The following is a 56,196-nucleotide window of genomic DNA, read 5'->3' as shown; positions in this document are numbered from 1 at the left end:
CGCCGGCGTGACATCGAAGGCCGGGTTGAAGCCGGCGCTGCCCGTTGGCGTCAGCTGCACGGTCGTGATCGCGCCATCGGCGCCACGCCCCTGGATGTGGGTCACCTCCTCGGCACTGCGGGCCTCGATCGGGATTTCAGCCACGCCATCGCCAATCGTCCAGTCGATCGTGGAGGCGGGCAGGGCCACATAAAAGGGCACGCCGTTGTCGTGGGCGGCCAGGGCCTTGAGATAGGTGCCGATCTTGTTGCACACATCGCCGCGGCGGGTGGTGCGATCAGTACCCACGATCACCGCATCCACCTGGCCGTGCTGCATCAGGTGGCCGCCGGCGTTATCCACGATCACGGTGTGGGGCACGCCCTCCTTAGCCAGCTCATAGGCCGTGAGCGAGGCACCCTGGTTGCGGGGGCGAGTCTCATCCACCCACACATGGATAGGAAGCCCGGCTCGGTGGGCTTTGTAAATGGGAGCGAGGGCCGTGCCCCAGTCCACCGTGGCCAGCCAGCCAGCGTTGCAATGGGTGAGCACATTGAGAGTGGTGCCGGGCCTGGCCGCCACCAGCTGCTGGAAGATCGCCAGGCCGTGCTCGCCGATGGCCTCGCACATGGCCACGTCCTCATCGGCGATCGCCGCGGCCTCCACCTTGGCCGCATCGGCCCGCTCGGCCGACGCCAGCGGCTGCACCTTGGCCCGCACCCGCTCCAGGGCCCAGCGCAGGTTGATCGCCGTGGGCCGGGTGGCATTGAGTTGCTCGAAGGCGGCCGCCAGGGAGGTGTCGCCCGGATCGGCCTGCAGGGCCAGCATCAACCCATAGGCGCCTGTCACACCTATGAGAGGCGCCCCGCGCACCACCATCGTGCGGATCGCGTCTGCCGCCTCATCGCAGCTGCGTAGGGTGCGCGTCGTGAACCGGTGCGGCAGCAGGGTCTGATCGATAACACCGATCGAGTAGGAGCCCAAGCCGCCGTCCGGCTCTAGCCAGATCGTGCGCCAGGCCTTGCCGTCGATGTTCATGGCTGCATGTGGAGCGAAATCAGACCCTGATCATCCCTGGGGGGGTGAATTCAAGCCCCAGGCCAAGGCGCCTCCACCTGCCTCAACAGGTTTTCGACCAGATCGAAGCAGGCCAGCCAATTGGGGGGCTCAACCTCAAGTTCATCGTCGTAACGCAATTGCACCGCAAAGAAATTGAGCTCAGTGAGGCTCTCGTATTCAGCAGTGGCTTTGCCCAATTCCTGCAACAGATCCAACAGCGCACCCAGGTCATGGGTGAAAGGAGCCTCTCCTCCAGCCACTTGAATCCAGGCCTTCAGGGCCTTTTCCGCTGCTTGCTGGAGCAAGAAACCAATGCTGCTGCCACGAAAACCAGAGAACTCCCACATGCGCCGAGCCTCAAGAAGATCGGCCCGTGCAATGCGCAGGTAGCGACTGGCGTCGGCATCAGCCATCGAGCACGATCCCCTCACGGCACGCCACCGTGGTCACCGCCTGACGACAGGAGCTACGAGCAGCCACCTCACTCTGGGAGTACAGCAATAGATCAAGAGGCAAACGGTGGCTTGAAAGCTTTCGGCTCAGCCGACCGAGAACCACAAGCCGACTGTGCTGCGCCAGCCAGGCATCCGGGACGATGATTAACAGATCTGCATCGGAATCTGGACGCCCCTGGCCGCGAGCCCGGGATCCAAACAGGCGCACGTCCGACTGAGGGATCTCAGCCCGAATCGCAGCCGCGATCTGAAGAATTCGAGGATCGACAACAGACGTAATGGCGCTTGCAGTCATTGGATCAGTCTGCCTGCTGCTGCGAGCGCTGCAGCGGCCCCAATCACCTCAAATCAGCCGGTAGCCAAACCAATCCGGCACCTGGCTCTGGCTCAGGCCCTCCGGGTGGGGTTCCAGCTGCACATGCCAGCGCTCGCCGCCCAGCAGCTCCAGCTGCTCGATCGCCAGGCAGTCGTCTACGGCCACCAGATCATCCTTGTGCTGCTGCAGGGCACCGCGCAGCCACTGGCGCTTAGCCGCCGCCTTGGCCGCCTGGGGTGAGCGGGCCACCACCAGGCCGAAGTGGTGCAGCTCCGCTAGGCAATCGGGGCGGTAGGCGCCCAGGTTGACAAACCACAGCCGCTCGGGCCGGGGCGCGGCCGGCTCGCGCCCGAGGCTCACCGCAAAGCCATCCACCGCTCGCACCGCCAGGTAGCTGTCCAGGTGCAGGCCCTCACGCCTCCCGAACCACTGCCGCCGCAGCTCCGGAAGCGCCGATTCGATCGTGGCGCCGGCCACGAAGCGCACGTCGTGGAGCTCGATATGGCAGCCCAGCGCCCGGCCGCCCAGCACCGCCAGAAACAAGTCGGCCCGGCCCGGGCTCTCAGAAATCATCGAAACCCCAACGCCCCTCGCTGCCAAAGCTTGCCAATCTGGGCGCAATGCCCCCGGCCGATCAAGCCATGACTAAAAAGGTGGATGTGCTGATCGTGGGCGCCGGGCTCTCGGGCCTGGTGGCTGCCCGCCGGCTGCAAAGCGCCGGCCGCGCTGTGCGGGTGCTGGAAGCCCGGAACCGGGTGGGCGGGCGCATGCTGAGCAGCACCAGCGCCAATGGCAGCGTCATTGACCTGGGCGGCCAGTGGGGCGGCGCCAGCCACCACCGCTTCGCGGCCCTGCTGGATGAGCTGGCACTCGAGCGCTTTGCCAGCCACTACGGCGACCGCGGCGTCTTCCACTGGCGCGGCAACAGGGTGGAAGCACCCCTGGCAAAAGACTTTGCGTCAAGCCATCTCTTCTTTAACCCTGAGAGCCTCGGCCTGACTGCAGCGGAGCTGGACGCCTTTCAGCTCCTGCAGCGGGCCTTCACCGCCCTGGTGGCCCAAGTGGATCCTCTCCAGCCTTGGCGCACCCCCGATGCCGAGCAGCTCGACCGCCTCACGGTGGCGCAGTGGGCCGAGCGCCACACCACCGTCCCCCTAGCCCGCCTACCCCTCGACTGGCTTTGCCGCATGGGCGGCTCCGGCGGCTTTGAACCCTGGGAGGCTTCGATCCTGCACCTGGCCTGGACCCAGGCCGTCGCCCCCCAGGCGGAGAGCCCGGAGGCCTGGCTGGTGCGCGGTGGGGCCGGAGCTGTTGCCCAGCGGCTGGCCTCAACCCTGGAGGCCCAAGCGCCCGGCAGCCTGCTGCTGAACCGGGCCGTGCAAGCCATCGTTCAAAACAGCAACGGCGTTTGCCTGCTGGACAGCAGCGGGGAGCGGCATCACGCCGCCAGCGCCATCGTGGCCATCCCGCCACCGCTGCGGCTGGCGATCCGCTTCGAGCCGGCCCTGCCCGCAGCCCTTAGCTCCCTGCTGCAGCGCTCACCCATGGGAGCAATGATCAAAATTCTGGCCATCTATGCCCGGCCCTTCTGGCGCGAGCAGGGCCTCAACGGCCTGGGGAGCGGCGATCTGCCGTTCCTGGAGCTCACCGCCGACAGCGGACCTCCGGAAGGCCAGCCGGCCGTGTTAGCCGGCTTCGTCGCTGGCGAGCGCGCCCTGAGGCTTGGCGCCATGCCAGCCCTGCAGCGGCGGCAGCTGGTCATTGACGATCTAGTGGCCTACTGGGGGCCAGATGCGGCAAAGCCGCTTGAGCTGGTGGAGCAGGACTGGAACAAGGAGCCCTGGAGCGGCGGCGCCTTTACCAGCTTCGTGATCCCTGGCACCTGGACGGGCCCAGCCCGGCTAGTAGCTGCCAATCACGGCCGGGTGATCTGGGCGGGCAGCGAGGCTTCCCCCCGCTGGCCGGGCTATTTCGAGGGAGCAATCGAAGCCGGTGAACTGGCGGCCGCCACTGCCCTGGACGAATTACCAGCCAACTAGCTGTGCTCGCGCAGAAAGGTGATCGTGCCCTCAAGCTCCTCAGCGAAGCGGTCGATCTCTTCAGGGGTGGTTGTGAAGCCCAGGCTGGCTCTGGCTGAGCCGGGGAGGCCGTAGAGGCGGTGCAGGGGCTGGGTGCAGTGATGGCCGCTGCGGATGCAGATGCCGGCTGAATCCAGCAGGGCGGAGATGTCGTTGGCGTGCAGGCCATCCACCGTGAATGCCGCCAGGGCGCCGCGATCGGGTTGCTGATCGGGGGTGGGACCCAAGATGCGGACCCCCTCGATCGCCTGGAGACGCGCAAACAGCTGGCGGGTGAGCAGCTGCTCCCAGGCGTGGATGCGTTCGAGACCAATGGCACTGAGGTAGTCGAGGGCGGCACCCATGCCGATCGCCTCGCCGATAGCCGGGGTGCCCGCCTCAAATTTGTGCGGCAATTCGGCCCAGCTGCTGTGATCGAGGTACACGTCCTGGATCATCTCGCCTCCGCCCAGGAAGGGCGGCATCGACTCCAGCAGAGCCTCGCGGGCCCAAAGAAAGCCCATGCCTGTGGGGCCGCAAAGCTTATGGGAGCTGCCCACCAAGAAATCACAGCCCAGCCGGGCCACATTCACCACCAGGTGGGGCAGGCTCTGACAGGCATCCACCAGCACCAGAGCCCCGGCGGCGTGGGCCAGCTCCACCACTTGCTCAATCGGATTGAGGCAGCCGAGGGTATTGCTCACCTGCACCAGGCTTACGAGCTTGGTGCGCTCGCTGATCTGGCCGCGCAGATCCTCCAGATCCAGCTCACCGCTCTCGGTGAGGCCCGCATGGCGCAGCACGCAGCCAGTGCGCGCCGCCAGCAGCTGCCAGGGGACCAGGTTGGAGTGGTGCTCCATCACCGTGAGCAACACCTCATCACCGGGGTCCAGGTTGGCCTCGCCCCAGCTGCGAGCCACCAAGTTGATCGCCTCGCTGGCATTGCGGGTGAACACGATTTCTCGCGCATTGGCCGCACCGATGAAGGTGGCAGTTTTGCTGCGGGCTGCCTCAAAGCCTTCAGTAGCGCGAGCACTGAGCTGGTGGGCGCCGCGGTGCACGTTGGCGTTGTCGTGGTCGTAGTAGTGCTGCAGGGCCGCCAATACCTGACGGGGCTTCTGGCTGGTGGCGGCGTAATCGAGGTAGATCAGCGGCTGGCCAAGGCAAGCCGTTTGGGCCAGCAGGGGGAAATCAGGCCGGGTGAGGGCAGCAAGATTCGGCGTAACCACCTCAAGGCTGGTGGGAGATGCGGTGGTGGTTACTGCTGCGCTGGAGGTGGTGGTCATGGATGCTCCCGCAGCAGCAGCTTTAGCGGATTCAGGGCCGCCGCCGCCGCGGGAAGCTCGCGCAACACCTCCTCGCAATAGCCCCGCAACAGCAACCGTGAGGCTTGTTCAGCGCCAATACCCCGGCTCTGCAGATAAAAAAGCTCGTTTTGCTGGAGCCGACTAATCGTGGCGCCGTGGGCGCACTTGACATCGTCCGCGACGATTTCAAGCTCGGGTTTGGTATCCACTCGAGCCCGATCGGAGAGCAACAGGCTGCGGCTGAGCTGGGTGGCGTTGGTTTGCTGGGCGCTGCGCGGCACACGCACAGCCCCGTTGAACACGCTGCGTCCGGCCCCATCAGCTACCACCTTGTGGAGCTGATCGAGCTGGCCATCGGGGCCTTCAAAACGCACTTGGCTGTGGGTGTCGGCCAGCTCCTGGCCATCCACCAGCTGCAGGGCCCGCAGCCGGGTGTGGGCCGCTCCCTCGAGCTGGCTGATGCAGGGCTCGAGCCGGCTCAGGGCCCAACCCCCAACCGCGGTGGTGACTTGCAGGGAGCTGGCGGGGGCCTGAGTGATCGACAGGTGGCTGAGCAGGCTGGCGCGGGCATCGCCAGGCGCCAGTAACCCCAGATTGAGCTGGGCGCCGCGGCCAAGCTGGGCCACCGCTACCAAGCTGGTGGCATTGGGGCCACTGGAGCCGTGCTGAATAAGCAGCTCCAGGCTGGCGCCCTCCTCAAGCACGAGCACCAGCTGCAGTGCCCGCAGACCCGGCTCCGCGCCGGCGTCAAAATGCAATTGCAACGGATCTGCTGCTCCAGCCACCCGCAAGGCCAGACAGCGGGGCGAAGCGCCTTGATTAAGCCGCACCGACCAAGCATCGGTGCCGCCTGTGGCTTTGAGCACCTGCTGCTGCAAACCCTGCGCCTGATCAGCTCCGATGCGGCTAATGCCAGCGGGCAAGCTGAGTTGGGCGAATGGATCGACACCACTCCAGAGCTCGGGCGCCAAGGCTTCTAGGGCAGCCAGGCCAGTGAATCGCCACTCCTCCTGACTTCGCCCCGGCAGGGGAGCGCCAGCAAGTTGGGTGAGCCAATCGGCAGTATTTGGCATAACCGCAGCTGGCATCACAGCACCTCCGCAGGTTCCTGGCCCAGGCTGGCCAGCGCCTGATCCACCCATTCGTAACCAGTGCGCTCAAGCTCCAAGGCCAGCTCCTTGCCTCCGGTGCGCAGGATCCGGCCCGCAGCCATCACATGGACGTAATCGGGGGTGATCAGATCCAGCAGGCGCTGGTAGTGGGTGATCAGCAAGGTGGCATTTTCGGGGCCAGCTAGTTGATTAACGCCATCAGCCACGATGCGTAGAGCATCGATATCGAGGCCAGAATCGGTTTCATCGAGGATCGCCACCAAAGGCTCAAGTAGGGCCATCTGCAAGATCTCGTTGCGCTTTTTCTCGCCACCGGAGAAGCCTTCGTTGACACTGCGATCTAAGAAGGCCGGATCCATTTGCACCACCTTGAGGCGCTCGCGCACAAGGTCCTCGAAAGCAAAGGTGTCCAGCTCCTCCTCACCCATTTGAGCGCGGCGGGCGTTAGTGGACACCCGTAGGAATTCAAGGTTGCTAACCCCCGGGATCTCCACCGGATATTGAAATCCCAGGAATAAGCCCAAGCGGGAGCGCTGTTCTGGCGCTAGCTCAAGCAGGTCTGAGCCCATATATGAAACCGACCCGGCTGTGACCGTGTAGGCGGGATGGCCGGCCAGCACTTTGGAAAGTGTGCTTTTGCCACTGCCATTACGCCCCATCACTGCGTGGATTTCACCAGCTCGGATCGTGAGGTTCACCCCCTTAAGGATTGGCTGCTCCTCAACCCGCGCGTGCAAGTCAGAAATTTCGAGCAATACCGGGGAGTCTGGGCGAATCACAGCAGGTAAGGAAAGGCGGGAAAGGGGGAACGAACAGATAGAACAGACCGGCGCGGCTCAGCCCACGGATCCCTCGAGCTTGAGGGCAAGCAATTTGTCTGCCTCAGCAGCAAATTCCATTGGCAGTTGATTGAACACGTCGCGGCAAAAACCGCTGACCATCATCGAAACAGCCTCTTCAAAACCAATGCCCCGGCTTTGCAGATAAAAGAGTTGGTCTGCGGAGATGCGGCAAGTGCTTGCCTCATGCTCCACTGCGGCATCCGGTTGCTGAGAGCGGATATAGGGGTAGGTATTAGCGCCAGCCTGATCGCCAATCAACATCGAATCGCACTGGCTGTAATTCTTAGCCCCTACCGCTTTAGGCCCGATTTGGACAAGGCCGCGATAGCTATTAGAAGAATGACCAGCGCTGATGCCTTTACTGACAATGGTTGAGCGGGTCCTCGGACCGACGTGAATCATCTTGGTACCAGTATCAGCCTGCTGATAGTTATTAGTGAGGGCAACTGAATAAAATTCGCCCACCGAATCAGCACCTTGCAGCACACAACTGGGATACTTCCAAGTGATTGCTGATCCAGTTTCCACCTGAGTCCAACTAATTCGGCTGCGGTCGCCCCGGCACTGGCCACGCTTTGTCACGAAGTTATAAATGCCACCTACGCCATGCTCGTCACCGGCGTACCAGTTCTGAACCGTTGAGTATTTGATAGAAGCATCATCAAGTACTACCAACTCCACAACGGCTGCATGGAGTTGATTGGTATCAAACATAGGGGCCGTGCACCCCTCCAAGTAGCTAACCGAAGCACCCTCTTCGGCGATAATCAAAGTGCGCTCAAACTGACCAGTATCGGCAGAATTGATCCGGAAGTAAGTGGACAACTCCATCGGGCAGGCCACACCCTTGGGTATAAAAACAAAAGAACCATCACTAAAAACCGCAGAATTTAGGGCCGCAAAATAGTTGTCATTACTTGGAACGACTGTGCCAAGATATTTCTCTACCAAGCCTGGATATTCTTTTACAGCCTCACTAATTGAGCAGAAAACAACCCCATGCTCTGCAAGCTTTTCACGATAGGTGGTGGCGATTGAGACACTGTCAAAAACAGCATCAACTGCCACGTTGGAGAGGCGCTTCTGCTCACTTAGGGGGATGCCAAGCTTTTCGAATGTTTCCAGCAGCTTGGGATCGACCTCGTCAAGACTGGCTTTTTTCTCCTGCTGCTTAGGAGCTGCGTAGTAAATAATATTTTGATAATCAATCGGCGGGTAACCCAGTGCCGCCCAATCTGGTGACTGCATATTCAGCCATTGGCGGTAGGCCCGCAGCCGAAAAGCCAATAAAAACTCAGGCTCACTTTTCTTGGAGGAGATCAGACGCACAACGTCTTCACTCAGACCCTTGGCGATCTTTTCAGTTTCAATATCAGTAACGAAACCGTGCTTATACGGCTGTGAAACTAGATCGCCAACGGTTGCAGTACTCATTGAGGTAAACCGACTCAGCTGGCAGTAAGGGCTTTAACTTCGTCTAGGGAAATTGTCTGTTGGTCACCACGGAAAGCATTGTCCTCGGTGAGAAACAGCATGCAGTGGCACTCTTTACGCTCCCGCATGGGCACGCAAGGGCAGTTCCAAAAGGCTTGGGAAACCTCTGCCTGCTTGTCCTCGTAATGACGGCAGGGGCATAGGGCACCACCAAGCTCATCCTTGTGCTTGGCCAAGCCAGCAAGCACCACCGCGGTCACACCGGGATCACTACAAAAGTAAGTACCGGTGCGCTGCGCGTAGGTTTCAGCAAACTTTCGGATCACCTCCAAGCTGTCGGTGTGCGCCGGCGAGCTCCCTGCGGGGCTCTCAGCGGTCGAACTGGCCGGAGTGTCGGACATGGCTCGAAAGGGAAGGTGATCAGAAGGCGGTAGTCAAACAGCACCTCGGAATCCGGTGCCATCGGCAGCTAGCAATCGGATTTGCCGGCAGACCATTACGAAACCAATTTGTTTCGTTAGTGAATGAGCCTAAGACACCAAGGCTGCCAGCGGGGCCCAATCCCCAACCTCCCGCCAGTCGTGGCATCGTTGTCTCAACCGGCCTTTGCCGTGAGCGCCATTCCCGAAATCATTCACCAGCACGCCGATCCGGCATCCACCCGGGATACGGTCCTCACCTTGCTGGTTAGGCATGGAGAGGCCACCGCGAGCGCCCTAGCCGCACACCTGGCGATGTCGGTGCAGGTTGTGCGTCGCCATTTGCGGGGCCTAGAAGACGATGGCCTGGTCGAGGCAAGTCCTTCGGCGGAGGGTCCGGGCAGGCCCAGTAATTATTGGCGCCTTACCGCCAAGGGGCAGGGGCAATTTCCCGATGGCAGCGACCATTTCGCCCTCGGCCTGCTGCAATCTCTGGCTGGCAACCTGCCACCTGAAACCCTGCAGGGACTCCTAGAACTTCAAGCCATTCAGCAGGCTGACGCCTACCGCCACCGCATCGGCGCTGGCTCGCTTCAAGAGCGACTGGAGCAACTAGTGGATCTACGCCGGCAAGAGGGCTACCTGGCGGAATGTTCCCAAGATGCCGGCAACCCTCAAGCCTGGATGCTCAGTGAATTTCACTGTTCCGTGATGCGCATCGCCGAGCAATTCCCCTGCATCTGCGACCAAGAGCTACAGCTAATTCGCTACACCTTTCCCGACTGTCAGGTGGATCGGGTGCAATGGCGCTTGGAGAAGGGTCACTCTTGCGGCTTTCGCCTGACTCCCTGCCGTGACGACTGAAGCACAGCCACCCCAGGCCCAAAGTCCGCTTTCAGCAGCAGAACTGGCGGAGCTGGAGGCCACCCTCCTGCCTGCCTTGGAGCGGCACCATCTGCGCCTTCTGGCCCACAGCCTGCGCAGCCTGCAGGCGATCGCAGCCCACCAGCCCGCAGGGGCCCTGCCAGGCCGTGACGCGATGCGCGCCTGGGCCAGCCAGCAGCCCGCGCTCGCCGACGCCCCCTGCTTCCAGGCAGTTCTGGTGGAGCAGTTAGAGGCGGCGGGCGGGCAGCTGCAGCAACTGGCCGCAACCCTGAACCGGGCGCCATTGACCCTAGAGCTGGGCGACCTAATCGCCGCGGCTTGCGATCATCGCCACAGCCACAGCCCCAGCCCCGGCACGCCAGTGAGCGAAATCCATTCCGAGTCGATCGCCGACGCCCTCAGCTTTTTCCGCCTTAGCTGCGGTCGCTGGCGCTCCCAGCGCAGCAGCCATCACCTGCTGCACCGGCGAGCTGAGGCGGGCGGCTCCTTTATTGAGGTGGTGGAGATCGCCGCGGCCGACCCCCGCCTGATCGCCATCGCCGAGCTCCACGGCGAAAATCCCGCCGGCCTCGCTGGGGGCTGCCGGGTGACCTGGAACGCCTCAATGGCGTGGGATAAGGCAGGAGAAGCCCACGAGGGGGAAAGCGTTTTCGGCTTGATCCCCACCGATGAGCTCGGCCGGTCCGGCCTGCTTTTGCGCGACCGCGGCTACGCCGAAACCGCCCCCGTGGCAGGTCATTTCGCCATGGACGAGCGCGACGGTCTACTGCTCACCACCGGCTACGAAACCATGGCCAGCCTGGAGCGATTCAGCTTTGCCGGCCCCAACGTGCGTCTGCGCACCAGCACGGTGGAGGGCCTCTCCAATACGGCGTCCTTCTGCGTCGAGACACGGCTGCTAGACAGCCCGCAGCCTGGGGCCAAACCCCCAGCCCAAGAGCCCGTTTCCGAGCAGCCCCTGTCTCCCCTGGGATGGTGACGAACGTTACGGACTGTGAGCCCTGTCTCGGCCAGCCGAACCCGGCCGCGGCTGCACTTCTACGATCAGCAACGACGGATGATGAAGTTGTGTGGCCCTGCCCCTCCTGAAATACGCGCCCACTACCCAAAACTCGCGGGTTGACCCGCTTCGGGTGGGTTCGGATGAGGACCCCAAACCCATGTCCATGGACAGGGCAATGGATCCCAAAGACCTAAATCTGGTCATTGAGTCGTGTTACCGACAGATTTTCTTTTATGCCTTCAAGGTCGACCGCAACTCGACATTGGAGAGCCAGCTGCGCAACGGCCAAATGAGTGTGCGGGATTTCATTCGCTCCCTGTGTCTCTCAGACACCTTCACCCGCAGCTTCTACAACCTGAACAGCAATTACCGAGTGGTGCGCCACCTGGTGGAAAAGCTGCTGGGTCGCCCCACCCACGGCAGGTCTGAGGAGATCGCCTGGGCGGCCGTGCTGATGACCCGCGGGGTCAAGGGCATGGTTGACGACATCCTCAACGGCCAGGAATACCTGGACGCCTTCGGTTACGACACCGTTCCCTTCCACCGCAACCGCGTGGTGGGCTCCCGCGATCTGGGCGAAACCCCCTTCAACATCACCACTCCGCGATACGAGGCCTATTACCGCGGCATCTTGGGCTTCCCCCAACTTGTGTACACCGGCACCGCCAAAACGATCCCCGCTCGCTCCGGTCAGCGCCGTGGCGGCTTCCCCGAGGACTACCTCCCCTGGGTGCGCAATCTGCCTGCAATGCGCAGCCAAGGCGCTGCATCCGGCAGCGTCAGCATGGACTATCTGTCCAAGGTTCCTTACCGCAGCATCGGCCGCTGAAGCCAGTCTCCAACTAAATCCCCGGGCGGTCAAAAGGCCGCCCTTTTTTATGGGCCATCAGCACCCAGGCCGTCAGCATCTACTGACGGCTCTAGATCGAGCTACCCGAGTCAGGAGAAACTCGTCCACACTGATCCCAAAAGAAATCTGTTGCTGTGACTCAAGCATTCACCGCATTGGCACGCATGACCCTGCGTCAGCTTCGCCAGGTCGCTAGCGACCTTGGGGTGGGCTTGTACAGCCGTAAGTCCAAGGATGAACTCCTGGCAGCCATCAATGATCGCCAGGATGAGGAGGACACGCCTATCAGTCTCAAGGCAATCGAAGCAGAGCTACCCCCAGCTCCCCGCCCCAGCTCAGCAAATACCAGCGTCGTATTTCTGCCCCGCGATCCCCAGTGGGCCTACGTGTTCTGGGATATCTCCCAAAGCGATCGGGCCTCAGCCCTGGCAACTGGTGCCTCCCAGCTTTGTCTGCGCGTCGCCGACGTAACTGGCCTGCCCGGCGGCTCAGCCCACCCCCACACCCTGCAGGAAGTGGTGGTCGACAGCCATGCCACCGAGTGGTACTTGCCAGTGCCCCTGTGCGATCGGGATTACCGGGTGGAACTCGGCTACCGCAAAGGCGGCGGCGGCTGGATATCCCTGGCCTTCTCTTCAGTGGCACGGGTACCGGCCCAGCACCCCAGCGAGCAAATACTCGATCAGTTCGTGCCCTTTTCGCTGGACACGGCTCCAGCCATCCTGCCGATGCCGGTGGAGCCAGCCGATTCAGGACTGCACGAACGCCTATATCAAACAGCTACAGCCCGCTGGCGCAGTCTTGGCAGGGGTTCTGAGGCTTTCCATGAGCTAGAGGCAGCCGGCCTAGACACCAGTGAACTCAACACCTCTGGTGCCGGCATCTGGGCCAGTGGCCGCAACGCCTCCGGCATCGGCGGGGTCGCCTCCCGTCAACGCTCGTTCTGGCTTGTGGCTGATGCTGAGCTGATTGTCTATGGGGCCACCGATCCCGCTGCCCGCCTCACCATTGGCGGTGAGGAGGTGCCCCTTTCCGCCGATGGCACCTTCCGGGTGCAAGTGCCCTTCCGCGATGGTCAGCAGCTTTATCCGATCGAGGCGGTCGCCGCCGATGGCGAGCAGAAGCGCAACATCACCCTGGAATTCAGCCGCTCTACCCCTGAGGACAACAGCAACCCAGCCGAAAAGGCCGTAAGCGAATGGTTCTAAATCGAGCCTTGGCGCTGAAGCGCTCAGCCGTCGCCCTCACACCGATGGCAGGAGCCTTGGCATTTCCGCTGATTGTGCCGGTTGTGTTGATGCGCTTCGGCCTGCCAGCAGCCATGCTCAGCGCTGTGTTGATTGGTACTGGTTGGTTCGTGGTGATGCTGCGGACCGCCGAGATGCCCGGCCACCACTAGATAAAGCCCCAGATTGATCCGATGTGGGAACCCTGGGTACAACCGCCCAGGGCTGCAATGGCCAACCTTTCGCCGCGCCACCCCTTCGCCTGGGCAAGCCTTGTGAGCTTGGCTTTAGCTGGCTGCAGCGCAGACGCCCAGCTACTGGGCCAGTCAGCCCAGCCCAAGCCCCTGCCCAAGGGGATCGAGCTGGCCTTCAACCACGCCGAAACCAGCCGCTACCGCAGCCCGATCAACGGTCAATGGCGTCAGGGCGACGATCTCGAGGCTTTCGTGCTGGCAAGTATTCAGTCGGCGCGGCGGGAAATCCTGGTAGCGGTTCAGGAGCTGTCGCTGCCGAAGCTGGCCGAAGCGCTGGCGGCTAAGCACCGCGAGGGGCTGACAGTGAAGGTGGTGCTGGAAAACACCTACAGCAGCCCCTGGAGCGAAGAACATCCGGCCGATCTGGCCCCACACCAACGCACCCGCCATGAACAGCTCAAGGCCCTCGGTTGGGGAGACGCTGTGGCGATCCTGCAGCGGGCCGGCGTGCCCCTGATCGATGACACCGCCGATGGCAGCGCTGGCAGTGGCCTCATGCATCACAAGTTCATGGTGGTGGACAGGGCGGTGGTGGTGACCGGCTCAGCCAATTTCACCCCCTCCTGCATCCACGGCGATCCGGGTGCAGACCGCAGCCGCGGCAACGTCAACCACCTGCTGCGCCTGCGCAGCCATGAGCTGGCCAACTCCTTTGTGGCCGAGTTTGAGCGGATGTGGGGCGACGGCCCCGGCGGCCAGCCAGACAGCCGCTTTGGGCTGGGCAAGGGCGGCGGAGCCCCCCAAAAGTTGCTGGTGGGGGCAACGCCGGTGACGGTCCTGTTCGCCCCCCATCGTCGTAGCGATCCCCACCAGGGTCTGCTGGTGTTGGAGAAGTTGCTCTCCGGCAGCCGCAAGCAGCTGGATCTCGCCCTATTCGTACTCTCTGAACAACGGCTGGCCGATGTCATGGCCCGCCTGCAGGCGCAGGGGGTGGCCATCCGGCTACTGGCCGATCCCGGCTTTGCGAACCGCGCCTTCAGCGAAGTGCTCGATCTGCTCGGCACCCAACTGCCCGATCACCGCTGCGGCGTGGAGGCGGCGAACCGCCCCTGGCAGCGCCCCCTGGAGAGTGTCGGCACACCACGCCTGGCCAGCGGCGACAAACTGCACCACAAGCTGGCTGTGATCGACAACCGCACCGTGATCACCGGCTCCTTCAACTGGAGCCCCTCAGCCGCCCACCAGAACGACGAAACCCTGCTGGTGTTTGAGTCCCCCCTGCTCGCCGAGCACTTCACCTCTGAAATCAATCGGCTCTGGAAAGGCGCTGAGCTCGGCATCACAGAGCGGCTGCAACGCAAGCAAGAACGGCAACGCACCCGCTGCGGCAGCGGGGTGCAAAGGGGATAAGCGGGAAGAAGTGGGAACAACAACAAGCTCGCTCGGCAGCAGCTCCTGACCAGCGCCTGGATGACCCTGCGGAGGGGTTACTCGTTCGGCAGTAGCTAAGCCGAACTCAAGGCAAGGACGACTACTGGAGTCGCAAGTGAGTCTGCTGCTGAAATCGCAGCATCAAGGGAACTTATCGAAAATATTTTTTACCTAAGGAGACTCTGGTCAACGAGGGTTTGACGCCGGCAACACAGACCAATTTTGAGGATGGGTGGATTTCGGGGTGATCCAGCTCCAATTCACCTTCTTCTTACTCTTTGAAAGCAACTTTGTGCCTGTTTTGGGCACAAATTGAGCCCATTAGGCACACCAATACTGCGCCTATCCCGTAGCCAGAAGGTACCCGCGAGCGAGAAACAGATTCGTCAGAGCTGCTAGAACATTGACTTTGCAGTGGTTCTTGGCCATTCCGCGCAATCTGGTCTTTCTAAAGCCAAACTGCTCCTTGATGACACGAAATGGGTGCTCAACCTTGGCCCTGATGTGCGCCTTGGCCGTCTCTACTAAATCAAGCAACCTTCCGTCTGGCGTATCTGGCAAGACCCTCCGCTTTCCAGGCCTCATGGCAACACGAAAAGTGATGCTCTTGTTTGCAATCTCAGCCCGCTTATCAATCCCTTGATAGCCGGCATCTCCATAGACCACCTCTTCCTCTCCATGGAGGAGCTGGGCTGCTCGGGTGATGTCATGCACATTGGCCGAGGTGGTTTCTACTGAGTGGATGAGGCCGGAGTCCTTGTCAACCCCTATATGGACCTTCATCCCGAAATACCACTGGTTGCCCTTCTTTGTCTGGTGCATCTCTGGATCCCGTTCACCGGTTTTATTTTTGGTGGAACTGGGAGCAGAGATCAAGGTGGCATCAATGATCGTGCCTTGCTTCATGGCCATGCCTCTCTGCTTGAGGTGGGCCTTGACCGTCTCAAAAATCTTCTGGCCGAGGTCGTGCTTCTCAAGCAGATGCCGGAATGCCAGGATCGTTGTCTCATCAGGGATCTTGTCGCTGATCAGTTCGATGCCGGCGAAACGCCGCATGGTGGGTACTTCAATCAGTGCATCCTCCATGGCTGGATCACTGAGGCTGTACCACTGCTGCATCAGGTGAATCCGGAGCATTGTGGCCAATGGATATGACGGGCGGCCTCCTTTGCTGCTGCTCTTTGGGTAGTAAGGCTCAATCAGATCGACCAGTGCCTGCCAAGGGACTACTTTCTCCATCTCGGCCAGGAACTTCTCACGCTTTGTGCGCTTTTTGGCGGTGCTCTGCTCATAATCAGTAAACCCGAGCTGCTTGCCGCCCATCACCTCAGTCCTGGCCTTGGTTTATGCCCCTATTCTCGCTCAGATGGCCTGCGTTTTCCAGAGTCTCCCTAAAATGCAACCAAAATTGAAGCCAGCATCTAGGGTGCAGGAAGGCAAACATTCGCAGCACTAATCCAGGCCTGAACGGGTACCAAACACAAAGGCAACAATATTCTTGCTTTTTGAACCCGACCTTTTATTTCTAGCCTTTTTTGATCCCTAAGGCAGGCTATAAACCATGTCACTTCAGGTCAACAGAACAAATATTCAAATTCGACCGGACCCTTCGCGGGTGTTTTTAAGGGCCTTCGAACCGAGTGGCAGGGAACGCATTCAACGAATTGTTGCTCGGGTCATGGCACTAAGCCGCTCCGAGGCGGAGCGCGAAGCCGCCATCATGCTGGAGAGCTTTGAAGGCCGCCATGAAAAGTTGCAGGCCTTTCTGCTCACTCGTTTCGGCCATGTGAGCGAGCATCTGATCACCGATCGGCCCCTAAACCACTGCGAAAGGCTGCTGATCGGTGCCTATTTCACGCTGGAATATTCCCTTGAAGCGGCGGCTCTCTTCAATCCGTCAATCGTGCGGCATCCGGATCAGTCGGGAATCGATGAAGGCAGCATGCGCTTTCTCCTAAGCCTACGGGCGACGGGCGAAGGCCATATCTCCTCAATTGTTTTTCGCACTGGCGTTATCAACCGAGAGGGAGGCATCGCCCTTGATCAGCCGAGCCCCTTTGTGGCAGCTGCTGATGTGCATCCAAACCCAAGCTATGAAAAGCATCTTTTCGAGCGAAAGCTTGTTGAAATGGGCTTGCTTACGCATCTTGCTCAGCGCCTAATGGACCAGCTACCTGATTTTTTCAGCTTTGAGGAACTCAAGGAGTTAACCAACCAGGCCCTGCGCAGTGACCGTCTCGCCAATACAGACAGCATGCATATAGCGGAGAGCGTACTATCGCTGGCACGCGCAAACTACGAGCTAAGCTTCGACCCAGGTGATGATTGCTCAGAGCGAGCTATCTTCCCCACCTCTCCCACCGAAAGTCGTGGCATTGAAGATGCTCGATTTGTTGCTTTTGAAGAAAACGGGCAGACTACCTATTATGCGACCTATAGCGCCTATGACGGTCAGCTTGTCTTCCCCCAGTTGCTGGAAACTAAAGACTTCACCCAGTTCAAGATAAGCACCTTAAATGGCCCTGAAGTGGCAAATAAGGGCATGGCCCTATTCCCAAGAAAACTGGGAGACTCATACGCCATGCTTTCCAGGCAGGATGGCGAGAATATCTATCTGATGTATTCAGACCAGCTGCACTTCTGGTACGAAAAGCGTATTTTGATGCGGCCCACCTACCCCTGGGAGTTCGTTCAGATTGGCAACTGTGGCTCGCCTATCGAAACCGAAGCTGGCTGGCTGGTACTGACCCATGGCGTTGGACCAATGCGTAGATACACCATAGGTGCGATTCTGCTCGACATTAACGATCCAAGCCAAGTGATCGGCCGCCTCAAGGAGCCCCTGCTAGAGCCAACCAAGGAGGAGAGAGAGGGATATGTTCCGAATGTTGTCTATAGTTGCGGATCACTAATCCATGCCGATAAGCTGATCGTACCTTACGCCATGAGCGATCAGTCAGCCACTTTTGCCACCGTATCCGTTAAGGAGTTATTGCGAGAATTGAAGGCCAACCCTCTGGAGAAATATCCTTGAAGCCAAGATCTACTCGAAAAATTGCAATCATTGGCGACTATCTGCCAAGGAAATGTGGGATCGCCACCTTCTCACACTCGGTTTATCGAGCTCTCTCCGACGACGCAGCCGACAACGAATGCTTCATCGTTGCGGTAAACGACGTTCCCGAAGGCTACGCCTATCCACCGGAAGTTCGTTTTGAGATTGCGGAGCAGGATTTAAGCAGCTATCGCCGCGCTGCCGATTTCCTGAATCTCACCGATACGGATGTCATCTGCCTCCAGCACGAGTTTGGCATCTATGGCGGCCCAGCTGGCAAGCATATCTTAACGCTTTTGCGCCATGTCCATATCCCTGTGGTTACCCAACTCCATACGATCCTGGAGGAGCCCAGCGCAGAACATCTGCATGTGATGAAAGAGCTCGCCGCACTTTCAGCACGGATCATTGTGATGAGTGAACGGGGGCGCCGAATTCTTGAGGAAATCTACGGGTTGCAAGCAGATCATCTAGACGTGATCCCCCATGGTGTGCCAGACATGCCGTTTGTAGATCCCAACTATTACAAAGATCAGTTTGGTGTTGAGGGCAAAAAAGTTCTTCTTACTTTTGGGTTGATCTCGCCAGCCAAGGGGATAGAAAACGTTATCCGGGCCTTACCTGAGGTGGTCAAGGTATTCCCCGAGGTCGTCTATATCGTATTGGGTGCCACCCATCCCCACCTGCTACGAGAGCAGGGCGAAACCTATCGCTTAAGTCTTGAAAGGCTTGCCCTTGAGCTTGGGGTTAGAAAGCAGGTAATCTTTTATAACCGCTTTGTGAGCGCTGAAGAGCTCAAGGATTTTCTTGGTGTTGCGGATATTTATATCACTCCCTACCTCAACCGTGATCAGATAACTTCCGGCACCCTCTCCTATGCCTTCGGTTGCGGCAAGGCGGTGATCTCCACTCCCTACTGGCACGCAGAAGAGCTGCTTGCTGAAGACCGGGGCGTGTTGGTGCCCTTTCGCAACAGTGATGCAATTGCCGAGGCACTGATCGGTTTGTTGATCGATGAAGTGCGTAGACATGCCATGCGCAAGCAGGCCTACCTACTGGGTAGGGGCATGATCTGGAGCCAGGTAGCTGAACTTTATGCCAGCTCATTTGAGCGAGCCAGGCTAGAGCGTGGCAACGGAGTGGTGCTGCACTCCCCAATCAAGCCCCTGGAGCAGGAACCGCGCGAGCTGCCGGCCTTAAGGCTTGAGCATCTGAAGAGAATCTCGGATTCAACAGGTATTTATCAGCACGCCAAATTCACATTTCCCAATTTCAAGGAAGGATATTGCACGGATGACAATGTTCGCGCTCTGCAATTGCTTGTAATGCTCGAAGAATCGGGCGATGCCACCCCGGACGTTCAAGCATTGGCTACTTGTTATGCATCGTTTATTAACTATGCCTACATCCCGGGAACTTGCCGATTTCATAACTTCATGAGCTTCGAGCGCACCTGGCTCGATGAAGATGGCTCCGATGATTGCCTGGGCCGCACCTTGCTAGCCCTGGCTGCCTGTGTAGGCAGATCCCGCCGCGATGATTTGCGCCACTGGGCAGTGGATCTGTTTCAGCTGGCGCTGCCCTCGGTCACCAAAACAACGAGTCCACGGGCCTGGGCCCTTGGACTCAAGTCTATCCACGAGTATCTGCGCACGCTGAGTGGTGATCGAACCGTCGATCTGATGCGCGATACCCTCACCGATCAGTTGCTGGTGGCCTTCGATCAAAACTCCAGTGATGAATGGCCCTGGTTTGAGGATGTGCTCAGTTACGACAATGCTTCCCTGCCGCACGCCCTGATCCTCAGTGGCCGCTGGTCGAATCGAAGCGAAGCCCTTGATGTGGGTCTGCGCAGTCTGCGCTGGTTGATGGCAGAGCAAACCGCTGAAGCTGGCCATTTCAGGCCAATTGGTTCCAATGGCTTCTACCGCCGGGGCCAGCAGCGGGCCACCTTCGACCAGCAACCACTGGAGGCCTGCGCTTCAGTGTCGGCTTGCGTTGAGGCCTGGTCAGCTACGGGCGATAGCTTCTGGCTCCGCGAGGCCTGGCGAGCATTTGCCTGGTTCCTAGGCGACAACGACCTGCACCTGCCGCTCTATGACGCACGCACTGGCGGCTGCTTCGACGGTCTTCAAGACGACAGCGTCAACATGAACCAGGGTGCCGAATCAACTCTGGCTTTCCTCCTGGCTCTGCAGGAGATGCGACTAATCGAACTCGCTCGCCATTCAATCCCCAAGCCATGAATAAGATCCGCATCGGCGCCATTGGAGCAGGCGGGTTTGGACTGTTTGCTCTCCAACAGTTTCTACAAGTTGAAGGGGCGGAGCTGGTGGCCATGGCTGGCACCCATCGAGAGGCGGCCCTCGCCATGGCCCGCCGTTTTGGAGTTGCTGAAACCCTTGAAGTGGAAAGCCTGCTCCAACTTGATCAGGTTGACCTTGTTTACATCGCCACGCCGCCCTTTCTCCATTACGCCCAGGTGCGTGCAGCCCTGGAGGCAGGCAAGCATGTGATCTGCGAAAAGCCGCTGGTGCTAAGCCTGGCCCAAGCTGATGAGCTGTTGCAGCTGGCCCGCTCCAGCGATCGCCTCTGCATCGCCAACCTGATGCAGCGCTACAACCCGCTGTTTGAGGCCGTGCGCCAACTGATCGATTCCAAAGTGATCGGCGAGTGCCTGCATGGCTGGTTTGATAATGCCGCCGGCGATGAGGGGCTTTCAGCCGAGCACTGGTTCTGGGATCGCAGCAAAAGTGGCGGCATCTTCATTGAACATGGCGTGCATTTCTTCGATCTGTTCGAAGGTTGGCTGGGGAAGGGAGAGGTTGTCTCCTCCCAGCGGACTCTGCGCCCAGGCTCCGGCATTGAGGAGCAGGTGCAGTGCGTAGTGCGCTACGGCAATGGTGCCCTAATCAACTTCTATCACGGCTTCACCCAGCCGGCGCGGCTGGAGCGTCAGGAATTTAGGCTGCTATTTGAACACGGTGAATTGACCCTGGAGGAATGGGTACCTACTCGGGTGCGGCTGCGGGCCGTGATTGATGAAGATCAATCGCGCAGGTTGATGCAGATCTTCCCTGACGCCAGGCTTGATGTTCTCGAAAGCTATAGCGGCTCTAAGCGCCTGGCCCGTGGACGCCACAAAGACTTTGACACCTATCAGAAGATCGATCTTCATGCTGGATTGGAGGCCGAGAAGATGCGCCGTTATTGCGAGCTGCTGCGGGCACTGTTCGCCGACCAGATTGCCTGGATTGCCGATCGTTCCCATCAACGGCTGATCACTGAGGAAAATGGCCGCAACTCCCTTGCCATGGCCTGCGCGGCAACGCAACTAGCTGAGCCTGGCGGATGAGACCCCGTTTATTTAGCAGCTGCCTGCTGACCCCTGAGCAGCTCGCCCCCTCCCAGGACGACATGCGGGTTGTTGGGGCCTTCAATCCAGGCGCCGTCACAACGGAGCAGGGAGTTGTGCTACTTATCAGGGTTGCCGAGGCGCCTAGGCAGATCCGGCCGGGTTTCGTGGGTTTGCCGCGCTGGGATCTGGAGGCAGGAAAAATAGTTATCGACTGGCTGGCTGAGCAGGAACTGATTGTTGAAGATGCCAGGGTGGTGAAGATCAGGGAAACGGGCCTGCTGCGGCTCACTTCCACCTCCCATCTACGCGTGGTTCGCAGTGCCGACGGTCGCCAGATCGAGCCCAGTGAGCAGCAAATCCTCCGGCCGAGCCTCGGCTGTGACAGCTATGGCATCGAGGATCCCCGCATCACGCCAATTGATGGTCATTTTTATATCACCTATGTAGCCGTATCCCCCCACGGTGCGGCAACAGCTTTGGCCTCTACACTTGATTTCAGCTCCTTCAAGTTCCACGGGCCGATCTTCTGCCCGGAAAACAAGGATGTGGTGCTGTTCCCTGAGCGTATCGGCGGCCAGTATTTCGCGCTGCATCGGCCCACCACTGCCCATGATTTTTCCCGTCCGGAGATTTGGCTGGCCTCATCACCCGATCTACTGCATTGGGGCAAGCACCAGCCCCTGCTGGGCTCTAGTGCAGGCTGGGATTGCGGCCGCATCGGCGCGGGCACACCACCGATCCGCACAAGGGAGGGATGGTTGGTGATCTATCACGGCAACGATAAGGGCGAAGGTGAAAGCGGCATCGGCAGCTATGGGGCTGGAAAGCTGCTTTTGGATCTCGATCAGCCCTCGAAGATTCTCAGCGCAGGAGAGCAGATCTTGACACCAGAAATGGAGTACGAATGTCTGGGATTTGTGCCAAATGTGGTGTTCCCCACTGGCATCATCCAACAGGAGGATTCACTGCTGATCTACGCCGGAGCCGCTGATACCGCCACCTGCGTAGTGGAACTTGGTCTCACTGATCTGCTCATCAGCGACTCATCACCAGCTGATGTAGGCCCGAAAATCTGAACCGGGCCTTCTGAGAGCTTCCCTGCCAGCCAGATTTAGAGGTATGGCACCGCCCCATCGGCGCATGAACAATGAACCTGAATTCATTGCCCATGCCTTGAAGGAGTGGTGCACAGGCAATGGTTCGGGGCAGCTGTGTTCAGAGGGGGCTTAGAAAGCCAACCAGAAGAACAGGGATCGCTGAGATGCACCACCAATACTTAAAGCCAGGTCTCTATGCAAGCTATGCATAGAACACTCCAGAGTTTTAACCATTGCCTGGCGACAAGACATTACACGCGCTACACTAAGACGGCACACAACGGCGCAAACGATTAAAATATAAACCATTTAAATTCTAACTTCAGCGCATCTCCATCGAGCAGTTCGAGAAATTGCGACTAAAGACTCAGGCACAAGAGCCTATTAGCCTGATCACGATTGACATTGACAACTTCAAGTTAATCAATGACAACTTCGGACATGCAAGAGGAGACGAAGCCCTGAAGCGGGTTGGAGCTGCATTATTAGCGAAACCAGGAGATCAGGCATTTGCTGCAAGATTTGGCGGCGACGAATTGTTATCGCCATTCCTGCGCAGTTGCCCGATGAAACCATAAGTTGGCTCGTCGCCATTCAAGATGGTCTCCGAAGCCAAGCAAAATGAGCCTCTGATTTCCCCGAAGGCATCCTAATGAGTGTAGGCATACTTTATTGCGCCTCTGGCGTTAAACTCATTTTTGAAGACGTGATTCAAGAGCTTGACAAGTTGCTCTATGAAGCAAAAGCGAGAGGTCGCAATTGCTTCATCAGCAAAGAAATATCGGAATAAACGTCCTACCCCCTTGATCCGAGTGGAACGGGCAAGGTCGCTCGTCTGGCGAGAACAGAGCTGCTGCTGCAGACCGGGGGTTCAACGCAGCCGAGTCGGGACGGGCGGGCTGATGATGGAGGGCTCTCCAACCACCATATATGGGCCGTCCGGTAACCCCAAGCACCACATCTAGTGATCTGCACCTAAAGTCCATTTGCTCGGATGGCCAAGTACGCCGATGAAGACCCTGCTGAAGACCGGCAGCTTGGCGAAGACCGGCAGCCTGATGAAGTCGTTGGCGAGCTCCCTGGTGTTGCCAGGTGAGGACACCACCCCCGCTGCGCCAGTGGTCTACACCACTGCCATCCGCTGCGACGGCAGTCTGGCCAAGTCCCTCGCCGGCATCAGCCTGCTGGCCAACCAGCTCGGCTTCACCCACGCCCCCGAAACCCTCTACGCCGTTGACGGCCAGAGCGCCGCTTTCCATGCCGACCATGGCGCCAGGGCAGTGAGCCTGGCAGTGGAATGCAACCCCCGCCAGCAGACCGTCTCCCTGGCGGTGAGCGGGCTGGATCACCAAGACACCTTTGAAACATTCCATCAGGTGTCCAGCACCCTGTTTGGCGACTGCTGATCGGGAGCAGTGATCCAGGCGGCCCCCCTCCTACGCTTAGCCTTCCCCTCAATGCTGTGGCCATGGTCAGTGGAACGGAGCGTGCCTTGAATGCCCCGCCGGCCTCCCGCAACACGTCGGCCACCCTGGATGCCATCCAGCTGATGCTGCGCGACCTGCACACCCGGCACGATGAAATACGCCACCGGGCCGCATTCCGCGGCTGCACCAATGAATTGTTGGCCGTTCAGCAGGAGCTGGTGGAGTATTTGCTCAGCAAGAAAAGCCAGTTGACGGGCCATGTCGACCCGGTGAGCGGCGGCACTCGCAACTACAACTCCTTCGTTTGAGTGGCCCCTTGAGCCACCGCCCCAAGGTGGTTGTGGTGGGTGCCGGACCGGCGGGGGCGAGTTTGGCCCTACTGCTGGCCCGTGGCGGTATGGCCGTAACCCTGGTAGAGGCCGGCACCAACCTGGAGCGTCAATTCCGCGGCGAAGCGCTGATGCCCTCCGGGCTGGAAGCCCTGGCGGCCATGGGGCTGCTAGAGCTGATTCCAGGCCTGCCCCACCGGCCCCTGGTGGAATGGCGCTTCGTGGTCAATGGCCAGGAGCTATTCACCGCCACCGAGCCCCTCGGCGGCGATCCGAGCCGGCCCTGCACCCTGGTGAGCCAGCCGGCCCTGCTGGAGGCCCTGCTGAAACGGGGCAGCACCTACCCCTCCTTTGCGATTGAGCGGGGCCAACCGGTGGTTGACCTGCTGTGGCAGCAGGAGCGGGTGGCGGGGGTGCAACTGCGCGATGGCAGTCAGCTACCTGCCGACCTTGTCATCGGCTGCGATGGCCGGGGCTCCCTGGTGCGCCAGAAGGCAGGGCTAGCGCTGCAGAGCAGCCCCAGCCCGATCGACTTGCTCTGGTTTCAACTGGCCAGTCCCGCGGCCTCGCCCTTAGCTGGCTCCTTCACCACCCTGGTGGGTCCCCAGGGGGTTTTCAGCGCTTTCGAAAGCGCCAGCGGCGGCGTGCAGCTGGGCTGGGTTATAGGCAAGTCTCAAGCCACACCCGAGCTCAGCAGAGAAGGCTGGATCGAGCGGATGGCAGCATTGAGTCCGCCTCAGCTAGCGGCCTGGCTACGGCAGTGGCGCGACGGATTGGGGGCGCCCAGCCGGCTGACGGTGCAGGTGGGACTAGCGGAGCGCTGGTGCCACCCGGGCCTGCTACTGCTTGGCGATGCGGCCCACCCGATGGGACCGGTGCGAGCCCAGGGCATCAACATGGCCCTGCGTGATGCCTGGGTAGCCGCCATGCGGTTGTTGCCTCTGCTCAGCAGTGGCTGCAGCGGCGCTGCCCTTGATGGGGTGGCCGTCCAAATTGAGGCGGAGCGGCGGCCCGAAATCATCAGCATGCAAACCCTGCAGGCTGCCGAAGCAGCCCGGGGAGAGCAGTTGCGGCAGCAGGGTTGGTTGCGGGGGGCTCTGGCGATCGCCGCACCCCTTGTGGGTCCCGCGATCGCAGCCCACTGGAGACAGCAGCAACAACCGCTGCGCCAGGGACTAGCCCAGCTGCCAGGACCGCCATGATGGGGGCAACCCCGGTGGAACCATGGCCGCGCCTCGGATTGATCCCGCACTTGCCCTTGGCCTGATCGCCCTGCTGGCTGCACCCGTACAGGCAGCACCCAAGGACCCTCCGTACCCATCCATGGAACTGTTGCGCGAGCTCCAGCTCCAAACCTTCGCCTGCGGAAGAGACAACACAATTGAAGCCTGCGGCAAGGCAAGCACCATGGCCGATCCGCTGATGGATCACCCCCGCCTTGGCGCCACCTGCAAGGACGCCATCTGGACGATCCGCGAACGGGCAAAGCCAGCTACCACAAACACTTTTGAAAGGCGCGAAGCTCTCAACCGAGCCGGCCAGGACGTGATCCCCTTCTGCAAACAGCAGACCCGCTCGGTCGCCCCGAGCAAAACCGACACCAAGCCCAAGGAGAAAAAAGGTGTGTTCAACCTAATTCCGGGGTCCTGATCCTGATCCTGGTCCTGATCCTGATCCCGGCTGGCTCTCAATAAGGTTCAGCACCTGCTGGGCAGTGCTGTCCATAAAAGCCAGCGACCAGCCGACCTGCACCACCGCCTGATCGGCCAAGGCACAGAGACCATCCTTCTGAGCGGCAACTTCACAGCTGGCAGACAGGCCCAGTAAGGCATTGGTGAGCTTGCCGCGCAGGCAGGTTTCCTTGCCGCGTCGCTGGATCACGGCTTCAGCTGCCAACCGACTGCGCTGCACCGCCTCCGCCAAAGGAAGGGCGCGGGCTCCCCCCATCACTGCCGCCCGGCCGGCTTCTGTGGCCGCTAAGGAGCTGGCTGTTAGCGCCAAGCCAGCTAAGCAAGCCACTCTCCAAATGTGCCCGCTGGCAAACCTGTTTTTGGCCAACACCCCTGTCCCCAATCAACTGCCTTCCCTTGGAAGCTAGTCAGTTCTGGAAAGGTGACAAGCCAAGGCTAATTTGGTGCCCCAGTGTCCCTGTGGATTCGGCCGATGACCAGCAGTAATCCCGTGAGCATTCGGCAGATTTCCCTGGCTCAGCCTTTCAGCGACCAGAAGCCCGGCACCTCCGGCCTGCGCAAGAGCAGTCGCCAGTTCCAGACGCCCCACTACCTGGAGAGCTTCATCGAAGCGAGCCTGCAGGTGCTGCCAGGCGTGGCCGGCGGCACCTTGGTAGTGGGAGGTGACGGTCGCTACGGCAACCTCGCAGCAATCAACGTGATCGCCCGCATGGCCGCAGCCCATGGCGTGGCCCGGCTGATTACCACCACCGGCGGCATCCTCTCCACCCCAGCCGCCTCCCACCTGATACGTCAACACGGCGCCGTGGGCGGGGTGATTCTCTCGGCCAGCCATAACCCCGGCGGCCCCGATGGCGATTTCGGCGTCAAAATCAACGGCGCCAACGGCGGCCCCACGCCGGAATCGATCACCGACGCGATTTACGCCGCCACCTTGGAACTAGGCGGCTATCGGATCTGCGAAGGCGGCAGCGATCCCGACCTCTCAACGCCAGGGCTCAGCAGCATTGGCGACCTGCAGGTTGAGGTTATTGATGGCGTCGACGACTACGTAGCGCTGATGCAGCGCCTGTTCGACTTCGACCAAATCGGCGATCTATTGCGGGGCGACTTTCCGATGGCCTTCGATGCCATGCACGCGGTGACCGGCCCATACGCCAGCCGGATCTTCGAAGAATTGCTTGGCGCTCCCGCGGGCACGGTGCGCAACGGCATCCCCCTGGAAGATTTTGGCGGCGGCCACCCCGATCCCAACCTCACCTACGCCCACGACCTGGCCGAGCTGCTGATGGGCAGCGATGCCTACAAATTTGGTGCCGCCTGCGATGGCGACGGCGACCGCAACATGGTGCTGGGAACGCGCTGCTTCGTGAACCCAAGCGACAGTCTGGCGGTACTCACCGCCAACGCCACCTTGGCCCCGGGCTACGCCGATGGCCTAGCCGGTGTGGCTCGCTCGATGCCCACCAGCGCCGCCACCGATGTGGTGGCAAAGGAGCTTGGTCTGGCCTGCTTCGAAACGCCAACGGGCTGGAAATTCTTCGGCAACCTGCTCGATGCGGGGCGCATCACCCTTTGCGGTGAGGAAAGTTTCGGCACGGGCAGTAACCACATCCGCGAAAAAGATGGCCTCTGGGCGGTGCTTTTCTGGCTGCAGATCCTGGCCAGGAAGCAGGCACCAGTGAGCAGGATCATGGCCGAGCACTGGAGCCGTTTCGGCCGGCACTACTACTCGCGCCACGACTACGAAGCCATCGCCAGCGAGGCCGCCCATGGCCTCTACAACCGCATCAAGGAGATGCAGCCCGCACTGGTGGGCCAAAGCTTCGCCGGCCGCAATATCGCTACCGCCGACGACTTCGCTTACACCGATCCGGTGGACGGATCTCTCACAAGCGGCCAAGGCCTGCGTCTGCTGCTCGAAGATGGCAGCCGAGTGGTGCTGCGCCTCTCCGGCACCGGCACCCAGGGAGCCACCCTACGGGTGTACCTGGAGAGCTATGTGCCCCCTAGCGGCAACCTCAGCCAGGATCCCCAAATTGCCCTCGGCGAGCTGATCACGGCAATCGACGGACTGGCCGAAATCAAGACCCGCACGGGGATGGATCGCCCCACCGTGATCACCTAAGCGGTTGTCTCCGGTGTGGATTCAGGCAACCAGCGAGCCTCAAAGTTTTTAATCACCACATAAAAAGGAGGCACAACGCCAAGCGAAAGCACTGTGGCAACTAGCAGCCCCCCAAATATCACCGTGCCTAGGGATTGCTGACTATTTGCTCCAGCGGTGGTTGCCACCACAAGGGGCAAGAATCCAGCCAGAGAGGCGATTGCGGTCATCAGAATTGGACGCATGCGGGACTCAGCAGCAGAAATAGCCGCTTCCGCAAAGCTCATACCATTGGCAACGTGCTGCTCAGCAACCTCAACAATCAAGATGCCGTTCTTGGCAGCCAAGCCGATCAAGGTCACCAGACCTACTTGGGCATAAATATTTAGATCAATTGAGCGGAGGGCTAAGAACACCAGGGCTCCAAGCATGGCCAAGGGGACTGTCATGAGAATGATCACGGGCGTGACATAGCTCTCGTACTGGGCCGAAAGCACCAGGTAAACAATCAAAATACCCAGGCCAAATACCAGCACACTGGCGTTACCCGCAGAAAGCTGCAGGGAAGCCAGGCCAGTGAATGCATAGCCAATATTATTGAAATCAAGCCGCTTAAAGATCTGCTGAATAGCCGTCAAGGCCTGGCCAGAGCTCTTGCCAACCGCCTCCGCGCCCTGTACCAAAATAGTGCGGTAAAGGTTGTAGTGACTAATAACCGGAGGGGCGCTGGTGAGTTCTGACGAAGCAAACTCGCTGACCTGCACTAGTTTGTTGTCGCGATTGCGCACGTAGTAACTGAGCACATCCTCAAGGGTGCTGCGGCCGGACGCCTCTGACTGCACATAGATGTTGCGCACTTGGCCATTTTCATAGGTCAAGCCTGAGTAGTTGCCACCTGCGAGCACGGCAATCGTCTGCATCGCCTGCTGGAAATCGATGTTCAGAGCGCCCATAATTGAGCGATCAATTTTCAGACCAAATGCTGGGGCGCTGGGAATAAACTGGGTGTAAAGGCTTGAAAACTGATCGGATGCCGTGCCAGCTGCCACAAGCTTTTGAGCTAGGGCGTCGAGTTGGTTAAAGCTGTATGCGCCATTACTTAAGTCGTTGAACTGAAAGTAGAAGCCACCCTGGGCCGAGAAGCCAGGAATCGCGGGTGGCTGGGCTGCTATAACTAGACCACTGCTAATTTTAGAAAGCTTGGCATTGAGTCGCTCCACAATTGCCGGTGCTTTCTGATCGGCACCACTACGCTCCTCAAGGGGCTTAAGGCCGAAGAAGAACACACCCTGGTCTGGGCTGGAGCCGTTGAAGCCGTAGCCGCTAACCACCGAAGCTGCCGTGATGTCAGGCTCCTCCTTGAGCACCTTGGCGATCTCCAGGCCAGTCTGCTGGGTGAGACTGAGGGAGGCTCCGTTCTGCAACTGAAAAATTCCCACCCCATATCCCTGGTCTTCCTCAGGGATGAAAGCCGAGGGCAGGGCCGAGAAGGCCAGAGCGGTGAGCACAATGCCGCCAGCAAGGCCCGCAACAACGTATTTGCGGCGGCGGATCAGCACCTCAAGTAAGCGGGCATAACTGCTCTGCAACCAAGCAAAAAACCGATTGAATTGCTCAAAAATTGAGGCAAGCCGGCTACCAGCCAACCCGAACACGACAACTCCGAAGACGTAGGCACCGACACCAAAGGATGCGGCGCTGAAGCGGCCGAAGGCCAGGCCCACAACCACACCACCGATGGTCCAACCCCAACCCTTGGGCTTCGGAGGCTGCTCCGACTTGAGGATCAGGGCCGACATCATTGGCGAGAAGGTCAGGGCATTGAAGGTGGAGATGGCGATCGAAAAGGCGATCGTGAGGGCGAATTGCTTGTAGATGATGCCAATACCACCCGGGTAAAAAGCTACTGGCACAAATACAGCCATCAGCACAAGCGATGTAGCGATCAGAGCACCAGTTAGCTCACCCATACAGGCCATCGCCGCCTTGCGTGGACTCATGCCACTCTCAAGATTTTTAGAAACCGCCTCGATCACAACGATCGCATCGTCAACCACCAGGCCAGTAGCAAGCACCAAGCCAAGCAAGGTGAGCTGGTTTATGGAAAATCCAAAAGCCTTGATGAAGGCGAAAGTACCTATAAGTGAGATCGGGATTGCCAGACTGGGCACCACCGTGGCGCGCCAGTTCTGTAGAAACAGAAACAGAATCACTAGCACCAGCACAATTGCCAGACCAAGGGCATCCGTTACCCCTTCAACCGCAGACTCAATAAACTGACCAATGTTGTAAATCTGCTTAACCGCGATCCCAGGCGGAGTTGACTGGGTGAATTGATTCATCACGGCCACCACAGCTTCTGATACATCTAGAGCATTGCTCTCTGGAGTTTGGAACACCGCAACGGTGATAGACGGGAACCCGTCGTAACTCACCGCCTGCTGAGCAAAGGTATTAAACCCGTAGGTAGCCTGGCCCACATCGCGCAGCCGTAGCAAATTGCCCTGTGGTGACTTGCCAACTATTAGGTCATTGAGCTGATCTACTGACATCAAGTTGCCGTTGTCAGCCACTAGGATCGGGTAGGCGAACAGCTGATCTCCTCCGGCTGGCGGACCACCAATCAGGCCACCAATAGCGATGCTGTTTTGACTCTTGACCGCACTGACGATTTGGTCGGCAGTCAGCTGGTTGGCACTGAGCTTGCTTGGATCAACAAACAGCCAGAAGGCAGGGTTACTACCTCCCAGCAGATTGACTTGAGCGACTCCGGGGACCCGCTCAAGCTGGTAGTAGAGCTGCTCATAAATCAAGCCGTTGATATAGGAAGCATCAAATTGACCCTGGCTAGACGTGACCTGATAGGCAAGCAGAATCGATGGGGTGCTCTGCATCACCGACACCCCCGTTGCCGACACCTGCTGGGGCAACTGAGGCATGGCCAGGGAAACGCGATTTTGAACGTTTACCTGGTCGATGTTGATATCCGTGTCTTCCTCAAAATAAACCTGAATAATGCTCTGACCAGTATTTGAGCTGGTCGATGAGATATAGGCCGCGCCCGGCACACCGTTGATCTGCTGCTCGAGCGGATTGGTAACGGCCTGTTCCGTCACTATGGAATTAGCACCGCCGTAATTAGAGGTCACCTGAATAAGCGGTGGCGCAATATTCGGCAGGTTTTCAATTGGCAGGCCGGGGATCGCAATGATTCCCAGCAGCACGATCAGGATGCTGCAAACGGTAGTAAGGACAGGCCGCTTGATGAAATTATCGGATAGTGACATAACTTTCTCAGTTGCTTCCGCTCGAGAGTTTCACTGGCATGCCGGTACGCAACAGCGCCGTTTTTGAGACGACCACCCTTTCTCCTTTCTGCAGGCCGGAGACCAGCGGGTAGCGATTGCCCTCCAGCTCCCCAAGCTGCACTGGGGTCTGCACCACGATCGGAGTATTGGGCGGCAGGGCCTCAAGCTTCTGCTTCTGCGCCTCAGGAATTTGGGTGGAGGCGCGGATCTTGGCGAGCACCTGGCTGAGTTGCAGCACTCGATAAACAAAAGGCTGTTGGGCCTGCATCATCACTGCCTGCACCGGCACGGAAAGCTGGCGGGTGTTGCCGGTAATAATCCGATTACGCACGTACTGACCTGTTTTGAGCTGACCTGTACCGTTAGGGAAGGAAGCCTTCACCAGCACTGTGTTTGGCGAAGAACTACTGCCGCTCACTCCGTAGTACGGAGAAATAAACACCACCTTCCCCGTCGCAGATAGAGGCGGGTTGCCCTGGGTCACCAGCTGCACGGTCTGGCCAAGCGCCACCTGCGATGAGCGGGTGGCGGGCACATCCATCAGGGTCCACAGGCTTGAGTTGTCGACAATGCCGGTGATCGCCTGTCCCTGGCGCACGTAATCACCCAACTTCACCGTATCGAGATCGCCGATCTCGCCACTGATCGGTGCCGTCACGAATTTGTAGCCCAAGGTGGCCGCATTGGCGCGCACTTGGTCGCGGCTTTGAATCGCCTGGGTGACATAGAAGTCGCGATCCTTGGTGGATACCGCTCCCTGCTCGTTCAAAAAGATGTAGCGCTCCGCGTTAACCAGATCCTTACGGGCCTCGGCCTTGCTGGCATCCAGGTTTGCCGATTGCTGCACGTTGTCGAGCACCAAGATCGGCTGGCCCGCCTTCACCCGCTGGCCCTGGGTCGCCAGGATCTTCACCACCCGCCCATCAACCTCGGGGCGCAGTGCCACATCACTGGTGGAGCTGAGCTGGCTGATCACCTCAATCGAGGGGCTGAAATCAGCCTCGCCGATGGTTTCGGACTGCACTACCAGCGGTTGCCGGGAGGCCTGTTTGGTCGCACACCCCCCTGCGCACAGCAGCCCTAGAAGAGAGGAGACCGCAACCGCTCTGTTCACATCCACTGAGCATCGAAAGGCAAGCTACCGGATGCCTGGCTTTTTGGCCTGCCTCGCAAGTTGCACCGGAGCACCATGGCGCAGGTTGAGCAGGCCAGCGGTAATCAGCCGATCGCCTTCCTGAGCAACACCCTGCCCCCCCCGCTGCAGTGGATAGAGGGTTCCTTGCAGATCTCCTAGCTGCACTGGAGTTTGCAAGGCAAACAGGGTGCCGCTCGGCAACCGGCGCAGCTCGGCGATGGGAGCCTTGCCTGGCCGCTGCTCCAGCTCAGCCAAGCTGCCCACTAAATAGATAAATGGCTGTCCTGCCAACCGGGTCACCGCGGTGAAGGGAACGGCCAACTCCTGGCGCCGATCCAGCACCAGCCGCGTGCGACTGCGCTGGCCGTTGCGCAGGCTGCCCCGCGGGTTAGCAAACGACGCCTTCACCAGCAGCGTCTGAGTTGGGGCGCTCACCCCCGGATCCACCGAGATCACCGGGCCCTCCGCCAGGGGCTGGGAACTGGAGGCGGCCAGCAGCAGCACCCGCTGGCCAGGCCGAACACGATCGGCATAGGTGGCAGGTACGTCGATGCGGGCAAGGAGATTGGCGTTGCGGATCAAGCGGGTAATCGGCACGCCCGCAGCAATCACATCACCCTGCTTGACGCGCAAATCGGCCACCGTGCCGCTGATCGGCGCCCGCAGATCCTTGAAGGCGAGATCGGCTTCCCGGGCAACCAAGGCTTCGCGGGCAGCGATGTAGGCCTGGCGAAATTCATCCCGCTGCAGGGCACTGGCAGCACCTTGACGGGCCAGATCCTGATAACGCTGGTAATTGAGGCGGTTGGTCTGCATCTGAGCGCGCAGGCTGGCCACCTCAGCCCTGAGCTGGGCCTGGTCGAGCACCAGCAGCAGCTGGCCCTGGCGCACCCGATCTCCCTGGCGCACCAACAATCGCTGAATGCGGCCACCCGCCTGGGCCGCTAGATCCACCTCCTCCTCTGCCTCCAGGGTGCTCACGGTGTCAAAACTGGCTTGAAATTCAGCAGTTCCCAGGCGCTGGCTCTGCACCACAGGCAGCCGCGGGGCTGGCTCGCGGCCCTGCTGACACCCCACAACCAGGGCAGAGGCCATCGCCGTGAAAATCAAAAAGGGGGAAACAACTGGGCGGTGCATGGTGTGATGGTGGATCGGGCGCGCCGCATGGCCGGAGCGTATCGCCGGCAGGCCGATGATGGACTCAGAACGGCGCTGCGGCGACCTCGTGAGCGACCTGTTCAGCCATCAACGCGACATCACCCTGGCCCGAATAGCGCCCCTGGCCGACCGGCTGAGGCCCCGCAGCCTTGATGACTTCGTCGGTCAGGAGTCGATCCTCGGCGTAGGACGCCTGCTACGCCGCGCCATCGCCGCAGATCGAGTCGGCAACCTGATCCTGCACGGCCCGCCGGGGGTGGGCAAAACCACCCTGGCCCGGATCATTGCTGGCAGCACCAGGGCCCACTTCAGCAGCCTCAATGCCGTACTTGCCGGCGTCAAGGATCTGCGGGCCGAGGTGGACGCGGCCCAGCAGCGCCTGTCGCACCATGGCCTGCGCACCACCCTGTTCATCGACGAGGTGCACCGTTTCAACAGTGCTCAACAAGATGCCCTGCTGCCCTGGGTAGAAAACGGCACGGTGAATCTGATCGGAGCCACCACCGAAAACCCGTTTTTCGAGGTGAACAAAGCCCTGGTAAGCCGTTCGCGGTTGTTTCGCCTGCAACCGCTTGAGCCAGCACACCTGCGCCAGCTGCTGGAACGGGCCCTGCGGGATCCGGCAGTGGGCTATGGCGAACGCTCGATTGACTTAGCCGCAGCAGCGGCCGACCACCTGGTTGATGTGGCCGGCGGCGATGCCCGCAGCTTGCTGAATGCCCTGGAGCTGGCGGTGGAGACCACTCCTCCCGGTGCTGATGGCTCCATCAGGATCGATCTGACCATCGCCGAGGAGTCGATTCAGCAGCGCGCGGTGCTCTACGACAAGCAGGGGGATGCCCACTTCGACACAATCAGCGCCTTCATCAAATCGTTGCGCGGTTCCGATCCAGATGCGGCCCTTTTCTGGTTGGCCCGCATGGTGGAGGCGGGCGAAAACCCGCGCTTTATCTTCCGGCGCATGTTGATCGCTGCCGGGGAAGACATCGGCTTAGCCGATCCCCAGGCCGTGGTGGTGGTGGAAGCCTGCGCGGCCAGCTTCGAGCGAGTGGGATTGCCAGAGGGGCTTTACCCGCTGGCCCAGGCAGCTCTCTATTTGGCGGGAGCCGAGAAGAGCAACAGCTTGCTCGGTTTCTTCGATGCCCTAAAAAGCGTGCGCAGCGCCAACCGCCAACAGGTGCCCGCCCACCTGCGCGATGCCAACCGTGATGGCAAGGCTTTTGGCGATGGAGTGGGCTACCGCTACCCCCATGCCTACGCCGAGCACTGGGTAGCCCAGCAGTATTTGCCTGGCGCACTTCAAGGTGAGATTTTCTGGCAACCGGGCAGCCTGGGCTGGGAGGGCCAGAGGCGCGAGCGCCTGCAACAGCGACGGGCCGCCCAGCTGGCGGCTGCCGCTGAGATGGCGGCGGATCAGGGCGACGTGCTTAGCAGCAGTCCGGAAGATCCCCAGCTGGAGCGCTGGCTGCAGCGGCAAGCCGCCACCGAGGGAGAACGACTCGACACTCTGAAACATCGCTTCTGGGCAGGCGTGATCTGGCAACGCCAAGCGCGGGTGCTGGTGCTGGAAGCGAGGTCGTTGCTATGGGCCCTTGATCCCCTGGCCGCTACGCCCGAGGGCGGGGTAGTGATCACCGTGGCCCAGGCCTCCGACCGGGAGCGGCTGCAAGCCCAGCTGAAGGTGCTCGACAGCCTGCGCCAACCCCAGCTGCTGCTGGTGCCTCCCCAAACCCCTGCCGCCCTTAACTCCCAGCTCGAACCGCAACTCGCCCTTGACTCCGGGGCCCGCTTCGACTGGGTGATAGCGCGTCAACCCTGGCAGGGCCTCAGCGCCGAACAAATCGAGGCCTGGATCAGCCAGGCTGGCGCGCTGCTGGGCCAAAACGGCCAATGGCGCCTGCTGTTCAGCACTCCCCAACTCGGTCCAGCAGCAGGTCTGCGGGCCCTGCTCGGCAAGGCAGAAACCTCCCTGCAAATCTTGCTGGAGGAGCTAACTCACCTGGAGGGGCAGCGACTGATCCAGGCCCAGAGCACCGGTCTAATCAGCCAACGCAGCTTGATCGCCGCGGGATGGCAAGTGCAACAGGAGCAGTGGCAGGAATCACTCCAACTCGAGCTGACTGCCGAGCTGATCGAACGCTGGCTGGCCCCGGCCAGCTCCTATCTCGAAGCCATGGCCGCACTCCGGGGCAAGCCCCTAGCCAGTGATGCCGTGCAAAGCCTGCGAGAAGCATTCAGCCGTCTGCTGGGCCAGCCCCTGCCCCAGACACTTGAGCACACCTTGGTAAGGGCAAGGCGTGCAGACGCACTGCAAACACCCCTAAACACATAAAAAAGCCCCGGCGAAAGCCGGGGCAGCTGAGGTGGCGAATCGCCTAGCGAGAGCCGAACACCAAGGCCATGCTCACCAAAGGCCAGGCTCACCAGAGGCCGCGGATAGCCTCAGGTTGCACCTGCTGAACTGGGGCTGGGGCTGGGGCCATTGTGCGCACTTCAGCCACGGGATCAGCCATCTGGTTGGCCTGGATGCAGGCCGGCAGGAACACGTACCAGGAGAGCAGGGAGGTGCACTGGGCGTCACCTTGGCAGCGACCTTCGGCACAGACGTTCTGGGCACCGGTGTAGGTGTTGCAGAAGTCGGCTAGGCGCATGTCGGTAGGCAGGGCATTCATGATGCCGGCCGAGGAGATTTGGCCGTCACGGGCATCGGCCATGATCGCCGAGCGCAGAGCCTGCACCGCGAAGGTGTTCATGCTCCAGTAGGGGAAGTAGCTGGTGGTTTGGTTCTTGAGGAACTTCACACCTGCATCCGAGTAGAGGAAGCGGGAGACGCCAACGAAGTCCACGTTGTAGGACTTGTTCATGCCCTCACGCACCTCGGCAGCGGTCCAGCCGGAGCGGTTCAGGCCCCCTTCCAGACCCCGATCGGTGACTTCACCAGACTGCAGAAATGTATTGAAGGCATCCTGGTTGGTAGACCACACGGCGCCGCCGGTGTTCCAACGAACGGGGAGATTGTTGTCGACTGCGGCGGACGCTGGCATAGCCACCGCCGAGAGGGCCGTACCCACAAAAAGGCCGGCCAGCAAACGCTTGATCACGAGAGACGTGGAATCAGTTCGATTCAAAGTTAGCCACGCCATGCCGCATGTCACCAAAGATGCAAGTCAGCGGGGTGCATCGACACAAAATCGAAAGATTTGCACTGGATTTCAGTGGTAAAAATGCGTTCTCAGACGAATCATCTCCCCTGCTGTCCCAGCAATTTTTCAGCCTGTCCTGGCGACCCCAACATCAAACCTGCACAACCCTCACCAACCGCCGCCCAACGCCAATCCTGCTGCAGAGCGCTGCTGTGATCGGGCTTGGCCCCATCACTGAGATTTAGCAAGCTACCGCTGGTGTGGTCGTAACACCACTGAGCCAGTTCTGCTGCAAGGGTGCGATGGCGCCACTTGATGGCCGCTTCCTTCAACACCCAGCTGTTGAGCACCGCTCGCCGTAGCTCCTCCCCAGTCAAATCCCCCAACTGCGCCTGTTCAGGCTCTGGATAAAACCGCCGCATCAATCCAGCTGGCTCAATAGGTCGAGCAGTGGATTCGAGGTCTACTCCGATGGGAGAGCCGGAGTAGCCAATCAGCAAGCCAGCGCCGCTATGGCTGAGACTGACCCATCCCAGATCATTACCTAATAGTGGTGGTTGGCCGGGCGGACTATGGAGAGGCACCGCGGCACCAGCGCAGCCCAACACATCAGCCAGCTGCTGCCGGAGCAGAGCCCGGCTCTGGAAGTAGCGACTTCGCTGCAGCTCAGGCAGGCCCAAGCCCCAACTCCATTCATCAGTAGATAAACAACCGAGGTCGCCCCCCTCTAGATAGCGCAGCCATAGCTGGGGGGCTGGGCGCTGCGGCAGATCCAAGCTGCTGCCTAGGCTGACTAGTGAGTTCGGTTGGACGTTCAATGACCTTGCAGATCGGCGAGCCCGCCCCTGATTTCACCTTGCCAGACCAAGACGGAACGGCGGTGAAGCTTTCCCAGTTCAAGGGCCAACGGGTGGTGATCTACTTCTATCCCAAGGACGACACCCCCGGCTGCACCAAAGAAGCCTGCAATTTCCGCGACCAGTGGGGCGCATTCGAAAAGCAAGCCATCACCGTGCTCGGCATCAGCAAAGACGGCGCCAGCAGCCACGCCAAATTTATCGCCAAATATGACCTTCCCTTCACCTTGCTAAGCGACGCCGAGCCCTGCGCAGTCGCCGCGGCCTATGGGAGCTATGGGCTGAAGAAATTCATGGGCAAGGAATACATGGGCATGATGCGCCACACCTTTGTGGTGGATGCAGAAGGAAAGATCGAAAAGATCTACACAAAAGTGAAGTCCGAAACCATGGCTGACGACATCCTCAGCGATCTGGGCCTGGCCTGAGTGCCGCCAAGGCCTCAAGGGCCAGGTCTGGAGCCAGCTGTAGCGGCATGGCACTGACTAGCAGCTGCTGCAGCAATGGTTTCAGCAGGGGGCCATCTCCTCCCGTGAGCCAAAAACTGCAGCCCGGGCAGCTTGTTTTGGCTTCACGCCCAGCGGCGGCCAAGGCGGCCGCCAGACCCCGCAAAACCCCAGCGGCCATAGCTTCTGGTGTGGAGTGAGGCCAAAGTTCCGGGGGCAGATCTAAGGGCGGGTCCAAGGCAGGCAGTCCTGCAGTTTCAGCAGCCAGGGCCCGCAACTGCAAGGCAGCTCCGGCTAGCAACCGTCCTCCCCCAAATCGGCCCTCGCTGGTGACCAGGGTGAGGCTCAGGGCGGTGCCGCCGTCCGCCACCAATACGGGACCAGAGGCAAGGCACCAGGCCCGCCAACCCACTAGGGCACGGTCCACCCCCAGCCAGCCAGGCTGCTCCAACAAGGGCACATCTTTCAAATGCAGACGCCGCTCCAGCGGCAATGGAGCAGAGGCGGGCACCTGGCCCACCGCCGCCCAAGCAACCAGCCCCTCAAGCTGTCCCACACCGGCTGGAGCACTCCACGTACGCAGGCAGCCCAGCTCACCCTCTGCCCAGTGCCATCGGCTGTTGCCGATCAGCAGCCAACGGCCCTCGCTCAGATGCCCTCGCCCATCAATCCCGGCAGATGGATGCCACATTCCTGTTGGAGACCACCGAAACGGGTCGCCCGGCCGCTGACATCTCCTAGATCAGGAGCACTGGAGTGCCAGTCGCCCACCGTGGAATAACCCTGCTCAAACAGCGGGTGCTGGGGCAATTTGTGCTCTTCCATGTAGTAGTAAACATCCCGTTTACTCCAGGAGAGAAGGGGCCGCAGCGACCAGCGCTGACGCACCGCATCCAGCGGTTCCATGGCCTTGCGGTGATCGGTCTGGCTGCCGCGCACACCACTGGCCCAACAGGTCACCGCCAGATCAGTGAGGGCCCGGTCGAGGGGTTCCACCTTGCGGATGCGGTGATAAAGCGCCAGATCTCCGCCCTGGTCGGTTTCCCAAAGGCGGCCGTGCAGAGCTTCCATCCGGGCCGGGCTCATGGCCGACTGGGCCACCACTAATTGGAGCTGGAGCTGCTTTACCAGACGCTCGGCGTATTGATAGGTCTCCGGCGGCAGATAACCCGTATCAACCCAGATCACGGTTATGGGCCGACCGATATTGGCGGTCAGCTCACTAGCCATGTGCAGCAGAACTGCCGACTGGATGCCAAAACTGGTTGTTAAAGCAAATCCTGCCCCGAAGGTGTTCTGAGCCCAGCTCAGGCGCTCTTGGGCCGACAAGGGTGCAAGCAGTGCCCTGGCAGCGTCCAGATCGATCGGCCGTCCGGCGCCATCGGGTGAAAGGGCTGGCACTTGGTCCATATGCATCAAACCATCATCGCCCTTTGAGTGAGTCGCTGGTTAGGGTTCAAAAGCAGGTGCCGGCGAAAGACCACCAAAGCAATGCTGAATCCTGAGGCGGCGCGATCGCAGGCTGCGGTGACCCCGCCAACCGCACCGGTGGTGATCGTGGGCGGGGGCTTTGGTGGGCTTTACACCGCCCTCGCCCTGGCAGAGCGCCGCCACCATCCACCAATCCTGCTGATCGAACCTAACGATCGCTTCCTATTTCTGCCCCTGCTTTACGAACTGCTGAGCGGCGAACTGCGCAGCTGGGAGATCGCACCTCGCTACGACAGTTTGCTGGCCGGCAAAGGGGTGGCCTGGCTGCAGGACCGGGTTGTGCGCATCCACGCCCAGTCATCACAGGTTCATACCACCAGCGGCCGGTGCCTGGCCTTCAGCCGCCTGGTGCTGGCCACGGGTGCCCAGGCCAATGACTTCGGCATCCCCGGCGTAGCTGAATACAGCCTCGGTTTTCGCACCTTGGCAGACGTGGAACGACTGCAGCGGCTAATCAAGACCTTGAAGGAGCGGTCCCGGCCCCTGCAGCGCTTGGCCGTGGTGGGAGCTGGTGCCAGCGGGGTGGAATTGGCCTGCAAGCTGGCCGACCAATTGCAGGGGAGCACGATTGTGGACCTGATTGAGCAGGGCCCCGGACTGCTCCCCCAGGCCAAGGCCTTCAACCGAGAACAGGCTGAGCAGGCCCTGCAACGCCGAGATGTGAGGCTGCGAACCCACACCCGCGTCGAGGCGGTGCAACCAGGTGAACTGACGCTGCTGGGGCCAGCGGGCTCGGAACAGCTGAAGGTTGATGGGGTTATCTGGACTGCAGGCCTGCGCTTTCAATCGCTTGAATGCCAGCCGCCAATTCCCGTCGACCGACTTGGACGACTGAGCTGCGAGCCCACCCTGCAGCTGGTCGATCAGCCCCACCTATTTGCCCTGGGCGACATCGCCCAGCAGGAGTTACCCCTGCCAGCAACGGCCCAAGTGGCCTTCCAACAAGCTGAGTGCCTGGCCGCCAACCTGATGCATTCCCTCGCTGGCGACCCCCTCGATCCCTTCAACTACAAGGACCTCGGCGAAATGATGAGCCTGGGCCGAGGTGAAGCAAGCCTCGTTGGCGGCGGATTCACCCTGGCGGGAGCGGCGGCATTTCAGATCCGCAAACTGGCCTACCTGGCCCGCTTACCTGGTAAATCGCATCAGTTCAAAGTGGTCGCCGGCTGGCTAGCGGACTGGCCCCGGTGACCCTGCCGGGAACCCAAGCTTGTGGTGGGCAAGGCCCGCCCATGATCAAATCCGTAATCGCTGTCTATCTGTGGTGAAACAAGGACTGTGGTGAAACAAGGCAGCCTGGCGGGGCGCACGGCCGGCTTGCGACCCGCCCAAAAAAGACGCCTGGAACGCCTCTGTCACCGCCGCCATCCGGACGACCAGATAGCTGAATTGCTCTGCTTGCAGCGGCTTGCCAGCGAAAGCCGTGAGCTGGAGCTGCCGCTCACCTTGGTAGTGGATAGCCGGGGCCTGTGCCGGCTGCTCTGGGTGGGGCCGCTGGAGCAATCGGGCCGGCTGCTGGAGCGCCTGCCCGGCTCGGAGCGCCGCCAGGGTTCCGAGCTGCGGCTGATCACCTGCTGCGGCCGAACCAAACAACTCGAAGCCGGCCGCCAGGAGGGAATCGTGGGGCTGGATATAGCGCCCATCGTTTGGCTGCGCTTCGGCGACAGGGCGGGGGCGGGGGGCCAATGGCCCGCCCAACTGTTGGTGGCCCACCCCGACGCCGCCGAACCCTGGGCAGGCGAAGCGACTGAAGATCTAGCCGAGCTGTGCGGCCGAGATCCCCTCAGCCTCACCCCACCAAATGGAGCCAGCGCTGGCGCCTTTGGCGCCAGCCAAGACGGCCCTGAACGGGTGCTGCTGCTAGCCCTCACCCCGGGCGACCGCGGGCGGGCCCAGCGCCTGATCGCCGAACTGGAGGGACTCGTAGGCAGCGCCGGTGCCGTGTCGGTGGGAGTGGTGGAGCAGCGCCGCAGCCAGGTTGCCCCCCAGACCCTCTGGGGTGAGGGGAAAGTGGGTGAAGCGGCCCTGGAGGCCCGGCGGCTCGGCGCCACCCTGGTAGTGACAGACCGGGAGCTCACACCGGTGCAAGCCCGCAATCTGGAGCGGCTCCTCGATCTGCCGGTGAGCGACCGCAGTGAACTGATTCTCGACATCTTTGCCCAACGGGCCGCCAGCGCCGCCGGGCGCCTCCAGGTGGAGCTGGCCCAACTGCGCTACAGGCTGCCCCGACTCACCGGCCGCGGCCGCAGCCTGTCGCGGCAGGGGGGAGGAATCGGCACCCGGGGACCGGGCGAAACCCAACTGGAAAAAGATCGTCGCGCCATCGCCCGCCGGATTGAGCGATTGCAGCGGGAGGTGAGCCAGCTGGGCGAGCACCGGGCCCGGTTGCGCCGCAGCCGCCAGGGACTGCGGCGACTGGCCCTAGTGGGTTACACCAACGCCGGCAAAAGCTCCTTGCTCAACGCCTTAACCAAGGCCAGCGAAGCCCGCGCCGTGCTGGCCGAAAACAAGCTGTTCGCCACCCTTGATCCCACCACCCGACGACTTGAATTGCCGGAACCAGTGCTGCTCACTGACACGGTGGGCTTCATCCGCGATTTGCCCCCGCCCCTGCTGGAAGCCTTCCGCTCAACCCTGGAGGAAACCCTTGAAGCTGAGGGCCTGTTGATCGTGGTTGATCTGGCCGACCCGGCCTGGCCCGAGCAGTGGCGCACCGTCAACACCATCCTCGATTCCCTTGGAGCAACCGCCCCCAGGCGCCTGATCGCTAATCAAATCGACCGCTGCCCAGCCGGGGAGGTGGAGCGAGCCCGGGCGCTAGCCCCAACGGCCCTGTTCATTTCCGCCACCGCCTGCCTGGGCCTGCAGCACCTGCGCCAGGAGTTGCGCAGCTGGCCCGAGTCAGCGCCTGAGGACGAAAACACCACATCTGCGCGCTGACTTGTGGCACGATCAGCACTTGCTTTCTTCCTCCCTTTCAGCCTCTATGGCCCTCCAACTCGGCGATACCGTTCCCGATTTCACCCAGGATTCCCAGCTCGGGCAGATCAATCTCTACGACTTCGGCGCTGACAGCTGGGTTGTGTTGTTCTCCCACCCGGCCGACTACACCCCTGTTTGCACCACAGAATTGGGAGAGGTATCCCGGCTGCGCCCTGAATGGGAAAAGCGCAACGTCAAAACCATCGCCCTGAGCGTGGATTCCGCCGAAAGCCACAACGGCTGGATCTGCGATATCAACGAAACCCAGAACACAACAGTTGATTATCCGATCCTGGCGGATGCCGACAAAAAGGTGAGCGACCTTTACGGGATGATTCACCCCAACTCCCTTAACAATCTGACCGTGCGTTCGGTGTTCATCATCGATCCCAACAAGAAACTGCGCCTGCAGATCACCTACCCCGCCAGCACTGGCCGCAACTTCCACGAAATCCTGCGGGTGATTGATTCCCTGCAGCTCACCGACAACCACTCCGTGGCCACCCCGGTGAATTGGAAAGACGGCGACGATTGCGTAGTGGTGCCATCAATCTCCACCGAAGATGCCCGCGCCAAGTTTGCCAAGGGCGTCACTGAGATCAAGCCCTACCTGCGCATGACCCCCCAGCCCAACAAGTGAGCTTGAGCTGATGCGGGTGTTGGGGTTAATGAGCGGCACAAGCGCCGATGGCGTGGATGCCGTCCTGGCCAGCTTCAGCGGGCCGCCCCAACGTCCGCGCTGGAAGCTGGAAAAGCACCACTTCAACCCTTACCCCGCCGAGCTCCAACGCCAGCTAATTGGCGTTGGACAAGGCCAATCGTTCGATAGTTCAACGCTGCTCGAATTGGCGGAAGCCGTGACCGAGCAGCAAGCTCTCGCCGCCAGAGCATGCGACCCCCAGGGCAGGGCCAAATTAGTTGGCTGCCACGGCCAGACCCTCTGGCATCGCCCGCCCCAGGCTGCTCAGCGGGGTGCCAGCTGGCAATTACTTCAAGGGCCGCTGCTGGCGGAACTGCTGGCTACGCCGGTGGTATTCGATTTCCGCAGTGCCGATCTGGCCCTTGGCGGTCAGGGAGCGCCACTTGTCCCACCTGCAGACCAGGCCCTACTGGGTCGTTGCGGCGGCTGGCGGGCGGTACTGAATCTGGGGGGCATCGCCAACCTCACCCTGATCCCTCCAGCCCATGGGCCCGAAAGTTGCCTGCAAGTGCGGGGCTGGGACTGTGGTCCTGCCAATACCCTGCTGGACCTGGCAACCATGCACTTCAGTGGCGGCCTGCAGAGCTATGACGCTGATGGGGCCTGGGCCCGCCAGGGACAGATGGATGAAGCCCTGATTCAACGCTGGTTAACTGAGCCCTATTTCCAGAGCCCACCGCCGAAGTCCACCGGTCGAGAGCTATTCGGCCAGGCAGACCTGGAGCGCCGGCTGGCCGAAGTCAAGGGGAGAGACGCGGCGGATGCCCTAGCCACCCTGACCGGCTTCAGTGCCGCGGTTGTAGCCCAGGAGTTGGGCCATGGGCCCCAAGCGATCGAGCTGCTGGTGGCTGGCGGTGGCTGCCGCAACAGCCTGCTAGTAGAACAACTGCAACGCCGCTGCCGCGGCCTGATCGTGCGGCCGCTGGCGGAATTTGGCATCGGCGAGGCAGAGAGAGAGGCCTTGGCCTTCGCCCTGCTGGCCTGGTGGCACGCCCTGGGGCATCAGGGGAATCTGCCCTCAGTCACCGGCGCCAGCGGCGGCGCCGTGCTGGGGCTGTGCGCCCGTCCTCAGTCCGGTCGGTGCAAGCGAACCCTGCGGGGAGCTCCGCGCAGGCGCTGGGGTTTCTGGGCCTGACTGGCCTCCAATTCCTGACGAAAAAACTCAGCCCGGAAACCCGCCTGAACCGGGGAAGCCTGGCTGGCCTGGGCCTGCTGCAGCCGCTCCACACCTTGCTGGATCAGCACCTTGGCCATGTTGCTCACCGTGCGGGACTCGGCATCCGCGAATTCAGCCAACTGTTGGCAGAGCTCCTCGGGCAACACCACCTGAATGCGAGGTGATTTGGACTTGCCACTCGAGGAGGTCTGCCGGGTGGCCACGGAGTTGCGAAGCAGTGGTGCTGACCACTGGTGAGCGAGGGGCAGAGCTGGAGCTTGCAATCCCCAGCCCATACCCCTCAGATACCAATCAGTGTACAGAGATGCACAAGGGTAGTATCCAAGACTATGCTGAAGGCAACCATCCCATCGGAGGTGCACACCGTGCCCCGTTCCTCCACCCCAAGCACCTCAACCCCTGCCTCGACTGCCCAGGGCCGCAAGCGCCGGACAGCCGAACGGAGCGATGTGCTCGTCTCCGCAGTAATCAGCACCTACCTGCTCACCCACCTGCATCACGTTCTGCAGCGGGCCGAATACGGCGCCCAGCAGGAGGGAAGAGGCGCACTTGCAGCCAACTACGCCGAGCTCCGCAAAGTGCTTTGCCTAGATGCCCGCAGTATGGAAGATGCCTCAGCCTGTGGCACACCTGAGCAAGGCGAAAACCAGCTAGCCGCCTGAACCGATTCGATTTAAAATTCAGCTAATTTGCTGCCAGCAATGACCGCCAGCAACGACGACGCCCTACGAGTCGACGTCCTACGAGTCGACGCCCTACAAGACGACGCTGAACGACCTCTGCATGCCAACAATGCTGCTGAGCTCTACGCCCAAATCAGTGCCGACCACGACCTAACCCAAGCGCTGTTCCGCCAGGCCCTACAGGATCCTTCCGGGGCCATTAGCCGAATCATTGAGCTGGGCCAGCAGTTCGGCTTGCCGGTCACCTCCCAAGAGATCCGCACCTACATCTCCACCCTGGATGACAGCGTCAGCAAGCAGTGGCTGGTGAAGGCTCGCGGGGGGCTCTGAGTTAGTGCGGCGCTGTTGTCGCTGATCACGCTCCCCACCTGCCCAGCTGAAAAAGAGCCAGTAACTCACTAGCGCCAGACCAGCTGCGACAACCAGAGCAGCCACCTGCTCAAGGCGCTTGATCATGGCAATCACACATGCAGGTGAGACGAGTCTGCACCAGATGATTGCCTAGCCGCCCCCCCGGCAGACGGGTCGCCAGGGATGATGGACTTGGTCCCTAGACCCTTATCCGTGCTCCGCCTCGAACGCCTCGGCAAGATTTATCCCACTGGCGAGGTGCTGCGGGATGTCACCTGGGAGGTGAGGCCTGGAGACCGCATTGGCTTGGTGGGCGTCAACGGAGCTGGCAAGTCCACCCAGATGAAGATCATTGCCGGGCTGGAAGAGCCCAGCAGTGGCTTGGTGGTGAAGCAAGGCGAACCCCGCATTGCCTACCTGCAACAGGAATTCGACGTCGATCCAGCCCGCACGGTGCGAGAGGAGCTGTTCCAGGCATTCGGCGAAGCAGCTGAAGTGCTGATCCGCCAGCACCAGCTGGAGCACGAGATGGCCAGCGAGAAGGCCGCCAACGACCCGGACCATCTCGACGAGCTAATCCACGAGCTAGGCCGGCTGCACAGCCGTTTCGAAGCGTTGCACGGCTACGAGCTCGACGCCCGCATCGACAAACTGCTCCCCACCATTGGCTTCAGCCCCGAGGGAGCCGAACAGCTGGTGGGGGATTATTCCGGCGGCTGGCAGATGCGCATCGCCCTCGGCAAAATCCTCCTCCAGGAACCGGATCTGCTTCTGCTCGACGAGCCCACCAACCATCTGGACGTTGAAACTATCCAGTGGCTCGAGGGCTATCTGGTCGAACAGACCGCGGCCCTAGTTGTGATCAGCCACGACCGCACCTTTCTGGATCGGGTCTGCAACCAGATAGTGGAGACCGAACGGGGGGTATCGCGCACCTACCTGGGCAACTACAGCCAGCACTTAGAGCAGAAAGTCCTGGAGCGCGAAGCAACCCAGGCCGCATTTGATCGCCAACAAAAGGAACTGGGAGCCCAGCAGGCCTACATCGACCGCTTTCGGGCCAGTGCCACCCGCTCCACCCAGGCCAAAAGCCGGGAGAAACTGCTGGAGAAGGTTGAGCGGGTCGAAGCTCCGCTCGAAGGTGTCGGCGGGCCGCGATTCCGCTTTCCCGAAGCACCACGCTCTGGGCGCGTGGTGGCAGACATCAAAAACCTGACCCACAGCTACGGCGAGCAGATTCTGTTTTTAGGGGCTGAGCTGGAGGTGGAACGGGGTGACCGCATCGCCTTTGTCGGGCCCAACGGCGCCGGCAAATCAACCCTGCTGCGCCTAATCATGGGCAGCGAACAGCCCGAGGACGGCTGCGCCAGCCTCGGGGAGCACAACGTGATAGCGAACTACTTCGAGCAGAACCAGGCCGAAGCCCTAGACCTCTCCAAAACCGTGATCAACACAATCTTCGAGGTAGTGCCCGACTGGACTCAGACCCAAGTGCGCTCACTACTAGGCAGCTTCTGCTTCAGCAACGAAAGCGTATTCAAGGAGGCCGGCAAACTCTCTGGAGGAGAGAAAGCCAGGCTGGCGCTGGCGTTAATGCTGCTCAGCCCCTGCAACCTCCTAGTTCTGGATGAGCCCACCAATCACCTTGATATTCCAGCCAAGCAGATGCTGGAAGACGCGCTGATCGAATATGAGGGTGCGGCCTTGCTGGTGAGCCACGACCGCTATTTCATCTCCAGGGTGGCCAACCGGATCGTGGAGATCCGGGATGGCCAACTGGTGCTCTACCGAGGCGATTATTCCTATTACCTCACCAAGAAAGAGGAGGAAGCTGGCCTGGCCCGGCAGGCCGAAGAAGCAGAACGCAAAACGGCAAAACAGGCCGCCAACAAGGCCAAGCAGGCGTCTCGAAAATCCCAGTCAAAATCCAGCTGAGCAGCCCAGCCCGCGGTCCCTGCCTCAGGGGGTACACAGAACTTCACCGCCGCTTAGGCAGGAAGACTCATTTCACTAGCCCCATTGGTTTGGTGTGCATAGGCTGACAAGGAGTCGCCACCGCAGGAGATCATGGGTAATCCACAGATGGGCCCCAACGCCCAGGGCACCAGCTATCACGTCGCCGGCCATCAAGACAATGGCCGCCAAGGCGACGCTTTGGAGGCGTATTTCGAATGCATCACCACCTGCTCCCTGGATGACGGCGCCTGCGTGACGCGCTGCGTTGAAGAGCTACGCGAACAGCCCTGAGCTCAGACGTCGGCCAGCCCATCACCGCGCAACAGCAAATCAGCACAGGCAAAGCGCCCTGTCGCAACCGCTACGCAAGCTAATGAAACAGTTTGTAGCGTTAGGGGGCAAATAGTTACCTGTGGTGCGTGCCATGTCTGAACCACTCGCCCTCAGCCTCGGCCAGCAGTTTGAGCTGGAGCGCATGAACCGGGCTATTGAAGCCACCGCCGATCCCCAGACCCTGCAAGGCATTGCCAAGCAGCTACTCCAGGCCTGGCATAGCCAAAAGGCGGCAACCCAGTGGGTGATGCGTCAGCAACTAGGTGCACCTACCCAAGTTTCGCCAAGCCTGGGTAGTCCTTGGGGGCAGGAGGCCTAGGGGGCTGGGGCTAATTGGGCTGGAATAACCGTCAACCGCATCAATGTTCCGGCCCTATTCAGCCGAAGCTCCAAGCTTCCTCCCACCCCCGCCCTCTCCACCGCTGTCACCAGCTGGGAGGGGCTAGCGATGGGCTGATCATCCACGGCGACTATTACATCGTCCTTTTGCAGGCCTGCCCGCGCCGCTGGCCCGGAAGCTTGCACCGCCATCACCCGCACCCCTTGATTCAGCCCAGTGCCATCACCGGCAAGAACCCCGTCGAGACTTACGCCGATAAATGGGTGGCTGACACGGCCAGAGGTAAGCAATTGGCGGGCAATATTGCGGGCCCGGTTAATCGGAATGGCAAATCCCAAACCCGCACCAGGCCCGGTGCGCACCAAGGTATTAATACCGATCACCTCGCCATCCGCATTCAGCAGCGGCCCACCTGAATTGCCCGGGTTGATTGCTGCATCGGTCTGAATCAGATCCAAGCGCTTGTCTGTGATGCCCAGCTTGCTGGCATTGCGGTTGAGGTTGCTGATGATCCCCATGGTCACGGTGTTGTCCAACCCGTAAGGGTTGCCTACGGCAATTGCCCACTCGCCAACTTGCAGGCTGTCGGAGTTGCCCAAGGGCGCTACTGGCCAGGGGCCGCTGCCCGCCAACCTCACAACCGCCAGATCCGTGAGGCGATCGAGACCGACAACCGTGCCTTCAACCCGACGACCGCCCTGCAGTCCCACGGTCACCCGGTCTGATTTCTCCACCACGTGGGCATTGGTCAAGATCAGGCCCTCAGCCTGAAAAATAAAGCCGCTTCCCTGCCCCCGCTCCGTGCGCTGAGAGGGTTGCTGTTGCTGCTGGGGCATGCCAAAAAATTGGCGAAACAGGGGGTCGTTGAGCAGCCCTCTTGGCAAGCCTCCCGAAGCATTACCTGAGGCAGCCACGGTCCGTTCCGTGTCAATGGTCACCACCGCGGGTCCAGCACGGCGAACAGCAGCCGCCACAAATGACTGGCGGTTCAGGCTGACTGAAGTTGCACTCTGGGCGAGGGCGGCAGCGCCTGGCCAGGGAGCCGGGGGTGCCAGTAGAGCCATCAGCACCAGCCCTGAACCCAGCCAGGGCAAGGCCCGCGAATCAGCCATCACTACAGGACTCAACTAGTCAAAACGTAAGCAACCAGCCAGCGACTACCTAGAGCGGGATTTCCCTCCCAGGCAAGCCGCCACGGGCGATCAGGATCGGCCCTAATATTGGTAAACAAATCTTTCAATCCATGGACACCGGGCGACTGCTAATTGCTTTTCTCGCCTTCGGTGCCGCTTGCAGCACCTTGTGGGCCTGGATGGTTGCCAATACTGGAGAGGTTGCAGTCGTTGATCCCCAAACGGCTCGCTCCAGGCAATGATGGAATTGCGACACGCAACCATCTATCTGAGGCCAGCTTTAAGGCCATGAACACTGTGCTCTCCCAGCTTTTACCCCTGCTCTACGGGGCCTGCTTTGTGGCTCTGCTATGGCAAGCCTTCAGGGTGATGGGCCAAGGATTCCGCGCCATTCCCCGTCCCGGTGATCGAGATGCCATGGGTACGCCAGCAGCACAAGCACCCGAAATCAGGTCCAATCACGACCGCACCGGCAGACTCACCATCCATCCGGAGCTGCTTGATTCAGATGGTCAGATCACCCAGGAAGACCTCTTAACCGTCCGCTTCAGCGGCGACAACGAGCAAGCTGCTTACCCAGGTGACCTCAGCTGAATAGGCTCTCCGTTGAGCAAGCGTTTTTCAGCGGAGACAGAAGGTGGATCAACGGACCCGAATAGTGGCTGCAGTGCTGACCAGTCTCAAACTGCCACCTCGTTTTCGCCTCAAGCTGATCAAGGAAGATCCGATTCGGCTGGAGTTGAGCATCACGCCTGCCTACGGCAGGGATCCAATTTTGGTAGGCCTGGTTGAATCTCAGGATCTCGTGGCCCGTCGCGACCGAGAGGGGCGCATCCCCAGGGACCTGCAAGGCACCTGGGACTGGACTGTTCGCCACGGCAAGGTGAGCACCGGGGGCTGGAATCCTTACCTCAAGGAGGCCTTGCAAACCATGTTTGAAACCGGCCTACCGGCGATCGTCTACGAGGAGCTCACAGGCGAGGCCTACCACCCGGTAGATGGCATTCGCCACGTGCGCTGATTCCACAAGGACAGCCCCCTGCCAACGCCCCCGCTACCGATTGACGGCCTGCTGGCGCCGCTGCTCGAAGCCTGCAGGCCCGGTGCCACCGTGCTGCTCCAGGCACCCCCTGGAGCAGGTAAAACGACTCGTGTGCCCCTGGCTCTGCTAGCAGGACTCAACCTGGAGTCGGGCAAGCCGGGTGCCGCATCTGGCCGCATCTGGATGCTGGAACCCCGTCGCCTGGCAGCCAAAGCGGCAGCCCAAAGGCTGGCGGCCGAGCTCGGTGAGCCCCTCGGCCAGCAAGTTGGCTACAGCGTGCGGCTCGAATCCTGCATCTCAGCCGCCACCCGACTGGAGGTGCTCACAGACGGCCTGTTTCTGCGGCGCTTGCAGGCAAATCCTGGCCTTGATCGGGTGGACTGCCTGATTTTTGACGAATTCCACGAGCGCGGCGCCGACACCGACCTATCCCTTGCCCTGGTGCGTCAGGCCAGGGAGCTACTGAGGCCAGAGCTGCGGCTGGTGCTGATGTCTGCCACCCTCAACCTGGCCCCGCTGGCGGAGCAGCTGCCTGGGGCCACTGTGCTGACCAGCGAAGGGCGTTGCTATCCGGTGGCAATCAGCCACCAGCCACCGCGACCAGGCGAAAGGCTGGCGCAACAGGTGGTGCGCGCCCTTGAGCAGCAATGGCTAGAGCCGCGCGGCGACGGCGAAACCGTGCTGGTTTTCCTCCCCGGGCAGAGGGAGATCCAGGACTGCAGCAGGGCGATCGCCGCCACCGACTGGGGAAAGCCCAGCCATCAGGGCGTGGAGTGCGTTCCCCTGCACGGCAACCTGCCGTTGGAGGCCCAGGGCCGCGCTATCGGCCCGGCCAGCAACGCCGCGGGCAAGGTGGTGCTCGCCACTTCCATCGCTGAGAGTTCCCTCACCTTGGCCGGGGTAACGCTGGTGCTCGACAGTGGTCTGAGCCGCCGCAACCGCTTCGATCCCGGAAGTGGACTTGATGGCCTCGTCACCGTACCCGCAAGCCAAGCGAGCGCTGATCAACGGGCCGGCCGGGCCGGGCGCCTGGGTCCAGGTCGCTGCCTGCGCCTCTGGTCGCCCGCTGAACAGCAGCGTCGTCCCGCTTTCGATCCACCGGAGTTGCTCGAAGTAGATCCCCTGCCCCTGGCCCTGCAACTGGCCCAGTGGGGCGATCCCCTTGGCAGGGACCTGCATTGGATCGACCCACCAGCGCCTGCACCCCTAAAGGAGGCCCGTCTGCAGCTCGACCAGCTTGGTGCTCTGGCAGCCACCGGACGGCTGAACAGCCACGGGCAGCGCCTGGCCCAGCTGGGGGTGCATCCGCGCCTCGCCCAGCTGCTACTGCTGGGCGAGCAACTAGGCCAATTGGAGCTGGCCTGCGGCCTGGCGGTGCTGCTGAGCGAGCGCGATCCCCTCAACCGTCAGGAGGCCGGCAGTGACCTGCTGCGGCGGCTTGATTGGCTAGGTGAAAACCGCCCTGGAGATAGCTCCCAGCGCCGGCTGCGTCAGCTGCAAAGCCAGCTGCAGCGCCAGGTCAGGCAGCTAGGTGGTATTAGTTCCAGTCCTCCAGCTGCAATGCCGGTTGGCCAATCCGTAACCCTGTCGGAAGCGGCGGCCTCGCTAGTTGCCGCCGCCTATCCCGAGCGGCTAGCCCTAGCCAGAGCAGGCAAGCCTGGCCGCTACCTACTCAGTGGCGGCCGCGGCGCCGTGCTCCATGCAGACGATCCCCTAGTGGCCTGCACTGCTCTGGCAGTGGCCCAGCTTGACGGCCAGGGCCAGGACGCTCGCATCCAGCTAGCGATCCCCATTGATATCGGGCAACTGCGGCAACTGGCGGAGCAGCCCGGCGGACAAGGAAATATCGCGGTGGAGGCGCGTTGGGATGGAGAAGGTCAACGGGTGCGCTGCGAACGCTCCCTGCGACTAGGGGCGCTGGTGCTTGAGCGCCGCAGCTGGAGCGAAGCAGAACCGGCCTTGATTCGCAGCGCCCTACTTGAGGGCCTGCGGCAGCTGGGACTAGAGGCTCTGCCATGGGATCCCGTTAGCCGCCAACTCCAGCAACGCCTCAGCCTGGCCCACCAGCACCTAGGAGCCCCATGGCCCGACTGCAGCCCCCAGCAGCTACTGGAACAACTAGACGAATGGCTCGGCCCCCACCTCAACGGCCTCCGCAGCCGCGACGACCTGCAGGGAATACCCCTAGGCGAAGCCCTCTGGGGTGACGCCCCCTGGAGCATGCGTCCCCAACTCGATCAGCTGCTGCCAGTAGCCCTGACCGTGCCCTCTGGCCGCCAAGTCAAGCTCGATTACAGCAGCGGCCAGCCCGTGCTGGCGGTAAAGCTGCAGGAGCTATTCGGCGCTCGCACAAACCCAATGGTGCTCTCAGGTCAGCTAGCAGTGACCGTGCACCTGCTCACACCGGCCGGCCGGCCGGCGGCGATCACCCAGGATCTGGCGGGCTTCTGGGAGCGCAGCTATCCGGAAGTGCGCAAGGAGCTGCGCGGGCGCTACCCCCGTCACCCCTGGCCAGAAGACCCGTGCCAAGCCCCGGCGACGGCCCTTACCAAAGCAAGGCTGCAACAGGGGAGTCATCGAGCCTGAGGGGCATGGGGCAATAAGGCACCTGCCTGCCCCAAACTGGAACTTTCCGGCAAGGCTGCCTTGGCCCGCTTTTACGTCAACAACCGTCGTGATGGCTCGCGCCTGCTTAGCAGCGCCCTAGTGATCTGCGTCGCAGGGCTGATCCGCGTTGACCATCCGATTGGGCGATCGGTAGCGCTGATAGCAGGCCTGGTGAGCCTCTACTGGTGGATCTGCTACCGGCAGATCCAGCCGTGACTGCGGCCGGTGAATTTTCAGGCATACCGCGCTACGGCGTGACAGAACTGAATGGCGCGGTCGCATCGCTGCTAGAGCGCGGTTTTGCACCTCGGTTTCTGCTTGACGCAACCGTGAGCAGGCCCCAGCTCAAAAAGGGACATCTCTGGATGACCCTGGTCGACGAGCAGGCATCAATTTCGGCAGTGGTTTGGGCTTCCCAGCTGGCGAAGCTCAGCTTCGTTCCCGAAGACGGAGATGGGGTCATAGTGGTGGGCAAGCTCAACTTTTGGAGCAACCGGGCAAGCCTCTGCGTTCAGGCTCTGGACATCAGGCCAAGCCTGAGTTCGGTCCTGCGTCAGTTCGAACAGGTGCGGGAGCGGCTGGCCCTCGATGGGTTGCTGGATCAAGCCCGCAAGCGCCCCCTACCCGCTTTCCCAAGGCGCATTGCCCTGCTCACGAGCTGTCCGAGCTCCGCGTTGGCCGACATGCTGCGCACCAGCGCCGAACGCTGGCCGGCGACAGCTGTGGTCGTGGTGCCTATACCAGTACAAGGCCCCGTACACGAAGCCATCTGCCGGACCCTGGAAAAACTGAACTCTCAAGTGGAGCGGTTGGGCATCGATGCGATCGTGATCGGCCGAGGTGGCGGCAGCCGCGAAGACCTAGCCGTGTTTGATAACGAAGTGGTGGCGCGGTGTTTAGCCGCCTGCCCAGTGCCCGTGGTCAGCGGCATTGGCCACGAAGATGACACCACCGTTGCAGACCTGGTGGCGGACTACAGGGCCGCCACCCCCACCGCTGCCTTGGTGGCCCTATTGCCAGATCACCGCGTAGCGGTGCAGACACTGCAGCAGCAGGGGAGACATCTGCAGCAACTCATCCAACTGAGACTGCAGGGAGAGCGTCAGCGACTCACTCGGGATCGGGAACGACTAGCGGGGGTAAATCCCCTCGCCCTTTTGACCAGTCGTCGCCAGGCCCTGGGGCATGCCCAGCAGCTGCTGCAAGCACTTTCGCCCGCACACCAGCTCAAGAGAGGATTCTGCTTGCTGAGCGATGGCAAAGGGGTTGTGGTGCGCTCCGTGCAGCAACTTAAAAAAGGCGGCGAAGTCATCGCCCAACTCACAGATGGGCAGGCGAGCGCCGTGGTGCGCGAGATTCTGCATCAAGCTCCGGAGGCGAAGCCCTGAACGATGCCTAAAGCAAAAGCCACAAGCAAAACACAAGAAAATGAAAGCATCGAAAACATTGGCGCCGATCTCTCATACAACGAAGCCCACACCGCCCTTCAACTGGCCTTATCAGCCCTGCAAGCCACGGATCTGGATGTCGAAGCAATGACAGGCTTATACCGGCAAGCCCGCGCCTACCTGAATCGCTGTGAAGCGGTACTCGCCCATGTGGAACAGGAAGTGATGTTGTGGCAGGAAGGAGATAACGCTGTAGTCCCCTTTAAAGAGCTCACCTAGAACCACCTCAAATCATGGCAGCCAATTCCGAAAACAGCTCTAGCAACACCACCACCGCCATTCAGGGCAATTCAACCTTGAAATGGCTGTATCTGGCCTTAGCGATCAGCGGTGCAGTACTGCCCTGGCTGGCAAACGTTGACTTCATCAGGGAATACGGATCAAGCTTCGACTTGGGCATGTTTGTCCGTCTTGCAAATGCAAATCCAGCCGCCAGTTCCCTATCAAGAGACCTAGCAATAGGAGCAACGGCAGTAGTGATTTGGATTGTGCAGGAGAGCAAGCGCCTGCAGATGCGAGGGCTGCCTTGGGTACTGCTCAGCTGCGTAACATTGGCCTTCGCATGTGGAGCCCCACTGTTCTTGTATTTACGAGAGCGCCGCCTGGAGGAAATAGCGCGCGACCAAGAGCCTAAGACTACCGGCCAGGAAATAGCGGTAAGTAATTAGCAGTAAGTAATTAGCGAAAAGCTCAAGAAGTCGGGTCGTCTTCACTAACGACCTGTACATCAATGGTGACATTACTAACATCAAACTGTTCATTGGGCTCTGCACCCTCCGTAGGCGCGGCAAAAGCACCTCCACAAGCTGGGCAAATTTCCTTCTCCATGGAGGTGAAACCACAAGTATCACAGGTACGCAATCTTCTTTGAATCACCTGCCAAGCCACAAAGCCAGCCGCTCCCAGCAATAGGGGCAACAGCACCAGGAGCAAGGTTATGCCTCCGAGAAGATCGAGCACGAAGCGCCCTGCCGGACCGGGAGCAAGGAGCAGCAAGAGCGCTAACAGCAACCAGAGCCAGGTACGTGATCGCTCCATCAGCTGATCTCAATTGGGGCAGATGCATCCATCCTGACGCGCTGGCGCCGTTCCAGGACGACACACAAACACTGACCGTAGTACAGGATGACACCAACCAACCAAACCCAAAGACTCAACAACAAAACACCGCCCACCAATCCATAGGCTTGGAAGCGCACCCCTACTGCCAACAGAATGCGCCCAAGCACCAAATTAAGGATGGTGAGAGTTGAACCTATTAAAAGCGCTCCAGGGAACAGAGGCTGCCAAGCGACACGACGCGATGGCAATACCCACAACAACAACATGGCTAAGGCAATAGCAATCAGCAACGAAATAAGCAAATCCAGAATTGATGACACGGGACGCTGCAAATCGCGAGCCATGGGCAAAATCTCTAGGGCACGGGCCCACAAGCTTGCCGAACCCAGCAGTCGCATGCTGGTGAAAGCCTGATCCACCACAATAAAAAGAGCGAATAATGAAACAAGACCGAAAGCCTTGATACGCAAACGCAGATAACGGACTACCAAACGCTTCCATGGCAAATCTTCAAGCCCAGCCGGGCGATTCCACCAAAGACGATCAGCACCACGCTGCAAAGTAAGATAGGCGTTGCTTGCCGTTAAAATCAATACAACGGCACCAAGGATTCCAGCCCCAAATCCTTGCCTTAAAAAAGCTGACAATGTGGAAGAGAAAATCGGCATCGCCGAACTAGGTAAGATTTCCGAAACGACTACCAACAATCTTTCAACCAAACCCTCATCCCCACCTAGCAACCTTGCCGCAATGGAAAGTGCTATCAGAAGTACGGGGAACAAAGACTGAAGACTGTGATATGCGAAAGCAGCACTGAGGTCAACACAGTCGAGCTTCAGCCACAACTTATAAGCCAACCAAAAGGGCAGTAAACCTTGCCTCTGAGCACCATCCCATCTACCCAAGACCCGGAGAGCTCGTGAACGCACTACCTAGCCACCATCTGGAACTAGATGGACACTAGACGCAGACGCTGTAGTCACCAAGCCCCACCAAGAAGCTTAACCAACAAAAAAGCCACCCCTTCGGGTGGCTTTTGAGTAAACTGCCCCACCCTCTTTCAAGAAGTTGGGGCAATTTATTGGGATGAATGTTTTACCTGGCATCGAGCTATTTTCTCAGGGGGCTGCCCCCCAAATATCGTTGCCGCTGCAGCGTTTCACAGCCGAGTTCGAGATGGATCGGAGTGGTTCCACTGCGCCATGGACACC

At 60.6% G+C, this 56,196-nt stretch carries 57 protein-coding genes and 1 rRNA gene (1 of these 58 only partly in view); 35 read left to right on the top strand and 23 right to left on the bottom strand.

Translation table 11 applies throughout. From position 1 onward, the window contains the following. The 4 genes in view from mtnA to KBZ22_RS10455 are tightly spaced (at most 50 nt apart) and all read right to left on the bottom strand, a layout consistent with a single transcriptional unit that may run on beyond the window. Positions 1 to 1,017, bottom strand: the 5' portion of a protein-coding gene (gene mtnA, locus KBZ22_RS10470) for an S-methyl-5-thioribose-1-phosphate isomerase (RefSeq protein WP_255021926.1). The gene continues 84 nt to the left of window position 1, outside the view; the window shows 1,017 of its 1,101 coding nt (coding positions 1–1,017); its start codon is at positions 1,015 to 1,017; its stop codon lies off the left edge, out of view. Between the two features lie 50 nt (positions 1,018 to 1,067). After that, positions 1,068 to 1,451, bottom strand: a complete 384-nt coding sequence (locus KBZ22_RS10465) for a HEPN domain-containing protein (RefSeq protein WP_254999166.1) — start codon at positions 1,449 to 1,451, stop codon at positions 1,068 to 1,070. Then, positions 1,444 to 1,788 carry a nucleotidyltransferase domain-containing protein gene (locus KBZ22_RS10460; protein ID WP_255021925.1) on the bottom strand — a complete coding sequence of 115 codons (345 nt, stop codon included), beginning with the start codon at positions 1,786 to 1,788 and terminating at the stop codon, positions 1,444 to 1,446. Before KBZ22_RS10460 ends, KBZ22_RS10465 begins: the two co-directional genes overlap by 8 nt. A 48-nt stretch (positions 1,789 to 1,836) precedes the next feature. Further along, entirely contained in the window at positions 1,837 to 2,382 is a 546-nt protein-coding gene (locus KBZ22_RS10455; protein ID WP_255021924.1) for a DUF1543 domain-containing protein, read from the bottom strand. Between the two features lie 68 nt (positions 2,383 to 2,450). Between KBZ22_RS10455 and KBZ22_RS10450 the strand changes: the two genes are divergently transcribed. After that, entirely contained in the window at positions 2,451 to 3,848 is a 1,398-nt protein-coding gene (locus KBZ22_RS10450; RefSeq protein ID WP_255021923.1) for an FAD-dependent oxidoreductase, read from the top strand. On the opposite strand, the gene KBZ22_RS10445 is transcribed toward KBZ22_RS10450, so the two are convergent. From KBZ22_RS10445 to KBZ22_RS10425, 5 genes are read right to left on the bottom strand one after another with little or no spacing between them, the layout of a single operon-like run. After that, complete coding sequence (locus KBZ22_RS10445) at positions 3,845 to 5,152, bottom strand: SufS family cysteine desulfurase (protein ID WP_255021922.1); 1,308 nt, start codon at positions 5,150 to 5,152, stop codon at positions 3,845 to 3,847. The genes KBZ22_RS10450 and KBZ22_RS10445 overlap by 4 nt on opposite strands. Further along, a complete protein-coding gene (locus KBZ22_RS10440; RefSeq protein ID WP_255021921.1) occupies positions 5,149 to 6,246 on the bottom strand; it encodes a SufD family Fe-S cluster assembly protein in 1,098 nt (365 codons plus the stop codon). The genes KBZ22_RS10445 and KBZ22_RS10440 overlap by 4 nt, the downstream gene beginning before the upstream one ends. Before the next feature lie 14 nt (positions 6,247 to 6,260). After that, positions 6,261 to 7,064 (bottom strand): Fe-S cluster assembly ATPase SufC, encoded by an 804-nt coding sequence (gene sufC / locus KBZ22_RS10435; RefSeq protein WP_255021920.1) that lies wholly within the window; start codon positions 7,062 to 7,064, stop codon positions 6,261 to 6,263. 57 nt (positions 7,065 to 7,121) lie between these two features. Beyond that, positions 7,122 to 8,561 carry a Fe-S cluster assembly protein SufB gene (gene sufB / locus KBZ22_RS10430; RefSeq protein WP_255021919.1) on the bottom strand — a complete coding sequence of 480 codons (1,440 nt, stop codon included), beginning with the start codon at positions 8,559 to 8,561 and terminating at the stop codon, positions 7,122 to 7,124. Positions 8,562 to 8,575: 14 nt separating this feature from the next. Then, a complete protein-coding gene (locus tag KBZ22_RS10425; protein ID WP_255021918.1) occupies positions 8,576 to 8,962 on the bottom strand; it encodes a ferredoxin-thioredoxin reductase catalytic domain-containing protein in 387 nt (128 codons plus the stop codon). Between the two features lie 210 nt (positions 8,963 to 9,172). On the opposite strand from KBZ22_RS10425, the gene sufR reads away from it, so the two are divergent. The 6 genes from sufR (at position 9,173) to KBZ22_RS10395 (ending at position 14,548) form a co-directional block, all read left to right on the top strand. Further along, positions 9,173 to 9,844, top strand: coding sequence for an iron-sulfur cluster biosynthesis transcriptional regulator SufR (sufR, locus tag KBZ22_RS10420; RefSeq protein WP_255021917.1), 672 nt, complete (start codon positions 9,173 to 9,175; stop codon positions 9,842 to 9,844). Between the two features lie 391 nt (positions 9,845 to 10,235). Continuing rightward, positions 10,236 to 10,844, top strand: coding sequence for a phycobiliprotein lyase (locus KBZ22_RS10415; RefSeq protein ID WP_255021953.1), 609 nt, complete (start codon positions 10,236 to 10,238; stop codon positions 10,842 to 10,844). A 91-nt stretch (positions 10,845 to 10,935) separates the two neighbouring features. Next, on the top strand, positions 10,936 to 11,697 hold the full coding sequence (locus KBZ22_RS10410; RefSeq protein ID WP_255021916.1) for a phycobilisome rod-core linker polypeptide: 762 nt from the start codon (positions 10,936 to 10,938) through the stop codon (positions 11,695 to 11,697). Positions 11,698 to 11,882: 185 nt separating this feature from the next. Beyond that, positions 11,883 to 12,926 (top strand): DUF4912 domain-containing protein, encoded by a 1,044-nt coding sequence (locus KBZ22_RS10405; RefSeq protein ID WP_255021915.1) that lies wholly within the window; start codon positions 11,883 to 11,885, stop codon positions 12,924 to 12,926. 8 nt (positions 12,927 to 12,934) lie between these two features. Beyond that, on the top strand, positions 12,935 to 13,117 hold the full coding sequence (locus KBZ22_RS10400) for a hypothetical protein (protein WP_255021956.1): 183 nt from the start codon (positions 12,935 to 12,937) through the stop codon (positions 13,115 to 13,117). Between the two features lie 57 nt (positions 13,118 to 13,174). Further along, entirely contained in the window at positions 13,175 to 14,548 is a 1,374-nt protein-coding gene (locus KBZ22_RS10395) for a phosphatidylserine/phosphatidylglycerophosphate/cardiolipin synthase family protein (protein ID WP_255021914.1), read from the top strand. A gap of 363 nt (positions 14,549 to 14,911) precedes the next feature. Here the strand turns inward: KBZ22_RS10395 and KBZ22_RS10390 are convergent, their stop codons facing one another. Next, the gene (locus KBZ22_RS10390) at positions 14,912 to 15,892 is read right to left on the bottom strand and encodes an IS5 family transposase (protein ID WP_255021913.1); all 981 of its coding nucleotides are present in this window, start codon (positions 15,890 to 15,892) and stop codon (positions 14,912 to 14,914) included. A gap of 238 nt (positions 15,893 to 16,130) precedes the next feature. Here KBZ22_RS10390 and KBZ22_RS10385 point away from each other — a divergent pair, with 238 nt between their 5' ends. The 9 genes from KBZ22_RS10385 to KBZ22_RS10345 all read left to right on the top strand — a co-directional run bounded on the left by KBZ22_RS10385 (position 16,131) and on the right by KBZ22_RS10345 (position 25,485). Continuing rightward, positions 16,131 to 17,603, top strand: coding sequence for a glycoside hydrolase family 130 protein (locus KBZ22_RS10385; protein WP_255021912.1), 1,473 nt, complete (start codon positions 16,131 to 16,133; stop codon positions 17,601 to 17,603). Continuing rightward, on the top strand, positions 17,600 to 19,870 hold the full coding sequence (locus KBZ22_RS10380; protein WP_255021911.1) for a glycosyltransferase family 4 protein: 2,271 nt from the start codon (positions 17,600 to 17,602) through the stop codon (positions 19,868 to 19,870). The genes KBZ22_RS10385 and KBZ22_RS10380 overlap by 4 nt, the downstream gene beginning before the upstream one ends. After that, on the top strand, positions 19,867 to 20,979 hold the full coding sequence (locus tag KBZ22_RS10375) for a Gfo/Idh/MocA family protein (protein WP_255021910.1): 1,113 nt from the start codon (positions 19,867 to 19,869) through the stop codon (positions 20,977 to 20,979). The genes KBZ22_RS10380 and KBZ22_RS10375 overlap by 4 nt, the downstream gene beginning before the upstream one ends. Next, positions 20,976 to 22,058: a glycoside hydrolase family 130 protein gene (locus KBZ22_RS10370; protein ID WP_255021909.1), complete on the top strand. Its 1,083-nt coding sequence runs from the start codon at positions 20,976 to 20,978 to the stop codon at positions 22,056 to 22,058. The genes KBZ22_RS10375 and KBZ22_RS10370 overlap by 4 nt, the downstream gene beginning before the upstream one ends. Before the next feature lie 374 nt (positions 22,059 to 22,432). Beyond that, complete coding sequence (locus tag KBZ22_RS14420) at positions 22,433 to 22,657, top strand: diguanylate cyclase (protein WP_255021908.1); 225 nt, start codon at positions 22,433 to 22,435, stop codon at positions 22,655 to 22,657. A gap of 432 nt (positions 22,658 to 23,089) precedes the next feature. Next, entirely contained in the window at positions 23,090 to 23,485 is a 396-nt protein-coding gene (locus KBZ22_RS10360) for a hypothetical protein (protein ID WP_255021907.1), read from the top strand. A 62-nt stretch (positions 23,486 to 23,547) separates the two neighbouring features. Next, the gene (locus tag KBZ22_RS10355) at positions 23,548 to 23,814 is read left to right on the top strand and encodes a hypothetical protein (protein ID WP_315858611.1); all 267 of its coding nucleotides are present in this window, start codon (positions 23,548 to 23,550) and stop codon (positions 23,812 to 23,814) included. 8 nt (positions 23,815 to 23,822) lie between these two features. After that, positions 23,823 to 25,037 (top strand): FAD-dependent monooxygenase, encoded by a 1,215-nt coding sequence (locus tag KBZ22_RS10350; protein ID WP_255021906.1) that lies wholly within the window; start codon positions 23,823 to 23,825, stop codon positions 25,035 to 25,037. Between the two features lie 22 nt (positions 25,038 to 25,059). Continuing rightward, positions 25,060 to 25,485, top strand: coding sequence for a hypothetical protein (locus KBZ22_RS10345; RefSeq protein WP_255017616.1), 426 nt, complete (start codon positions 25,060 to 25,062; stop codon positions 25,483 to 25,485). Here KBZ22_RS10345 and KBZ22_RS10340 read toward each other — a convergent pair. Further along, the gene (locus KBZ22_RS10340) at positions 25,468 to 25,836 is read right to left on the bottom strand and encodes a hypothetical protein (RefSeq protein WP_255021905.1); all 369 of its coding nucleotides are present in this window, start codon (positions 25,834 to 25,836) and stop codon (positions 25,468 to 25,470) included. The two genes, KBZ22_RS10345 and KBZ22_RS10340, sit on opposite strands and share 18 nt — an antisense overlap. A 162-nt stretch (positions 25,837 to 25,998) precedes the next feature. Between KBZ22_RS10340 and KBZ22_RS10335 the strand changes: the two genes are divergently transcribed. Next, positions 25,999 to 27,654: an alpha-D-glucose phosphate-specific phosphoglucomutase gene (locus KBZ22_RS10335; protein ID WP_255021952.1), complete on the top strand. Its 1,656-nt coding sequence runs from the start codon at positions 25,999 to 26,001 to the stop codon at positions 27,652 to 27,654. Here the strand turns inward: KBZ22_RS10335 and KBZ22_RS10330 are convergent. Genes KBZ22_RS10330 through KBZ22_RS10320 form a run of 3 tightly spaced genes read right to left on the bottom strand, consistent with a single transcriptional unit; the run spans position 27,651 to position 33,171 of the window. After that, on the bottom strand, positions 27,651 to 30,920 hold the full coding sequence (locus KBZ22_RS10330; protein WP_255021904.1) for an efflux RND transporter permease subunit: 3,270 nt from the start codon (positions 30,918 to 30,920) through the stop codon (positions 27,651 to 27,653). The genes KBZ22_RS10335 and KBZ22_RS10330 overlap by 4 nt on opposite strands. A 7-nt stretch (positions 30,921 to 30,927) precedes the next feature. After that, positions 30,928 to 32,055, bottom strand: coding sequence for an efflux RND transporter periplasmic adaptor subunit (locus tag KBZ22_RS10325; protein WP_396111960.1), 1,128 nt, complete (start codon positions 32,053 to 32,055; stop codon positions 30,928 to 30,930). 24 nt (positions 32,056 to 32,079) lie between these two features. Further along, positions 32,080 to 33,171, bottom strand: coding sequence for an efflux RND transporter periplasmic adaptor subunit (locus KBZ22_RS10320; protein ID WP_255021903.1), 1,092 nt, complete (start codon positions 33,169 to 33,171; stop codon positions 32,080 to 32,082). 97 nt (positions 33,172 to 33,268) lie between these two features. Between KBZ22_RS10320 and KBZ22_RS10315 the strand changes: the two genes are divergently transcribed. Beyond that, complete coding sequence (locus KBZ22_RS10315; RefSeq protein ID WP_255021902.1) at positions 33,269 to 35,566, top strand: AAA family ATPase; 2,298 nt, start codon at positions 33,269 to 33,271, stop codon at positions 35,564 to 35,566. Positions 35,567 to 35,654: 88 nt separating this feature from the next. Here the strand turns inward: KBZ22_RS10315 and KBZ22_RS10310 are convergent, their stop codons facing one another. Further along, positions 35,655 to 36,335, bottom strand: coding sequence for an alpha/beta hydrolase (locus KBZ22_RS10310; RefSeq protein ID WP_396111957.1), 681 nt, complete (start codon positions 36,333 to 36,335; stop codon positions 35,655 to 35,657). A gap of 140 nt (positions 36,336 to 36,475) precedes the next feature. After that, positions 36,476 to 37,153, bottom strand: coding sequence for a 4'-phosphopantetheinyl transferase superfamily protein (locus KBZ22_RS10305; RefSeq protein ID WP_255021900.1), 678 nt, complete (start codon positions 37,151 to 37,153; stop codon positions 36,476 to 36,478). Positions 37,154 to 37,194: 41 nt separating this feature from the next. On the opposite strand from KBZ22_RS10305, the gene bcp reads away from it, so the two are divergent. Further along, positions 37,195 to 37,662, top strand: coding sequence for a thioredoxin-dependent thiol peroxidase (gene bcp / locus KBZ22_RS10300; protein WP_106632560.1), 468 nt, complete (start codon positions 37,195 to 37,197; stop codon positions 37,660 to 37,662). On the opposite strand, the gene KBZ22_RS10295 is transcribed toward bcp, so the two are convergent. Beyond that, complete coding sequence (locus KBZ22_RS10295) at positions 37,640 to 38,371, bottom strand: type III pantothenate kinase (RefSeq protein ID WP_254961343.1); 732 nt, start codon at positions 38,369 to 38,371, stop codon at positions 37,640 to 37,642. The genes bcp and KBZ22_RS10295 overlap by 23 nt on opposite strands. Next, complete coding sequence (locus KBZ22_RS10290; protein WP_255021899.1) at positions 38,329 to 39,090, bottom strand: phosphoadenylyl-sulfate reductase; 762 nt, start codon at positions 39,088 to 39,090, stop codon at positions 38,329 to 38,331. The genes KBZ22_RS10295 and KBZ22_RS10290 overlap by 43 nt, the downstream gene beginning before the upstream one ends. 117 nt (positions 39,091 to 39,207) lie before the next feature. Here KBZ22_RS10290 and KBZ22_RS10285 point away from each other — a divergent pair, with 117 nt between their 5' ends. From KBZ22_RS10285 to KBZ22_RS10270, 4 genes are all read left to right on the top strand, one after another. Further along, the gene (locus tag KBZ22_RS10285; RefSeq protein WP_255021898.1) at positions 39,208 to 40,362 is read left to right on the top strand and encodes an FAD-dependent oxidoreductase; all 1,155 of its coding nucleotides are present in this window, start codon (positions 39,208 to 39,210) and stop codon (positions 40,360 to 40,362) included. 90 nt (positions 40,363 to 40,452) lie between these two features. Beyond that, a complete protein-coding gene (gene hflX, locus KBZ22_RS10280; protein ID WP_255021897.1) occupies positions 40,453 to 42,111 on the top strand; it encodes a GTPase HflX in 1,659 nt (552 codons plus the stop codon). Positions 42,112 to 42,157: 46 nt separating this feature from the next. Then, positions 42,158 to 42,793, top strand: coding sequence for a peroxiredoxin (locus KBZ22_RS10275; RefSeq protein ID WP_254942166.1), 636 nt, complete (start codon positions 42,158 to 42,160; stop codon positions 42,791 to 42,793). A gap of 10 nt (positions 42,794 to 42,803) precedes the next feature. Next, the gene (locus tag KBZ22_RS10270; protein WP_255021896.1) at positions 42,804 to 43,988 is read left to right on the top strand and encodes an anhydro-N-acetylmuramic acid kinase; all 1,185 of its coding nucleotides are present in this window, start codon (positions 42,804 to 42,806) and stop codon (positions 43,986 to 43,988) included. Here the strand turns inward: KBZ22_RS10270 and KBZ22_RS10265 are convergent. Continuing rightward, positions 43,922 to 44,233 carry a ribbon-helix-helix domain-containing protein gene (locus KBZ22_RS10265; protein ID WP_255021894.1) on the bottom strand — a complete coding sequence of 104 codons (312 nt, stop codon included), beginning with the start codon at positions 44,231 to 44,233 and terminating at the stop codon, positions 43,922 to 43,924. The genes KBZ22_RS10270 and KBZ22_RS10265 overlap by 67 nt on opposite strands. 126 nt (positions 44,234 to 44,359) lie before the next feature. Between KBZ22_RS10265 and KBZ22_RS10260 the strand changes: the two genes are divergently transcribed. The 5 genes from KBZ22_RS10260 (at position 44,360) to KBZ22_RS10240 (ending at position 47,672) form a co-directional block, all read left to right on the top strand. Further along, complete coding sequence (locus tag KBZ22_RS10260) at positions 44,360 to 44,692, top strand: hypothetical protein (protein ID WP_255021893.1); 333 nt, start codon at positions 44,360 to 44,362, stop codon at positions 44,690 to 44,692. A gap of 117 nt (positions 44,693 to 44,809) precedes the next feature. Beyond that, a complete protein-coding gene (locus tag KBZ22_RS10255) occupies positions 44,810 to 45,043 on the top strand; it encodes a hypothetical protein (protein ID WP_396111977.1) in 234 nt (77 codons plus the stop codon). A gap of 204 nt (positions 45,044 to 45,247) precedes the next feature. Beyond that, positions 45,248 to 46,999 carry an ATP-binding cassette domain-containing protein gene (locus KBZ22_RS10250; RefSeq protein ID WP_396111953.1) on the top strand — a complete coding sequence of 584 codons (1,752 nt, stop codon included), beginning with the start codon at positions 45,248 to 45,250 and terminating at the stop codon, positions 46,997 to 46,999. A gap of 132 nt (positions 47,000 to 47,131) precedes the next feature. Next, entirely contained in the window at positions 47,132 to 47,311 is a 180-nt protein-coding gene (locus tag KBZ22_RS10245) for a hypothetical protein (protein ID WP_255021891.1), read from the top strand. A 133-nt stretch (positions 47,312 to 47,444) separates the two neighbouring features. Beyond that, the gene (locus KBZ22_RS10240; protein ID WP_106632552.1) at positions 47,445 to 47,672 is read left to right on the top strand and encodes a hypothetical protein; all 228 of its coding nucleotides are present in this window, start codon (positions 47,445 to 47,447) and stop codon (positions 47,670 to 47,672) included. Here the strand turns inward: KBZ22_RS10240 and KBZ22_RS10235 are convergent. Beyond that, positions 47,669 to 48,805: a trypsin-like peptidase domain-containing protein gene (locus tag KBZ22_RS10235; RefSeq protein WP_255021890.1), complete on the bottom strand. Its 1,137-nt coding sequence runs from the start codon at positions 48,803 to 48,805 to the stop codon at positions 47,669 to 47,671. The genes KBZ22_RS10240 and KBZ22_RS10235 overlap by 4 nt on opposite strands. Before the next feature lie 309 nt (positions 48,806 to 49,114). On the opposite strand from KBZ22_RS10235, the gene KBZ22_RS10230 reads away from it, so the two are divergent. Genes KBZ22_RS10230 through KBZ22_RS10200 form a run of 7 tightly spaced genes read left to right on the top strand, consistent with a single transcriptional unit; the run spans position 49,115 to position 54,591 of the window. Then, positions 49,115 to 49,420, top strand: coding sequence for a DUF2973 domain-containing protein (locus KBZ22_RS10230; protein ID WP_193486262.1), 306 nt, complete (start codon positions 49,115 to 49,117; stop codon positions 49,418 to 49,420). A 43-nt stretch (positions 49,421 to 49,463) separates the two neighbouring features. Next, a complete protein-coding gene (locus tag KBZ22_RS10225) occupies positions 49,464 to 49,847 on the top strand; it encodes a hypothetical protein (RefSeq protein WP_106632550.1) in 384 nt (127 codons plus the stop codon). 18 nt (positions 49,848 to 49,865) lie between these two features. After that, entirely contained in the window at positions 49,866 to 52,454 is a 2,589-nt protein-coding gene (gene hrpB / locus KBZ22_RS10220; RefSeq protein WP_255021950.1) for an ATP-dependent helicase HrpB, read from the top strand. Positions 52,455 to 52,514: 60 nt separating this feature from the next. Beyond that, the gene (locus KBZ22_RS10215) at positions 52,515 to 52,691 is read left to right on the top strand and encodes a hypothetical protein (protein WP_254931520.1); all 177 of its coding nucleotides are present in this window, start codon (positions 52,515 to 52,517) and stop codon (positions 52,689 to 52,691) included. Beyond that, positions 52,688 to 53,863: an exodeoxyribonuclease VII large subunit gene (gene xseA / locus KBZ22_RS10210; RefSeq protein ID WP_255021889.1), complete on the top strand. Its 1,176-nt coding sequence runs from the start codon at positions 52,688 to 52,690 to the stop codon at positions 53,861 to 53,863. The genes KBZ22_RS10215 and xseA overlap by 4 nt, the downstream gene beginning before the upstream one ends. 3 nt (positions 53,864 to 53,866) lie before the next feature. After that, positions 53,867 to 54,142, top strand: coding sequence for an exodeoxyribonuclease VII small subunit (locus KBZ22_RS10205; protein ID WP_255021888.1), 276 nt, complete (start codon positions 53,867 to 53,869; stop codon positions 54,140 to 54,142). 14 nt (positions 54,143 to 54,156) lie between these two features. Then, positions 54,157 to 54,591 carry a DUF2834 domain-containing protein gene (locus KBZ22_RS10200; RefSeq protein WP_255021887.1) on the top strand — a complete coding sequence of 145 codons (435 nt, stop codon included), beginning with the start codon at positions 54,157 to 54,159 and terminating at the stop codon, positions 54,589 to 54,591. Between the two features lie 22 nt (positions 54,592 to 54,613). On the opposite strand, the gene KBZ22_RS10195 is transcribed toward KBZ22_RS10200, so the two are convergent. The 3 genes from KBZ22_RS10195 to rrf form a co-directional block, all read right to left on the bottom strand. Then, the gene (locus KBZ22_RS10195; protein WP_255021886.1) at positions 54,614 to 54,961 is read right to left on the bottom strand and encodes a hypothetical protein; all 348 of its coding nucleotides are present in this window, start codon (positions 54,959 to 54,961) and stop codon (positions 54,614 to 54,616) included. Next, the gene (locus KBZ22_RS10190; protein ID WP_255021885.1) at positions 54,961 to 55,830 is read right to left on the bottom strand and encodes a YihY/virulence factor BrkB family protein; all 870 of its coding nucleotides are present in this window, start codon (positions 55,828 to 55,830) and stop codon (positions 54,961 to 54,963) included. The genes KBZ22_RS10195 and KBZ22_RS10190 overlap by 1 nt, the downstream gene beginning before the upstream one ends. A 252-nt stretch (positions 55,831 to 56,082) precedes the next feature. Continuing rightward, positions 56,083 to 56,196, bottom strand: a 5S ribosomal RNA gene (rrf, locus tag KBZ22_RS10185); the annotation flags it as partial.

Origin of the sequence: Cyanobium sp. L1E-Cus (assembly GCF_024345755.1) — a bacterium.
In the GTDB taxonomy this organism is placed as follows: Bacteria; Cyanobacteriota; Cyanobacteriia; order PCC-6307; family Cyanobiaceae; genus Cyanobium_A; species Cyanobium_A usitatum.
Note: the sequence above shows the minus strand (reverse complement) of the source record. Positions and strands in the feature narration are given on the sequence as shown.

Bases quoted from the DNA above. Each gene is read 5' to 3' on its own strand.
- KBZ22_RS10465 (WP_254999166.1), bottom strand. From the start codon at position 1,451: ATGGCTGATGCCGACGCCAGTCGCTACCTGCGCATTGCACGGGCCGAT.
- KBZ22_RS10460 (WP_255021925.1), bottom strand. From the start codon at position 1,788: ATGACTGCAAGCGCCATTACGTCTGTTGTCGATCCTCGAATTCTTCAG.
- KBZ22_RS10455 (WP_255021924.1), bottom strand. From the start codon at position 2,382: ATGATTTCTGAGAGCCCGGGCCGGGCCGACTTGTTTCTGGCGGTGCTG.
- KBZ22_RS10450 (WP_255021923.1), top strand. From the start codon at position 2,451: ATGACTAAAAAGGTGGATGTGCTGATCGTGGGCGCCGGGCTCTCGGGC.
- KBZ22_RS10445 (WP_255021922.1), bottom strand. From the start codon at position 5,152: ATGACCACCACCTCCAGCGCAGCAGTAACCACCACCGCATCTCCCACC.
- KBZ22_RS10440 (WP_255021921.1), bottom strand. From the start codon at position 6,246: ATGCCAAATACTGCCGATTGGCTCACCCAACTTGCTGGCGCTCCCCTG.
- sufB (WP_255021919.1), bottom strand. From the start codon at position 8,561: ATGAGTACTGCAACCGTTGGCGATCTAGTTTCACAGCCGTATAAGCAC.
- KBZ22_RS10425 (WP_255021918.1), bottom strand. From the start codon at position 8,962: ATGTCCGACACTCCGGCCAGTTCGACCGCTGAGAGCCCCGCAGGGAGC.
- KBZ22_RS10405 (WP_255021915.1), top strand. From the start codon at position 11,883: ATGACCCTGCGTCAGCTTCGCCAGGTCGCTAGCGACCTTGGGGTGGGC.
- KBZ22_RS10395 (WP_255021914.1), top strand. From the start codon at position 13,175: ATGGCCAACCTTTCGCCGCGCCACCCCTTCGCCTGGGCAAGCCTTGTG.
- KBZ22_RS10390 (WP_255021913.1), bottom strand. From the start codon at position 15,892: ATGGGCGGCAAGCAGCTCGGGTTTACTGATTATGAGCAGAGCACCGCC.
- KBZ22_RS10385 (WP_255021912.1), top strand. From the start codon at position 16,131: ATGTCACTTCAGGTCAACAGAACAAATATTCAAATTCGACCGGACCCT.
- KBZ22_RS10375 (WP_255021910.1), top strand. From the start codon at position 19,867: ATGAATAAGATCCGCATCGGCGCCATTGGAGCAGGCGGGTTTGGACTG.
- KBZ22_RS10370 (WP_255021909.1), top strand. From the start codon at position 20,976: ATGAGACCCCGTTTATTTAGCAGCTGCCTGCTGACCCCTGAGCAGCTC.
- KBZ22_RS10360 (WP_255021907.1), top strand. From the start codon at position 23,090: ATGAAGACCCTGCTGAAGACCGGCAGCTTGGCGAAGACCGGCAGCCTG.
- KBZ22_RS10355 (WP_315858611.1), top strand. From the start codon at position 23,548: ATGGTCAGTGGAACGGAGCGTGCCTTGAATGCCCCGCCGGCCTCCCGC.
- KBZ22_RS10345 (WP_255017616.1), top strand. From the start codon at position 25,060: ATGGCCGCGCCTCGGATTGATCCCGCACTTGCCCTTGGCCTGATCGCC.
- KBZ22_RS10335 (WP_255021952.1), top strand. From the start codon at position 25,999: ATGACCAGCAGTAATCCCGTGAGCATTCGGCAGATTTCCCTGGCTCAG.
- KBZ22_RS10330 (WP_255021904.1), bottom strand. From the start codon at position 30,920: ATGTCACTATCCGATAATTTCATCAAGCGGCCTGTCCTTACTACCGTT.
- KBZ22_RS10320 (WP_255021903.1), bottom strand. From the start codon at position 33,171: ATGGCCTCTGCCCTGGTTGTGGGGTGTCAGCAGGGCCGCGAGCCAGCC.
- KBZ22_RS10315 (WP_255021902.1), top strand. From the start codon at position 33,269: ATGATGGACTCAGAACGGCGCTGCGGCGACCTCGTGAGCGACCTGTTC.
- bcp (WP_106632560.1), top strand. From the start codon at position 37,195: ATGACCTTGCAGATCGGCGAGCCCGCCCCTGATTTCACCTTGCCAGAC.
- KBZ22_RS10295 (WP_254961343.1), bottom strand. From the start codon at position 38,371: ATGTGGCATCCATCTGCCGGGATTGATGGGCGAGGGCATCTGAGCGAG.
- KBZ22_RS10290 (WP_255021899.1), bottom strand. From the start codon at position 39,090: ATGGACCAAGTGCCAGCCCTTTCACCCGATGGCGCCGGACGGCCGATC.
- KBZ22_RS10275 (WP_254942166.1), top strand. From the start codon at position 42,158: ATGGCCCTCCAACTCGGCGATACCGTTCCCGATTTCACCCAGGATTCC.
- KBZ22_RS10270 (WP_255021896.1), top strand. From the start codon at position 42,804: ATGCGGGTGTTGGGGTTAATGAGCGGCACAAGCGCCGATGGCGTGGAT.
- KBZ22_RS10260 (WP_255021893.1), top strand. From the start codon at position 44,360: ATGCTGAAGGCAACCATCCCATCGGAGGTGCACACCGTGCCCCGTTCC.
- KBZ22_RS10250 (WP_396111953.1), top strand. From the start codon at position 45,248: ATGATGGACTTGGTCCCTAGACCCTTATCCGTGCTCCGCCTCGAACGC.
- KBZ22_RS10245 (WP_255021891.1), top strand. From the start codon at position 47,132: ATGGGTAATCCACAGATGGGCCCCAACGCCCAGGGCACCAGCTATCAC.
- KBZ22_RS10240 (WP_106632552.1), top strand. From the start codon at position 47,445: ATGTCTGAACCACTCGCCCTCAGCCTCGGCCAGCAGTTTGAGCTGGAG.
- KBZ22_RS10235 (WP_255021890.1), bottom strand. From the start codon at position 48,805: ATGGCTGATTCGCGGGCCTTGCCCTGGCTGGGTTCAGGGCTGGTGCTG.
- KBZ22_RS10230 (WP_193486262.1), top strand. From the start codon at position 49,115: ATGAACACTGTGCTCTCCCAGCTTTTACCCCTGCTCTACGGGGCCTGC.
- KBZ22_RS10205 (WP_255021888.1), top strand. From the start codon at position 53,867: ATGCCTAAAGCAAAAGCCACAAGCAAAACACAAGAAAATGAAAGCATC.
- KBZ22_RS10200 (WP_255021887.1), top strand. From the start codon at position 54,157: ATGGCAGCCAATTCCGAAAACAGCTCTAGCAACACCACCACCGCCATT.
- KBZ22_RS10195 (WP_255021886.1), bottom strand. From the start codon at position 54,961: ATGGAGCGATCACGTACCTGGCTCTGGTTGCTGTTAGCGCTCTTGCTG.